This is a genomic window from Streptomyces natalensis ATCC 27448 (genome assembly GCF_000935125.1).
GTDB classification, from domain to species: domain Bacteria; phylum Actinomycetota; class Actinomycetes; order Streptomycetales; family Streptomycetaceae; genus Streptomyces; species Streptomyces natalensis.
Window position 1 is genome coordinate 1 of sequence record NZ_JRKI01000062.1, and the last position, 57,671, is coordinate 57,671.

The 57,671-nt window shown below is 72.5% G+C and carries 48 protein-coding genes and 1 pseudogene (2 of these 49 only partly in view); 22 read left to right on the forward strand and 27 right to left on the reverse strand.

The genetic code is table 11. From position 1 onward, the window contains the following. A partial coding sequence (locus tag SNA_RS43540; protein ID WP_044368498.1) for a hypothetical protein occupies window positions 1-326 on the reverse strand: 326 nt, incomplete at its 3' end. Between SNA_RS43540 and SNA_RS35165 the strand changes: the two genes are divergently transcribed. Next, complete coding sequence (locus SNA_RS35165) at window positions 325-1,083, forward strand: bestrophin-like domain (protein WP_030069324.1); 759 nt, start codon at window positions 325-327, stop codon at window positions 1,081-1,083. The two genes, SNA_RS43540 and SNA_RS35165, sit on opposite strands and share 2 nt — an antisense overlap. A 150-nt stretch (window positions 1,084-1,233) precedes the next feature. On the opposite strand, the gene SNA_RS35170 is transcribed toward SNA_RS35165, so the two are convergent. The 4 genes from SNA_RS35170 to guaA all read right to left on the reverse strand — a co-directional run bounded on the left by SNA_RS35170 (window position 1,234) and on the right by guaA (window position 5,445). Then, window positions 1,234-2,019 (reverse strand): class II aldolase/adducin family protein, encoded by a 786-nt coding sequence (locus SNA_RS35170; RefSeq protein WP_030069322.1) that lies wholly within the window; start codon window positions 2,017-2,019, stop codon window positions 1,234-1,236. 143 nt (window positions 2,020-2,162) lie between these two features. Continuing rightward, complete coding sequence (locus SNA_RS35175) at window positions 2,163-3,047, reverse strand: 2-hydroxy-3-oxopropionate reductase (RefSeq protein ID WP_030069320.1); 885 nt, start codon at window positions 3,045-3,047, stop codon at window positions 2,163-2,165. A gap of 89 nt (window positions 3,048-3,136) precedes the next feature. After that, window positions 3,137-3,736, reverse strand: a complete 600-nt coding sequence (locus tag SNA_RS35180; protein ID WP_030069318.1) for a Uma2 family endonuclease — start codon at window positions 3,734-3,736, stop codon at window positions 3,137-3,139. A 125-nt stretch (window positions 3,737-3,861) separates the two neighbouring features. Further along, on the reverse strand, window positions 3,862-5,445 hold the full coding sequence (guaA, locus tag SNA_RS35185; RefSeq protein ID WP_044368502.1) for a glutamine-hydrolyzing GMP synthase: 1,584 nt from the start codon (window positions 5,443-5,445) through the stop codon (window positions 3,862-3,864). A 246-nt stretch (window positions 5,446-5,691) separates the two neighbouring features. Between guaA and SNA_RS35190 the strand changes: the two genes are divergently transcribed. After that, window positions 5,692-6,000 carry a chorismate mutase gene (locus SNA_RS35190; RefSeq protein WP_030069316.1) on the forward strand — a complete coding sequence of 103 codons (309 nt, stop codon included), beginning with the start codon at window positions 5,692-5,694 and terminating at the stop codon, window positions 5,998-6,000. A gap of 1,141 nt (window positions 6,001-7,141) precedes the next feature. Next, a complete protein-coding gene (locus SNA_RS35195; protein WP_030069314.1) occupies window positions 7,142-8,260 on the forward strand; it encodes an LAETG motif-containing sortase-dependent surface protein in 1,119 nt (372 codons plus the stop codon). Between the two features lie 53 nt (window positions 8,261-8,313). Here the strand turns inward: SNA_RS35195 and SNA_RS35200 are convergent, their stop codons facing one another. The 3 genes from SNA_RS35200 to SNA_RS35210 form a co-directional block, all read right to left on the reverse strand. After that, the gene (locus SNA_RS35200; protein WP_044368505.1) at window positions 8,314-10,218 is read right to left on the reverse strand and encodes a GMC oxidoreductase; all 1,905 of its coding nucleotides are present in this window, start codon (window positions 10,216-10,218) and stop codon (window positions 8,314-8,316) included. A gap of 79 nt (window positions 10,219-10,297) precedes the next feature. Next, on the reverse strand, window positions 10,298-11,935 hold the full coding sequence (locus tag SNA_RS35205; protein WP_030069310.1) for a succinic semialdehyde dehydrogenase: 1,638 nt from the start codon (window positions 11,933-11,935) through the stop codon (window positions 10,298-10,300). A 174-nt stretch (window positions 11,936-12,109) separates the two neighbouring features. Next, window positions 12,110-14,245: a protein kinase domain-containing protein gene (locus tag SNA_RS35210; RefSeq protein WP_044368507.1), complete on the reverse strand. Its 2,136-nt coding sequence runs from the start codon at window positions 14,243-14,245 to the stop codon at window positions 12,110-12,112. Between the two features lie 333 nt (window positions 14,246-14,578). Here SNA_RS35210 and SNA_RS35215 point away from each other — a divergent pair, with 333 nt between their 5' ends. From SNA_RS35215 to SNA_RS35235, 5 genes are all read left to right on the forward strand, one after another. Continuing rightward, window positions 14,579-15,715 (forward strand): hypothetical protein, encoded by a 1,137-nt coding sequence (locus tag SNA_RS35215; RefSeq protein ID WP_037791150.1) that lies wholly within the window; start codon window positions 14,579-14,581, stop codon window positions 15,713-15,715. Window positions 15,716-15,774: 59 nt separating this feature from the next. Further along, window positions 15,775-16,992: a helix-turn-helix domain-containing protein gene (locus SNA_RS35220; protein ID WP_030067426.1), complete on the forward strand. Its 1,218-nt coding sequence runs from the start codon at window positions 15,775-15,777 to the stop codon at window positions 16,990-16,992. 130 nt (window positions 16,993-17,122) lie between these two features. Further along, the gene (locus SNA_RS35225) at window positions 17,123-17,431 is read left to right on the forward strand and encodes a hypothetical protein (protein WP_030067427.1); all 309 of its coding nucleotides are present in this window, start codon (window positions 17,123-17,125) and stop codon (window positions 17,429-17,431) included. 407 nt (window positions 17,432-17,838) lie between these two features. Then, window positions 17,839-18,501, forward strand: coding sequence for a response regulator (locus tag SNA_RS35230; protein ID WP_030067428.1), 663 nt, complete (start codon window positions 17,839-17,841; stop codon window positions 18,499-18,501). Next, the gene (locus tag SNA_RS35235; RefSeq protein ID WP_044368509.1) at window positions 18,498-19,727 is read left to right on the forward strand and encodes a sensor histidine kinase; all 1,230 of its coding nucleotides are present in this window, start codon (window positions 18,498-18,500) and stop codon (window positions 19,725-19,727) included. The genes SNA_RS35230 and SNA_RS35235 overlap by 4 nt, the downstream gene beginning before the upstream one ends. A 104-nt stretch (window positions 19,728-19,831) precedes the next feature. Here the strand turns inward: SNA_RS35235 and SNA_RS35240 are convergent, their stop codons facing one another. Next, complete coding sequence (locus SNA_RS35240) at window positions 19,832-20,206, reverse strand: STAS domain-containing protein (protein WP_030067429.1); 375 nt, start codon at window positions 20,204-20,206, stop codon at window positions 19,832-19,834. A gap of 449 nt (window positions 20,207-20,655) precedes the next feature. On the opposite strand from SNA_RS35240, the pseudogene SNA_RS35245 reads away from it, so the two are divergent. Together SNA_RS35245 and SNA_RS35250 are read left to right on the forward strand one after the other, a co-directional pair. Further along, window positions 20,656-21,219, forward strand: a pseudogene (locus tag SNA_RS35245) (sigma-70 family RNA polymerase sigma factor); the annotation flags it as partial. 170 nt (window positions 21,220-21,389) lie between these two features. Beyond that, window positions 21,390-22,988: a zf-HC2 domain-containing protein gene (locus SNA_RS35250; protein ID WP_078970427.1), complete on the forward strand. Its 1,599-nt coding sequence runs from the start codon at window positions 21,390-21,392 to the stop codon at window positions 22,986-22,988. Between the two features lie 33 nt (window positions 22,989-23,021). On the opposite strand, the gene purU is transcribed toward SNA_RS35250, so the two are convergent. The 3 genes from purU to SNA_RS44550 all read right to left on the reverse strand — a co-directional run bounded on the left by purU (window position 23,022) and on the right by SNA_RS44550 (window position 24,863). Beyond that, complete coding sequence (gene purU, locus SNA_RS35255) at window positions 23,022-23,918, reverse strand: formyltetrahydrofolate deformylase (protein ID WP_030067432.1); 897 nt, start codon at window positions 23,916-23,918, stop codon at window positions 23,022-23,024. 109 nt (window positions 23,919-24,027) lie between these two features. After that, complete coding sequence (locus tag SNA_RS35260; RefSeq protein WP_030067433.1) at window positions 24,028-24,486, reverse strand: SCO4402 family protein; 459 nt, start codon at window positions 24,484-24,486, stop codon at window positions 24,028-24,030. Between the two features lie 209 nt (window positions 24,487-24,695). Continuing rightward, the gene (locus SNA_RS44550; protein ID WP_241779990.1) at window positions 24,696-24,863 is read right to left on the reverse strand and encodes a hypothetical protein; all 168 of its coding nucleotides are present in this window, start codon (window positions 24,861-24,863) and stop codon (window positions 24,696-24,698) included. On the opposite strand from SNA_RS44550, the gene SNA_RS35265 reads away from it, so the two are divergent. Beyond that, window positions 24,817-26,007 (forward strand): ABC transporter substrate-binding protein, encoded by a 1,191-nt coding sequence (locus SNA_RS35265; protein WP_241779971.1) that lies wholly within the window; start codon window positions 24,817-24,819, stop codon window positions 26,005-26,007. The genes SNA_RS44550 and SNA_RS35265 overlap by 47 nt on opposite strands. A gap of 54 nt (window positions 26,008-26,061) precedes the next feature. On the opposite strand, the gene SNA_RS35270 is transcribed toward SNA_RS35265, so the two are convergent. Both SNA_RS35270 and SNA_RS35275 read right to left on the reverse strand, forming a co-directional pair. Further along, window positions 26,062-27,846: a hypothetical protein gene (locus tag SNA_RS35270; RefSeq protein ID WP_044368511.1), complete on the reverse strand. Its 1,785-nt coding sequence runs from the start codon at window positions 27,844-27,846 to the stop codon at window positions 26,062-26,064. 149 nt (window positions 27,847-27,995) lie between these two features. After that, entirely contained in the window at window positions 27,996-29,390 is a 1,395-nt protein-coding gene (locus SNA_RS35275) for an NsdA family TPR-like regulatory protein (RefSeq protein WP_044368513.1), read from the reverse strand. Between the two features lie 494 nt (window positions 29,391-29,884). On the opposite strand from SNA_RS35275, the gene SNA_RS35280 reads away from it, so the two are divergent. From SNA_RS35280 to SNA_RS35290, 3 genes are all read left to right on the forward strand, one after another. Beyond that, on the forward strand, window positions 29,885-30,556 hold the full coding sequence (locus SNA_RS35280) for a bifunctional DNA primase/polymerase (protein WP_030067441.1): 672 nt from the start codon (window positions 29,885-29,887) through the stop codon (window positions 30,554-30,556). A gap of 158 nt (window positions 30,557-30,714) precedes the next feature. Then, window positions 30,715-31,569 (forward strand): ABC transporter ATP-binding protein, encoded by an 855-nt coding sequence (locus tag SNA_RS35285; RefSeq protein ID WP_044368514.1) that lies wholly within the window; start codon window positions 30,715-30,717, stop codon window positions 31,567-31,569. Then, window positions 31,566-33,212, forward strand: a complete 1,647-nt coding sequence (locus SNA_RS35290; protein WP_044368516.1) for a hypothetical protein — start codon at window positions 31,566-31,568, stop codon at window positions 33,210-33,212. Before SNA_RS35285 ends, SNA_RS35290 begins: the two co-directional genes overlap by 4 nt. Window positions 33,213-33,294: 82 nt before the next feature. Here the strand turns inward: SNA_RS35290 and SNA_RS35295 are convergent, their stop codons facing one another. Continuing rightward, window positions 33,295-33,810, reverse strand: coding sequence for an LppU/SCO3897 family protein (locus SNA_RS35295; RefSeq protein WP_030067444.1), 516 nt, complete (start codon window positions 33,808-33,810; stop codon window positions 33,295-33,297). Between the two features lie 221 nt (window positions 33,811-34,031). Here SNA_RS35295 and SNA_RS35300 point away from each other — a divergent pair, with 221 nt between their 5' ends. From SNA_RS35300 to SNA_RS35310, 3 genes are all read left to right on the forward strand, one after another. Next, entirely contained in the window at window positions 34,032-35,951 is a 1,920-nt protein-coding gene (locus tag SNA_RS35300; RefSeq protein ID WP_051877361.1) for a hypothetical protein, read from the forward strand. Continuing rightward, window positions 35,941-37,215, forward strand: a complete 1,275-nt coding sequence (locus SNA_RS35305) for a hypothetical protein (RefSeq protein ID WP_078970429.1) — start codon at window positions 35,941-35,943, stop codon at window positions 37,213-37,215. The genes SNA_RS35300 and SNA_RS35305 overlap by 11 nt, the downstream gene beginning before the upstream one ends. A gap of 335 nt (window positions 37,216-37,550) precedes the next feature. Then, on the forward strand, window positions 37,551-38,195 hold the full coding sequence (locus SNA_RS35310) for a hypothetical protein (RefSeq protein WP_044368520.1): 645 nt from the start codon (window positions 37,551-37,553) through the stop codon (window positions 38,193-38,195). A 234-nt stretch (window positions 38,196-38,429) separates the two neighbouring features. On the opposite strand, the gene SNA_RS35315 is transcribed toward SNA_RS35310, so the two are convergent. Both SNA_RS35315 and SNA_RS35320 read right to left on the reverse strand, forming a co-directional pair. After that, window positions 38,430-39,305, reverse strand: a complete 876-nt coding sequence (locus tag SNA_RS35315; RefSeq protein WP_030067447.1) for an alpha/beta fold hydrolase — start codon at window positions 39,303-39,305, stop codon at window positions 38,430-38,432. A 579-nt stretch (window positions 39,306-39,884) separates the two neighbouring features. Beyond that, window positions 39,885-40,577 carry an iron-dependent transcriptional repressor DtxR gene (locus tag SNA_RS35320; RefSeq protein WP_030067448.1) on the reverse strand — a complete coding sequence of 231 codons (693 nt, stop codon included), beginning with the start codon at window positions 40,575-40,577 and terminating at the stop codon, window positions 39,885-39,887. A 293-nt stretch (window positions 40,578-40,870) separates the two neighbouring features. Here SNA_RS35320 and SNA_RS35325 point away from each other — a divergent pair, with 293 nt between their 5' ends. Further along, window positions 40,871-41,635, forward strand: a complete 765-nt coding sequence (locus SNA_RS35325; RefSeq protein ID WP_030067449.1) for an SIS domain-containing protein — start codon at window positions 40,871-40,873, stop codon at window positions 41,633-41,635. 83 nt (window positions 41,636-41,718) lie between these two features. Here the strand turns inward: SNA_RS35325 and SNA_RS35330 are convergent, their stop codons facing one another. Together SNA_RS35330 and pdxH are read right to left on the reverse strand one after the other, a co-directional pair. Then, window positions 41,719-43,059, reverse strand: coding sequence for a PAS domain-containing protein (locus SNA_RS35330; RefSeq protein ID WP_044368522.1), 1,341 nt, complete (start codon window positions 43,057-43,059; stop codon window positions 41,719-41,721). A gap of 538 nt (window positions 43,060-43,597) precedes the next feature. Further along, complete coding sequence (pdxH, locus tag SNA_RS35340) at window positions 43,598-44,293, reverse strand: pyridoxamine 5'-phosphate oxidase (RefSeq protein ID WP_198535183.1); 696 nt, start codon at window positions 44,291-44,293, stop codon at window positions 43,598-43,600. 470 nt (window positions 44,294-44,763) lie between these two features. Between pdxH and SNA_RS35345 the strand changes: the two genes are divergently transcribed. Next, the gene (locus SNA_RS35345; protein ID WP_030067453.1) at window positions 44,764-45,858 is read left to right on the forward strand and encodes a citrate synthase 2; all 1,095 of its coding nucleotides are present in this window, start codon (window positions 44,764-44,766) and stop codon (window positions 45,856-45,858) included. 354 nt (window positions 45,859-46,212) lie between these two features. Here SNA_RS35345 and SNA_RS35350 read toward each other — a convergent pair whose 3' ends face one another. The 8 genes from SNA_RS35350 to SNA_RS35385 form a co-directional block, all read right to left on the reverse strand. Further along, window positions 46,213-46,836, reverse strand: a complete 624-nt coding sequence (locus SNA_RS35350; RefSeq protein WP_030067454.1) for a TetR/AcrR family transcriptional regulator — start codon at window positions 46,834-46,836, stop codon at window positions 46,213-46,215. Continuing rightward, window positions 46,824-47,612 carry an enoyl-CoA hydratase family protein gene (locus SNA_RS35355; protein ID WP_044368525.1) on the reverse strand — a complete coding sequence of 263 codons (789 nt, stop codon included), beginning with the start codon at window positions 47,610-47,612 and terminating at the stop codon, window positions 46,824-46,826. Before SNA_RS35355 ends, SNA_RS35350 begins: the two co-directional genes overlap by 13 nt. Window positions 47,613-47,781: 169 nt before the next feature. After that, window positions 47,782-48,945, reverse strand: coding sequence for an acyl-CoA dehydrogenase family protein (locus tag SNA_RS35360; protein ID WP_044368527.1), 1,164 nt, complete (start codon window positions 48,943-48,945; stop codon window positions 47,782-47,784). Window positions 48,946-48,988: 43 nt separating this feature from the next. Further along, window positions 48,989-50,887, reverse strand: coding sequence for an acetyl/propionyl/methylcrotonyl-CoA carboxylase subunit alpha (locus tag SNA_RS35365; protein WP_044368529.1), 1,899 nt, complete (start codon window positions 50,885-50,887; stop codon window positions 48,989-48,991). 8 nt (window positions 50,888-50,895) lie between these two features. Beyond that, entirely contained in the window at window positions 50,896-52,491 is a 1,596-nt protein-coding gene (locus SNA_RS35370; RefSeq protein WP_044368531.1) for an acyl-CoA carboxylase subunit beta, read from the reverse strand. Then, the gene (locus SNA_RS35375) at window positions 52,488-54,284 is read right to left on the reverse strand and encodes an acyclic terpene utilization AtuA family protein (protein WP_044368533.1); all 1,797 of its coding nucleotides are present in this window, start codon (window positions 54,282-54,284) and stop codon (window positions 52,488-52,490) included. Before SNA_RS35375 ends, SNA_RS35370 begins: the two co-directional genes overlap by 4 nt. Then, complete coding sequence (locus tag SNA_RS35380; RefSeq protein ID WP_030067463.1) at window positions 54,281-55,090, reverse strand: TIGR03084 family metal-binding protein; 810 nt, start codon at window positions 55,088-55,090, stop codon at window positions 54,281-54,283. Before SNA_RS35380 ends, SNA_RS35375 begins: the two co-directional genes overlap by 4 nt. Before the next feature lie 196 nt (window positions 55,091-55,286). Next, window positions 55,287-56,231 carry an EamA family transporter gene (locus tag SNA_RS35385; protein ID WP_420823546.1) on the reverse strand — a complete coding sequence of 315 codons (945 nt, stop codon included), beginning with the start codon at window positions 56,229-56,231 and terminating at the stop codon, window positions 55,287-55,289. Window positions 56,232-56,402: 171 nt separating this feature from the next. On the opposite strand from SNA_RS35385, the gene SNA_RS35390 reads away from it, so the two are divergent. After that, a complete protein-coding gene (locus SNA_RS35390; protein ID WP_030067465.1) occupies window positions 56,403-57,257 on the forward strand; it encodes a LysR family transcriptional regulator in 855 nt (284 codons plus the stop codon). Window positions 57,258-57,471: 214 nt separating this feature from the next. After that, window positions 57,472-57,671, forward strand: the 5' portion of a protein-coding gene (locus SNA_RS40850) for a hypothetical protein (protein WP_078970431.1). 10 nt of this gene lie beyond the right edge of the window; only the first 200 of its 210 coding nucleotides appear in the window; its start codon is at window positions 57,472-57,474; the stop codon falls past the right edge of the window. Next, window positions 57,665-57,671: the beginning of a DUF6879 family protein gene (locus SNA_RS35395; protein ID WP_030067466.1), read on the forward strand. Its footprint extends 518 nt past the window's final position; the window shows 7 of its 525 coding nt (coding positions 1-7); it begins with the start codon at window positions 57,665-57,667; its stop codon lies off the right edge, out of view. Before SNA_RS40850 ends, SNA_RS35395 begins: the two co-directional genes overlap by 17 nt.

Genomic DNA, 57,671 nt, shown 5'->3' on the forward strand with positions numbered 1-57,671 from the left:
CCCCGGCCACGCCCCGCCCCACCCCCGGCGCCCAGGCCGACCCCCAAGCCGAAGCCGCCCCCACCCCCGCGGCCGACGCCCCCGCCCCCGCGGCACAGCCCCCCGCCGCCCCCCAGGCCGAAGCCCGAGCGGGCCCCGGCGCCGCCCAAGCCCGTACTGCCGCACACCCGCCCCGCGGTGGCCCACAAACCCCACCCCAGGCACTCGATGGTGACCCGGACCCTGCTGGTCACCACCCCGGCCGTGCTGGCCGGCGCCGCGCTCCGTCCCCGTTCGAGCACCTCGTCCGGTTCCTCCGGACGCCGCTCCTCGTAGGAGGTTTCCATGTCGCAATGGCTGGTACTGACCATCGCCATGGCCGCCGTCTGCGGCGTCGTCCTGGCCATCACGGTCCTCAAACAGCGCCGGATCGGCGCGGACGACGACCCGTCCGAAACGCCCGACGTCATCGAGTACATGACGATGATGGTGGGCGTGGTCTACGCCATCGTCCTGGGCCTGGCCATCGCCGGGGTCTGGGAGGCCCGTAGCGCCGCCGAGGACACCGTACGGACCGAGGCGCAGGCGTTGCACGAGGTCAGCACGCGGGCGGCGGCGTATCCGCCGCCGGTGCGGGACCGTCTCCGGTCGGACGTCGACGCCTATGTCGGCTACGTCGTCCACAAGGAATGGCCGGTGATGACCGAGCAGCAGCGGCTCACCCAGCACGGTACGAATCTGCTGGCCAAGGTCCGCTCCGACGTCATCGGCTACCACCCCCGCAACGACTACGAAGGGCAGTCCTACCAGCCCCTCGTGGACCAGGTCGCGGTGGCCGACGATGCCCGCAACAGCCGTGCGGATGCGGCCGGTTCGACGCTGCCGGGGGTGGTGTGGTTCGGGCTGATCGCCGGGGCCGCCGTCACCATCGGCCTCATCTTCACCCTGCAGATCCGGCGTTCGGCGCGCGAGCTACTGATGGCGGCAGTCTTCAGCGCACTGATCGCCTTCCTGCTGTTCCTGGTGTGGGACTTCGACGCGCCGTTCAGCAGGGCGATCTCGACCGGATCGGGGGCGTTCACCGACCTCTTCCCGCACGTGTAGGACGTTCCGGCACCCGTACGTAGAACGACGCGCGGGCCATGCACCGGCGCCCTGCGGTCCGCACCCGGCCGCAGGGCGCCGCCGTACCGGCTGCCTGCCCCCTTTGGCCGCCTGCCCCAATCGACCGAACACCCGCCCCCAACCAGCCGGTCAGTTGAACAGATCCGGCTCGCTCCGCGCGATCTGCTGGTACAGCGGCTGGTAGTTGATCCACGCGACGAGGTCGTTGCCCAGCTGCTCCCGCGTGTGCACCGCATTGTGGTGGTCGATCAGCACCGGTTTGCCGGCCGCCCGCGCGGTCAGCTGCACCTGGCAGGACCGCTCCATGGTGATGAACCACCAGGCCGCCGCGTCCACCGAGTCGCCGACCGTCAACAGCCCGTGGTTGCGCAGGATCACGGCCTTGTGCGGCCCGAGGGCGACGGCGATCCGGCGGCCCTCCTCCTCGTCCACGACCACGCCCGTGTAGTCGTCGAACAGGGCGTGGTCCTCGTAGAAGGCACAGACGTCCTGGGTGATCGGGTCCAGCAGCTCGCCCAGCGAGGACAGCGCCCGGCCGTAGGTGGAGTGGCTGTGGGCCGCGGCGATCACGTCCGGGCGGGCCTGGTGGACCTGGGAATGGATGGCGAACGCGGCCTGGTTGACGTGGTAGCGGCCCTCGACCACCTGGCCCTGCGCATTGACCAGGATCAGATCGCCGACCGTGATGTGTTTGAAGGACATCCCGAAGGGGTTGACCCAGAAGCAGTCGGTGAACTCCGGGTCCCGGGCGGTGATATGGCCCGCCACGCCTTCCTCGAACCCGAAGCGCCCGAACAGCCGCAGCGCCGCGACCAGGCGTTCCTTGCGGTACCGCCGCTCGTCCTCGGCGGTCTCATGCGTGGGCGGCATCGCGAACTGCAGCAGCTCGGTGGGTATCGGCGTCGGCTCGGGCATCGGGCTCTCCTTCGGCACGTACGGCTCACAGCGCTCCCCCCAGGGCGGAAGCTACTCTCCGGTACTTGCAAGAGCCAGGGCTGCGACGGGCATCGATGCCCAACGCCCGTCCCGCACCGCCGGCACCACGAGCGGCCGGCGGCTCACTCCACCCCGTATCCGCTCAGCAGCTCCACCCCGCGCAGCAGCGCCGAGTGGTCGAGGGCTCCGTCACCGCGGGCCACGGCGGAGGCGATGAGCTGGGCCGCGACGGCGCCGACGGGGAGCGGGACGCCGACGGTGCGGGCGGCGTCGAGGGCGTTGCCCATGTCCTTGTGGTGCAGCTCCAGTTTGAAGCCCGGGGTGTAGTCGCGGGCCAGGAGGCCGTCCTTCTTACGGGCCAGCACGGTGGAGCCGGCCAGTCCGCCGCCCAGGACCTCCAGCGCGGCGGCGAGGTCGACACCGGATTTCTCCAGGAAGACCACGGCCTCCGCGACGGCCTCCAGATTGACGGCGACGATCAGCTGGTTGGCGGCCTTGACGGTCTGCCCGGCACCGTGCGGGCCGCAGTGCACCACCGTCCGGCCGACCGCTTCGAGGACGGGCCGGGCCGCGTCGAAGTCCGCCTTGTCGCCGCCGACCATGATCGACAGCAAACCCTCGACGGCGCCCGCCTCACCGCCCGAGACGGGGGCGTCCAGCACCCGGATGCCCTTGTCGGCGGCGGCCCTGGCCAGGTCGATGGAGGTCTGCGGGGTGATGGAGGAGTTGTCGATCAGCAGCGCGCCGCGGCGGGCGTTCGCCAGGATGCCGTCGGGGCCGTACGCCACGGCCTCGACCTGTGGGGACGCCGGGACCATGGTGATCACGACGTCGGCGTCGCGGACCGCCTCAGCGATCGAGCCCGCTTCCGTGCCGCCCGCCGCGACCAGCGCTTCCGCCCGCCCGGGGCTGCGGTTCCAGCCGCGGACGGTGTGTCCGGCCTTGGCGAGGTTCACGGCCATGGGGCTGCCCATGATGCCGAGGCCGATGAAGCCGATGGTGCTCATTGCCCCACACCCACTAACTTCCGCATAACGGAATCAAACTATCGCTATTCGAAATCCATGATGTGTGGCGCGGGGCGGAGCGTCAACCGTCAGAGCTCGTCGATGGCGGTCAGGTCGATGTCGATGTCGAAGGGGGCGGAGAGCTTGAGGTGGTTGTGGTGGATGCCTGTGGGGGCATAGGAGCGCGCCTCTGTGTCGAGCTCGAACGTGTAGATGACTGGGCGTTCGTCTACGCCGGTCATCTCAACCAGCCAGAAGTGCGGGATACCTGCATTGGCATACTTGTGCGGCTTGGTGTCACGGTCACGGGACTCGGAATCGGGCGAGACGACCTCCACGGCGAGGACCACGTCCTTGACCTCGAAATAGGTCTGAAGGCGGCTGCCCACCGCAGTGGCACGCACCACCGAGATATCCGGTTCCGGGCCATTGCGCTTGTCGATCATCACCGTCATCTCCCGCCGCACGCGGAATTCATCCGGGACCGTGGCACGCAGACCACGCTCCAAGAGATACATCACCAGCGTGTGGAAATCCCGCTGCAGACTCACGAAGACCAGACTCCCGTCGATCAGCTCGGTGTGCGGCGGGAGGTCAGGCAGTGCGAACAGGTCGTTCACGGTGTAGCCGTTCCTCGGCGGCACCGGCCACGAGGTCGTGGGCGTGGTCTGCAGGGGCTCGGCAGTCATGGTTCCTCCCATAGACGGGATTCTGGGCCGTACCACCGAGCGTACCCACCGGGTACGACAACGCCGCCACTCAAACGAATGAGCGACGGCGCCGGCGTTGACAGGAGAGGGGGCCTACCGAAGGATCACTCCCACTCGATCGTCCCCGGCGGCTTGCTGGTCACATCCAGCACCACCCGGTTCACGTCCGCGACCTCGTTCGTGATGCGGGTCGAGATACGGGCGAGGACGTCGTAGGGCATCCGCGTCCAGTCCGCCGTCATGGCGTCCTCGGAGGAGACCGGGCGCAGCACGATCGGGTGGCCGTAGGTGCGGCCGTCGCCCTGGACGCCGACCGAGCGGACGTCGGCGAGCAGGACCACCGGGCACTGCCAGATCTCGCGGTCCAGGCCGGCCGCGGTCAGCTCCTCGCGGGCGATGGCGTCGGCCTCGCGCAGCAGGTCCAGGCGGTCCTTGGTGACCTCGCCGACGATGCGGATGCCCAGGCCGGGGCCGGGGAACGGCTGGCGGTGGACGATCTCGTCCGGCAGGCCCAGCTCGCTGCCGACCATCCGGACCTCGTCCTTGAACAGCTGCCGCAGCGGCTCGACCAGCTCGAACTCGATGTCGTCGGGCAGCCCGCCGACGTTGTGGTGCGACTTGATGTTGGCGGTGCCGGTGCCGCCGCCGGACTCGACGATGTCCGGGTAGAGCGTGCCCTGCACCAGGAACGCCACCGGGTGGTCGTTCGGCGCCTCGGCCACGATCTCGGCCTGGGCCTGCTCGAAGACGCGGATGAACTCGCGGCCGATGATCTTCCGCTTGGCCTCGGGCTCGGACACCCCGGCCAGCGCGGCAAGGAAGCGCTCCTGGGCGTCGACGACCTTCAGCTGGACGCCGGTGGCGGCCACGAAGTCCTTCTCGACCTGCTCCGACTCGCCCTTGCGCATCAGGCCGTGGTCGACGTACACACAGGTCAGCTGGTCGCCGATGGCCTTCTGAACGAGGGCGGCGGCGACCGCGGAGTCCACACCGCCCGACAGCCCGCAGATCGCGCGCTTGTTGCCGACCTGCTCGCGGATCGCGGCGATCTGCTCCTCGATGATGCTCCCCATCGTCCAGCTGGGCTCGATGCCCGCGCCGCGGTAGAGGAAGTGCTCCAGGACCTGCTGACCGTGGGTGGAGTGCAGCACCTCGGGGTGGTACTGGACGCCGTACAGCCGCTTCTCGTCGTTCTCGAAAGCGGCGACCGGCACCACGTCCGTGGACGCGCTGACCGTGAAGCCCTCGGGCGCGGCCGAGCAGGCGTCGCCGTGCGACATCCAGACGGACTGCTCGGCCGGGGTGCCCTCGAAGAGGGTCGAGCCGGGCCTGGAGACGGCCAGCGGCGTACGGCCGTACTCGCGGGCGCCGGTGTTGTCGACCGTGCCGCCGAGGGTGGTGGCCATCAGCTGGAAGCCGTAGCACATGCCGAAGACCGGGACGCCGGCCTCGAACAGGGAGCGGTCCAGGCGCGGGGCGCCCTCCGCGTAGACCGACGAAGGACCGCCGGAGAGGATGATCGCCTTCGGGTTCTTGGCGAGCATTTCGGCCACCGGCATGGTGGACGGCACGATCTCGCTGTAGACCCTGGCCTCGCGGACGCGGCGGGCGATGAGCTGGGCGTACTGGGCGCCGAAGTCGACCACGAGGACGACGTCCGGGGCGGCGGCAGGGGGTCCTGATGACACTTCGCGGCCTTCCGGCGGTGGAACGAGGGGGTTGGACTTTCGATTCTAACGGGCTCATACTTGGCGCCATGTCCACGCAGCAGACCTTCGTCTTTACCTATGGCACCGGCCCGTCCGGCTGCCATGGTCGTGCTGCTTGATCGACTGACAAGCGACTTCCCCAGGCGCCCCGGGCCGACAAGGTCCGGGGCGTTCTGCATTCGGGACCACGTCGGCTCCGGGGCCCGTACCCCAGGAGATACGGATATGAGCACCGACACCGCGACCGCCGCCCCCGCCACCGCGCCCGACACCGGCGCCCGCACCCCGGAGGCGGCCGGGCTGATCAGCGATGCGCGCAGCCGCATCGACGATCTCGACGGCCGCATCATCGGCCTCGTACAGGAACGGATGGCCGTCTCCGCCGTCATCCAGCGCGAACGGCTCGCCTCCGGTGGGCGCCGGGTGAACCTCGCCCGCGAGATGGAGATCCTGGCCCACTACCGCAACCAGCTCGGCAGGCCGGGCACGGCGCTGGCGATGACCCTGCTGGAGCTGTCGCGCGGGCAGGTCTGAGAGGGGCCGGGAGGGGCCCGCTCGGGAGGCAGGAGGCGGGCCCGGAGGACGGGGACGGACCAAGGCCCCGCATGGCCGGAAATCGTCGGCTTCAAGGCCCCGGCGAGGGCGCGAGACGAGGCGGCGCGCGCGGCTCAGCGGCCGGATCTGAGTTCGGTTGCCGACTCACCCGTACGGCGCGTGACCGGCCGCCGAGGGGGTTCGTTGTTCCCGGTGCCACGTCAGCCAGGCGCGGCCTGCAGGACTACGCGTAGACGCCGCCCCACGGGCGGAAAGCCGGAGCGATGAGACGCCGACCGCTTGCCGCGGTCCACGTCGTGGGACCTCGCTTCGGTGCCGTGGCCGGTCAGCAGGGGACAGCAGCCCGGTCACATCCGATGGGGTGGTCGGTCCTGGGGACGCCCGGGACCGACCGCATCCGGTCGAAACGGTTGCGCCGAGTGAGGCGCATCCAGGACGATGCTCGACGTACCGCTTTCCGCGCCCGGTACGGCCTTCGGCATTGTCATTGGTCCAACCACCGCGCGGCCCGCACCACCTGAACCACACCGCACCACCCCATAGCCAGCGGCGCTACCCCCCCCCCAGCGCCGCCCGTCGGTGCCGGCGCTGCCCTGACGCCGGCACCGAAAGCAAAGGGCCCCGTGGCCGTCCGCATCCCCCCCTCGCGGACGGCCTCCGGGGCCCTTCGCTATGCCTTTGCTGTGCCTCCGCCTTGCTTTTTCGGTGCCTCCGCCTTGCCTTCGTGGTGCGTCCGCCGTGCCGTTGCCGGGCCCGGACCGTGTGGCGCCCGTGCCTCACCAGGTCACGGTCGAGCCAGGGCCCTCGACCATGCATCGGCCGGTCGTCCACGCGCCGGCGTGCGCCACCCGCCCGTCCGCGGCTCATCACACGGCCCATGCGGGACCTCTGCATGGGCCGTGCATGACCTGTGCGTGATCTGTGCGATCCCTGTGAGCCATGTGAGCTATGTGAGCCGTGTGACGAGCATCACCGTCAATCGCCCCTCCGCCGAACAACCATTTTCAGCCATGACTGGTCATGTACCTGCAATCGCACGGCCACCCCGCGCCCCACCGCGACGGCCCGCACCCTCATGTGCCGGACCCCATGGCACTTTGGACCCCGAGAGGTCTTCTCGATGAAGCTTCGCCGTGCCCTGACGACCGCTGCCGCTGCGGCCGTTATCGCCCCCGCCGCCCTGATGGCGGCCCCCGCCGCGTATGCGACCGGTGCCGACACCGAGTCCAGCGTGAGCGCGGACCCGGCGCCGGCCACCCCCGGTCCGGAGCAGAGCGACGACACCTCCACACCGACCGAGACCCCCACCGCCGGCGACGCCACTCAGCCCGCCGGCAACAACGACGGGACCGGGACGGCAACCGGTGACCAGACCGGCACCGGCACCGGCACCGGCACCGGCGACGAGGCCGGGGCGACCGCCTCCGCCTCCCCGAGCGGCGACACCAAGCCCAACGGCTCCCCCACGTCCTCCGCCTCGGCCAAGCCCACCGCATCGGCCGCCCCGTCCGACGGCCCCACGGACGAGCCCGACTGCAAGGTCGACGACAAGGCCGTCAAGGTCACCGTCGTCGACCTGCCCTCCAAGCTCGTCGCGGGCGCCGGCTGGTCCCGTTTCTCGGTGAAGCTGGCCAACACCACCGGCAAGACGCTGAACGAGGTCCTCCCGGTCGTCGCCGCGGCGCCGGCCGAGAACATCGACCACCCCAAGTCCCTCCTGGACCTGGAGTACCAGGACCCGGACACCGGTAAGTGGACCTCGTTCGACGAGTGGACCGACGGCGAGTACTTCCTCGCGTACGAGATGGACCCGCACACCACCACCTCGCTCAAGCTGCGCATCCACGCCGACAAGAGCGCCCAGGCAGGCGCCGGTTTCGCGCTGGTGACCAGCGACTACTACAACGAGGACGGCTCCTGCGGCTGGGCCCCGGAGCAGTGGTACGACTTCACCGTCCTGGCCGCCGACAGCACGCCGGGCACGGTCCCGCCGGCCAAGCCCGGCGCGCCCGGCAACCACCCCGGCGCGCAGGGCACCGAGAAGCCGATCAAGCACACCCAGCCCGAGGGCGACATGAAGAAGGTCCCGGTGACCGGCAACCTCGCCGAGACCGGCTCGTCCTCCATGCTGCCGACCATCGCCCTGGTGGGCGGCGTCGCCCTGGCCGTCGGCGCGGGCGCCGTCTTCGTCGTCCGGCGCCGTAGGACGGCCGGCATGGACGGCGGCGCGCCCGCGTAGCAGCGCATGGCGAAGGGCCGCACCCGGCTGGAGGGTGCGGCCTCGCCCCGGGGCTACTTCTTCGGCGGGACCGTAGGTACCGGTACGAACGGCAGGTTCAGGGCGCCGAAGGCATGTGGGGGGACCGTGGGGTGGGTGGGGGTGACCGGGGGGATGCGTTCGTAGGGGTGGCCGGGGGTGGGGCGGGGGTCGGGGTCGCCGTTGTTGGGCCAGAGGGACATGGCGCGTTCGGCCTGGGCGGTGATGGTGAGGGACGGGTTGACGCCCAGGTTGGCGGAGACCGCGGCGCCGTCGACGACCGAGATGCCCGGGTGGCCGTAGAGGCGGTGGTACGGGTCGATGACGCCGGAGTCGGGTGAATCGCCTATCGGGCAGCCGCCCAGGAAGTGCGCGGTGAGCGGAGTGCCCATCAGTTCGCCGACGTTGGAACCGGCGAAGCCGTTGATCTCCTCGGCGAGCAGGGTCGCCGCCTGCGTGGCCTCGGGGATCTGGTTCGGGTTCGGCGCGCCGTGGCCCTGGCGGGCGGTGAGCAGGCCCTTGCCCAGCCCGTTCGGCTTGCGGTACGTCGTCAGGGAGTTGTCGAGCGACTGCATGACCAGGCCGATGATGGTCCGCTCCGACCAGCGGCGGTTGGAGAGCGAGCGGACGGCCAGCCAGGGGTGGCGGGCCACGTTGGCGAGCCAGCCCACGACGCGGCCCGTCGGCCGGTACGGGACCTGAAGGATCGTCAGGCCGCCCATGGAGTTGGATCCCTTGCCGTAGCGGACCGGCTCGATGTGGGTGTTCTCGTTGGGGTGGATCGACGAGGTGATCGCCACGCCCTTGGTGAAGTCGACCTTCGGCGCGCCGTGCCGTGCGCGGTAGCGGCGGTTGTCGCTCTGCGCGCCCACCAGGGCCTCGGAGTTGGTGCGGGTGAGCGAGCCCAGCCGGCTGGAGACGTAAGGGAGCAGACCGCTGTCCTTCATGCGGTGGAGCAGGGTCTGGGTGCCGTAGGTCCCGGCCGCGATGACGACGCGGCGGGCGGTGAACGTGCGCCCGGTGCCCTTCTTCTTGTTGTCGGTCGGCAGGGTGCCGACGGCGAAACCGCCGCGGGAGTCCTCGGTGAGGGTGACGACGGAGGTCATGGGGTGGATGACCGCGCCCGCCTGCTCGGCGAGGTAGAGGTAGTTCTCGTTGAGGGTGTTCTTGGCGCCGTGGCGGCAGCCCGTCATGCACTCGCCGCATTCGGTGCACGCCGCGCGGGAGGGGCCCGCGCCGCCGAAGTACGGGTCGGCCACCGTCGCTCCGGGCGCGGCCTTCGCCGCCCCGTCCGCGTCCTGTCCGTCCCCGAAGAACACCCCGACCGGCGCCATGTGGAAGGTGTCGCCGACGCCCATGGCCTGCGCGGTCGCCTTCAGATGGACGTCGGAGGGCGTCATGGTCGGGTTGAGCCGCACCCCCAGCATCCGCCGGGCCTGGTCGTAGTACGGCTTCAGCTCCTCCTGCCAGTCGGTGATGTCCTTCCACTGGGGATCGTCGAAGAACGGCTTCGGCGGGACGTAGAGGGTGTTGGCGTAGTTGAGGGAGCCGCCGCCGACGCCCGCACCGGCCAGGACCATCACATTGCCGAGGAGGTGGATGCGCTGGATGCCGTAGAGGCCGAGTGCGGGGGCCCAGAGGTAGTTCTTGAGGTCCCAGGAGTTCTTGGGCAGCGTTTCGCGGGTGAAGCGGCGGCCCGCTTCGAGGACGCCCACGCGGTAGCCCTTTTCGGTCAGGCGGAGCGCGGAGACCGATCCGCCGAAGCCGGATCCGATGACGAGGACGTCGTAGTCGTAGCCGCCGGAGTCGCAGGGGTCGCTGCCGTGCTCGTCGGCTCCGTAGGCGTGGCTGCCGTGCTCGTCGGCGCCGCGCTCCTCGGCACCGGCGCCGTCCGCTGTGGCCTCCGGGGCCTGGTTCTGGGCAGAGTTCTCCTGGGGCACTGGCCCTCCCTGGTGATATTTCTGATATATCCGGGTTGCCGGAGGCGGATGGTCGGGGGGCTGCTTGTCGGGGGCGGATCTACCGGAGCCGGAACGCCTTCATCGCGCGCAGGCTGCGGGTCATGAACTGCGCGTACTTCTCGTCCGTCATCCCGAAGGACGGCGCGAGCGGCATGATCCGCTGGTGGGCGACGGTCTGGGCCTCCGTGTACTTGAGGATGCCCTCGGAGCCGTGGCGGCGGCCGAGTCCGGAGTCGCCCATGCCGCCCATCGGGGACTGCACGCTGCCGTAGCCCGCGGCGTAGGACTCGTTGACGTTGACCGTGCCGGTGCGCAGTCGCGCGGCGACCGCCCGGCCGCGGCGTCCGTCCTTGGTCCAGACGCTGGAATTGAGGCCGTAGGGCGTGGCGTTGGCGAGCGCGATCACCTCGTCCTCGTCGCGGAAGCGGTAGATCGAGACGACCGGGCCAAAGGTCTCCTCGCTGCACACGGCCATGGGGGCGGCGACGCCGTCCAGGATGGTGGGCTCGTAGAAGAGAGGGCCGATATCGGGGCGGGGGCGGCCGCCCGCGACGAGCGTGGCGCCCTTGGCGACGGCCTCCTCGACATGGCGGGTGACGGTCTCCAGCTGCCGCTCGCCCACCAGGGAGCCCATGTCCGCCCCGTAGGCGAGGGCGTTGCCCAGGCGCATGGCCTTCGTACGGGCGGCGAAGCGCTGGACGAAGTCGTCGGCGACGGACTCGTGGACGTACAGCCGCTCGATCGAGATGCACAGCTGGCCCGCGGAGGAGAAGCAGCCGCGGACGGCGCCGGAGGCGGCCTTCTCCACATCGGCGTCGTGCAGCACCAACATGGCGTTCTTGCCGCCCAGTTCGAGGGAGCAGCCCACCAGACGGGCCGCGGCGCCCTGGGCGACCTCGCGGCCGGTGCGGGTCGAGCCGGTGAACGAGACGTAGTCGGCGTGCTGCACGACCTCGGGGCCGACGACCGGGCCGTCGCCGAGGACGACCTGCCACACCTCCGGCGGCAGTCCGGCCTCGATGAGCTGCTCGCGCGCCCACAGCGCGGTCAGCGCGGTCTCCGTGTCGGGCTTCATGACGACGGCGTTGCCCGCGACAAAGGCCGGGAGGGCGTCGCCGACGGAGAGCTCGAAGGGGTAGTTCCAGGGCGCGATCTGGCCCACCACGCCCCGGGGCTGGCGCAGTTCGGTGACCTTGGTGAGGGTCGGTACGACGCCGGTGTGGCCCTTGGGACGGAGGTAGGCGGGGGCCTTGCGGCCGTAGTGGCGGGCGGCGACGGCGACCGCCTGGACCTCTTCATGGGCGTGCAGCCGGGCCTTGCCGGTCTCCAGCTGGATCAGGTCGAGGACCTCGGCCTGACGCTGGAGGACCAGGTCGTGAAAGCGGAGAAGGACGGCGGCGCGCTTGCGCACGGGGACGCGCGCCCAGCTCTCCTGGGCGGCGCGGGCCCGCTCGAAGGCGGTGGCGACGTCCTCGGGGGTGGACTCGGGCAGGTCCGCGAGCTTCTCGCCGGTGAAGGGCGTGTGGTTGGCGGTCTTGCCGGTGCCGACCACGCCGCGGGTCAGCCGGGCGACCACCTCGGGGGTGACCACGTCGGCGGCGGTACGGGTACCGGGGGCGGCGGGCGCCACGGGGTTCCCGGCGGGGCTTGCGGGGCTTTCCTGGGCGCTGTCCTTGGTGCCTTGCGAGTCCGTCATGCGGGGGAGCGTATTCCTCCCCGGGCGCTTTGTGTACCCGGGAGTAATAGGTTTTCACGCCGCGCCCACAAACGTGCCAGTGATTGCTGGCCGTAAAGGTTCTGGTCAGCGGGTATGCGCGGGGGCCGGGTGCGGGAGCTGGATACGGATCTCCATTCGGCGGCCAGGGCTGCCCTAGGAGCCGGTGAGCCGGAACGCGTTCACGGCGGTGTCGAAGTGGCGTTTGGCCTCCGCGCGGGAGCCTACGGGCGCGGAGATCCATACGTCGATCATCTTGCCGCTCTCCGTCCAGCTCAGGTCGTAGGTGTAGCGCGAACCGCCGTCCTGGGTGCTACCGCTCCAGACGAACGTCCAGAGCCCGGCCTGGAGCCCGTTGTGCGTGGTCTCGGTGACCTGGCCCTGGCGGTAACCGGCGTAGTTGCGGGGGCCGTGCGCGTCCGCCGTGTGCATCGCGCCGATCGGGCCCTCGGGCACCGGCTTCTGTAGCTGGACGCCGATCCGGAAGCGCTTGCCCTGGGAGTAGTAGTAGACGCGGTCTTTCTCGTAGGAGCGGGTGAAGCCGTCCGGTACGGCCATGGAGAAACCGGCCGGATCGTGGACGAGGACGTAACCGGTGGGAATTTTGGGGGTGTTGGAGCCGGAGGGCCTGGAGGTGATGGCGACGGTCGCACCCGGTTTCGGCGTACCGCTCGCGGGCGTGCCGGACTCCGCACCCGCCTCCGCACGGGACGGGGAGTGCCCGCCGTGCCGGGACGCGACGGGGGCGCCCTTGCCCTGGGCGCCCTGGGCGCCGGGATCGCCGTTCCCGCTCATGAACAGGGCCGTGAGGCCCGCGCCCGACCCGCCGAGGACGACCACCGCGAGCGCGATGAGCAGGGCGATGGGGGTGCGGGGGTGGCTGCGGGGGTGACCGGGGGCGGCTCCTGCGGGCGTATGGGGGGCGTGGGCGGGGCCGTATCCGGTGCCGTAGGCGGGGTCGTAGCCGGTGGGGGCGACGGGGGTGCGGCCGGGGGTACGGGCCTGGGGCGGGCGGCCTGCGGCGGGCGGGGGTGCGGGGAGCGGGGCCCCGGGCAGCGGGGTGCCGGTGGGCGGGGGCGGTTCGTTGCCCGGCGGGGGCGGCGTGTTGGCTGCCGACAGCGGTGTGCCGGCTGGCGAGGGCGGCCCCTCACTCGACGGGTGCTCGCCTGGGAGGCCGGTACCGGGGAGGACGCCCCCGGGGAGGACGCCACCGTGCGGCTCCCCGCCGTGGATCTCCCCGCCGTGAACATCATCGTGCCCGTCGGCGAACGGATCGCCCGCACCGGAGAACGGATCGGGGCCGTCCGAGGGGCCGTCCGAGAACGGATCGGGCGCGCCGATGCCGGGCCGCCGGGGGGCCACGCCCGCCGCGGCCGGCTCGTCGAAGCCCGCGGACCGGCCGTCGAAGCCCGCGGACCGGCCGCGCCCCCAGTGGCCCCGAGCGCCGCGCTGCGGGATGCGCCCGGTCCGTAGATAGCCGCGCAGCAGCCGTTCGGCCTCCGCGATGTCCATCCGGCGCTCCGGGTCCCGCTCCAGCAGCCCCTCGACGACGGCGAGCAGCGGCCGGGCCGCCTCCGGGATCTCGATCTCGTCGTACACGACGGCGTGCAGCACCCCGCCGATCGAATCGCGGCGGAACGGCGATTCCCCGCTGAGCGTGGCGCACAGCAGCACCCCGAGCGACCACAGGTCGGCCTCGGGGCCGGTGCCGCGCCCGGCCATCCGCTCCGGCGCGGTGTATTCGGGCGAGCCGACGAACCCGCCGGCCTCGGTGAGCGTCGTCGCGCCCGGAACCTGGGCGATGCCGAAGTCGGTCAGCACCACCCGGTTCGTCGCGGACTCGATCAGCACATTGGCCGGTTTGATGTCGCGGTGCAGCACCCCGCGGGCGTGCGCCGCCCGCAGCGCGCCCAGCAGCGCGAGCCCGATCCGGGCCGCCTCGCGCGGGGCGAGCGGGCCGCCGGTGTAGAGCCGGTCGGCCAGCGACGGGCCGTCCACCAGCTCCATCACGATCCACGGCCGGCCGTCCTGCTCGACCACGTCATGCACCACGATCACCTGCGGATGCTTGACCTGGGCGACGGTCCGGGCCTCGCGCATCGCCCGATCCCGCTGCACGCGCGCCTCGGACTCGACCGTCGTTTCGTCCAAGTGCAGTTCTTTTACCGCGATATGACGGCCCAACAGTTCGTCCGTGGCCCGCCAGACCGTTCCCATTCCGCCACGGCCCAGACGTAGTTCCAAGCGGTAGCGCCCGCCCACCAGCCGGCCCTCGCCCCCGAAGATCCCCATGGGGCCATCTTGCCGCACCACGCCCGGCCCGTAGGGGGCAGTCCCCCTTCCCCCGCGGCCAGTTGAGCGCACGCCCCCTCTGACCTGGGTGCCCCTTGATCCACAGGAATCCTGTGGTGCACCGCCCCCTGGGGGCAGTTGTGGCAAGCCTCGTGTCCGTCATATGCACACTGCCGGATTCCGGCTCCCGGTCCTCCGCCCGTCTCACGACACACGGGAGGGAACCTCCCCCGCCCCTCGTGCCGTCCTTGACACAGTGAGGCCAATGAGGCCGTCGTACGGGAGCGGCGGCCGGGGCATACGGCGGCCGGTACGGCGGAACGGGGGTCGGCCATGGTGATGCAGGACGGCGGAACGGTGGATGTCCGTCCGGGTTCCGACCCGGGCCGGGCCGCCCCGGAGCACAGCGGTGCCTATCTGGCGAGCGGGCTGTGCCTGGTCCTGTACGGCGCCGCGCTGCTGGCCTGGACGGTCTACGGACTCGGCCAGGCCGACACCACCGCCTGGGACTTCGTCGAGGGCCTGTTCAATCCGGGCGCTACCCCTGCCCCCCAGGTGCTCGGCCCGTACGAATGGGCCTTCACCGTCGCGTTCCTGGCCGTCGGCGGCCTCACCCTGGCGCAGCGCCGCACGGCCCGCAGCGCGGCCCTCCTGTGCGCCTTCCTGCTCCTGGCCGTCTCCCTGCGCGAGGGCGTCGGCCTGTTCAACACCGCCTACCGCGACCAGTACAGCAACGACCCGCTGGGCGGCTGGGCCCTCGCCACCCGCGGCCTGGGCCTGGTGACCGCGCTGGTCGTCCTGGCCGTGCTGCGTTCCGCCACCGAGCGCCCCGCGGACGCTCCCCCGAGCTCTCAACCACTCCCCCACTCCCGGCTTTTCCCCCAGGCTCTCGACTCCGCTCAAGCAGGGGGGACCCCCATGCGCGGGGGGACCCCCATCCGCAAGGAAGACCCCGACGCCGTATCCCCCATGTCCGCGCGCCGGCGCCGCCACTCCCGTATCTGCGGCGTCCTGTTCCTGATCACCGCCGCCGTCCGCGTCATCTGGACCGTCCGCGATCTGAGCTCCCTCAGGATGCCCACCACCCGCTATCTGCGCGGCGCGGTCGACGGCTCCGTCCTCGGCACCCTCGACCTCTCCGCCTCCGCGGAGTTCACCACCGTCAGCTCGGTCCTCGTCCTGGTGATCCTCGGCGTGATCGCCCTCCGCGGCCGCCGGGACGTCCGCGGCGCGCTCCTCGTCTTCGCCGCCGTCGAGCTCTATCTGACCGTACGGACCGTGGTCTTGCTGACCATCACGGACTTCTTCAGCCTCTCCTCCGAGACTACGGAGGGCACGCTGTCGATGGCCACGACGGCGTATGCGCTGGCGGCGATGACGTCGGTGGTGGTCCTGGCCACCGGGCGTGGCTACGGGCCGTACGGCGGGGTACGGGGGGCGCTCGGGCCGGGGGTGCCTTCGTCGGAGTGAGGCGGGGGTGGGGCGAGCGGGCGTAGCGTGGTCGGTACGTCCTTCTCTCTGGAGTGGCCATGGAGTTGTTCCACGAGGAATCCGGCATCGGCGACCGCATCGCCCGGCTGCGCAGACGCCGGGACCTGACGCAGGAGCGACTCGCCGAGCGGGCGGGGCTGTCCGTCGACATCGTCCGCAAACTGGAGCAGGGCGTCCGCCGAACGGCCCGGCTGGCCACGCTCAACGCGTTGGCCAGAGCCCTCGATGTGGAGCCGTCCGTACTCGTCGGGCAGCCCGCCACCTTCGAGGTGCGCGGCGAGGGCGAGCAGCCGTCCGTTCTGGCGCTGCGCCAGGCGGTCGCGCCGGTGTCCGACTTCCTGGGCGAGGAACGGGACCCCGAGGACCCGCCCGGCATCGCGGCGCTTCAGGCCGCCCTCCGCTCGACGGAACGCATCCGCCGCGACGGCCGGATGTCCGAGATCGGCGCGCTGCTGCCGCAGTTGATCCGCGACGCCCGGGCCGCGGCGCGCGCCACCACCGGGAGCCGGGCGGCCGCGGCCCACGCCGTCCTCGCCGAGGCGTATCAGGTCGCCGCGACCACGCTCACCGCACTCGGCAAGGAGGACGCCGCCTTCACCGCCCTGGAACGCTCGATGGCGGCCGCCGCCAAGGGGGACGACCCCCATCTGGAGACGGTGGGTTACTCCAGCCTCGCCTGGGTCCTCACCAAGCAGGGCCGGCTGGCCGATGCCGAGCGGGTGGCACTGACCGCCGCCGAACGCATCGAACCCGGCTTCCGTTCCCAGCCCCTCGAACTGGCCCTGTGGGGCATCCTCCTGCTGCGCGCGGCGACGGCAGCGGTCCGCCTGGAACGCCGGGATGCCGTACGCGAACACCTCGCCCTGGCAAGTGCCGCCGCGGCACGCATCGGCACCGACCGTCTCGACTACGCCACACCCTTCGGCCCCACGAACGTCGGTGTCGCGAAGGTCAACTTCCAGGTGGAAATGGCCGACAGCGCCACGGCCCTGCGCACCGCCCGCACGATCCCGGAGCTGCACACACTGCCCCCGACCTGGCGCGCCCGCTTCCATGTCGACCGCGCCCTGGCCTTCGCCGACCTGAAGAAGGACGACGGCGCGCTCGGGGCCCTGCTCACGGCGGAGCGCACCGCGCCGGAGTGGATGCGCTACCACTCCACGAGCCGCCGCCTGGTGGCGGACCTCCGAAGCCGGGAGCGACGCCGTACGTCGCCCCTCGCCGAACTCGCGGACCGGCTGGACGTCGACGGGTAGGACAGGTCGTCCCAGTGGGCCCGGAAAGTGGCCCAGAGCGTCCCTGTCCGGCGCGCGGGCCGCTGCCTAGCGTTGCCCGTCCGTCCACCATGACGGACCTCGCAACCGAGCGCCGACAGGGAGCCGCCCCATGACCACCCCCTCCTCCACGCCCTCCACTCCCCCCGTCCCTCGTCTCCTCCCCTGGACCACCCCCGACGGGGACAAACCCTGCTATCTGCTCACCGATGCCGAGGGCGGCTATCTCTCCGACCGGGCCGACCGGATGGAGGCGGTGCAGCTAAGGATGGGGAAGGGTCTGCTGGAGCACGCTCAGGAGATGGTCGAGGATCCGGCGACCGATGCGCGGCAGTTGCGGTTTTTGTCGGTGCAGCTCGGGGCGGCGCTGCGGGACGCCGTACGGATCGCGGAGAGCCGGGGAGGGGGCGGAACCGCCTGAGTAGGGGTCCAGGCAGGGAACCCCGGCTGGAGGGCGGTGGCGGGGCGCTGAGTGGCCTCTGGCGGGCCCTGAGGGGCGCCCAGAGGCCCCGTGGCGGTGCGGGGGAGATCCCCCTCCGAACCGCCCCCGCACGCCAGCGACGGCCGCCGCGTGTGGGGGTCGCGGCGGCCGCCGATGTGAACTGCAACGCGTCGTGGGCTTGTGGCCTCTTCAGTGGTGCAGCATGTGGACAACTCTGCCCGCGGGGACCCTCCCGCGGCATCCTTCGCAGGTCGCGGGATCACCCCCGCCGGTCGGCGGGGGTGCGGGACCGCCTGGTGGCGGGGCTCCGGGACAGGGGTACGGAGTCGCGCAGCGCCGGGTGGTTCCGTGAGCTCGGATGGGTGCGAAGGAGAAAGGGGCGGCCGGTGATCCGTGTCGCTGTGGTGGACGACGAACGGCTGGTCAGGTCCGGGTTGCGGATGATTCTGGGGACCGCCCCGGACATCGAGATGGTCGCGGACTGCGGCGGCGCCGAGGCCGTGGACACCGTGCTGGGCAGCGGCGCGGACGTCGTGCTGCTGGACATCCGGATGCCGGACGTGGACGGGCTGACCGTACTGCGGCGGCTGCGGGCCGCGCCGGAGCCGCCCGCGGTGGCGATGCTGACGACCTTCGACGCGCAGGAGTATCTGACCGCGGCTCTCCGGGAAGGGGCGGCGGGCTTTCTGCTGAAGGACTCGGATCCGGAGCAGCTCGTACGGGCCGTACGGACGTTGGCGGCGGGCGGCAGCGTGCTGGACCCCGGGGTGACGCGGGCGGTGATCGGCGGCTATCTGACGGCCGAGGACCAGGCGGCCGCGGCGCGGGCGGTCAGCGGGCTCACGCCGCGCGAGTCACAGGTGCTGGCGCTGCTCGGCGAGGGGCTGGGCAATGCCCAGATAGCGGAGCGGATGGGGCTGGCGCCCAGCACGGTCAAGGACCATGTGCGGGCGCTGCTGGGGAAATTGGGCGGGATCAACCGGGTACAGGCCGCGATCGTGGCGGACCGGGCCGGACTGGTGACCGGCGTCCCCCGGGGCGCGATATGAGCGCCCCGGGGAGAGCGGGGCGCATACGGGAGCGGGCGGCGGCCCGGTGGCGGGTGCTCGCGCGGGGGGCGTGGGGGCAGCGGGTGCGGCGGATCGCCCCGGTGGTCGTGCCGGTGCTGCTCGCCGTCGCCGACGCGGTGCTGGTCAACGGGCTGAAACTGGCCCTGGAGCTGGGGGTCTCGGTGGTCGCGGCGACGGCGTTGCTGCTGCGCCGGCGGTTTCCGCTGCTTGTCTTCCTGGTCACGCTGCCGGGTCTGTACATCGGCTACATCTGGTTCGCGCCGATGATCGGGCTCTATACGCTGGCCGTCCGCCGGCCGGGCCGGGTACGGCTGGGGATCTGCGCCGTCCTGCTGATCGCCGCGCACTTCCTCCCGTATCCCATCTCGGACTTCGAGCCGACCCACTACCGGGAGAACACCCTGGTGCTGATCGACGCCTGCGTCACCTCGGCAGCGCCGATCGCCATGGGGCTGCTGGTGCGCACCCGCGGGGAGCTGGCCCAACGGGTGGAGGATCTGACCCGCAGCCTGGTCCGTGAGGACCGGCTGCTGGCGGACCGGGTCAAGACCACCGAACGGGCCCGGCTCGCCCGGGAGATGCATGACGTCGTGGCCCATCAGGTGAGCCTGATCAGCCTTCAGGCGGGGGCGGTGCAGGTCAGCACGGAGGACGAGGCGGCACGGGCGGGTGCGCGGACCATCCGGGAGCTGTCCGTACGGACGCTGGAGGAGCTGCGGCACATGGTGGGCGTGCTGCGGGCGGACGGCGGCGGGGGCGGCGCCCAGGGCCTGGCGCCGCAGCCGGACCTGGAGGAGCTGCCGCGGCTGATCGAGATGAGCGCGCTGGATGTGACGTACGAGGGGGGTGCGGTGGCGGGGGCGACGGGCGCCAAGACGGTGGAGCGGGCGGCGTTCCGTACCGTCCAGGAGGCGCTCACCAATGTGCGCAAGCACGCACCGGGGGCGCAGGTGCGGGTCCGGGTCGGGGCCGGCGGTTCCGGGGAGGGCGAGAGCCTGCGGGTCGAGATACGCAACGGGCCGCCGGACGAGACGGCCATGGCGCCCGCGCTGCCCGGCGGCGGGCACGGGCTGGTGGGGCTGCGCGAGCGGGCCCAGAGCCTGGGCGGGACGCTGGAGGCCCGGCCCACGTCCGACGGGGGGTTCGTGGTGCGGGCGGTGTTTCCGTACGGGGGGACGGGGGCGGCGGCCGCGGGGGCGGGGTGAGGCCGGGAGGGGCGGCGTGAAGGCCGGGGGGATGGGTCCCCTCGCGTCCGGTGGGGGCCTCATGTCCGGTCGGGCCCTCGTGTCCGGTGGCGCGTGCCCCGGTGTCAGGCCGAGAGCGGCGCCGCCGCCTCGTCCACGGCCGTGTGCAGATCCGGGTAGACCTCGAAGAGCCGGCGCACGCCCAGCGCCGCGAGGACGCGGTTGACGTGGGAGCCGTCGACGGCGCCCTGGGCGGGCAGGATCAGCCGCAGCCGCCCCTGACAGGAACGCATCAGACGGCGGGCGGCGATCAGCACGCCGACGCCGCTGGAGTCACAGAACCGGACCTCGGAGAGATCGAGGACCAGACTCCGCCGGCCGTCGGCCACCGCGTCGTGCACATGCTGGCGCACCGCGGGCGACGTGACCAGGTCCATTTCGCCGGAAACCTGAAGTACCGCCCACCGGCCCTGTTCGCCCTCTGCCACCTTCAACGACACGCGCTCGAAGCCTTTCGCTCGCTTTCGGACCGGATGCACCGCGGATCTGTCCGGAGTGCACCCTTCCCCGGCTCGACTGCCCGGCCTCTCTCCCCTGAAACTCTTCCGAATCCTTGGCGCAACAGGCCGTTCCCCCCAAGGCTATGCCCAGCGCGGAGCACCACTTCTTCGGTGTCCGGTCACACACGGATAACACATCGGCCGATACGGGCACGAACGAAGCACATTGAATCGCTCATCGCGCGTCTACCGGTCGCTTTTCCTCGCCTTCGATCGGGGATACCACCCCATGGTGACAACGCCCTTACTATCCGCTCCCCTACCATCCGCAACCTCTGAAGAAGGTGGTTTGGGGCAAAGGAGCATGCAGTGTCAGACCCTCGCATTACATTCGATGTGGGCACGACCGAGGTGTGAGCACGGCGACGACGGACAGGGATAGGGGTCCGATGGGAAACGACACACCCCCGCGCTGGGACAGGCGGATGCAGCAGCGGCTCGCCCGAGGTGAGGCCGCCGCCCTCGGCGAGCTCTACGACCGCTTCGCTTCGCTCGTGCACAGCCTCGCGCACCGCGTCCTGGACGACGAGGACGCCGCCGACCGCATCACCCGCGAGGTCTTCGCCTACATCTGGGAGCACCCGCACTCCTACGACCCCAAACAGGGCTCGCTGCGCTCATGGGTCGCCGCGGTCACCCGCCACCAGGCCGTCCAGCGACTGCGCCAGACCGAGGCCGCCTCGGCGGGGGGCGGGTCGGATGCTCCCGCGCCGGCCGAGATGGAGCAGAAAATCCGCGAGGCCTCCGCGGCCGCCCGCGCCGACTACATCGTCACCTCCATGCCCGCGCCATTGCGCGCCGCCCTGGAGCTGGCCTACTTCCAGCGCCGGGACTACCGCCAGACCGCCGCCGACCTGGGCGTCACGGAGGACGAGGCCCGCCGCCGGCTCCGCCTGGGGCTCCAGCTGCTGTCCACCGCCCACAACCACCCGACCCTGCCCCCGTCCCCGCCCCGCTCCCCTCTGTCGCGCAGCACGCCCGGTACCCGTACGCCCTCACACACACCCCCGGCACCGCATACGCCCCAGGCGCCGCACGCCCCCCATGCCCCGCGCGCACCGCTTCCGCCACGGCACCCCGGTCCGGGCAGCGCCCCGCCCGGCACCGGCCACGGACGGTCGCTGTGAACGGCCCGGACAAATGGGAGGGCCCCGAGCGGCCCGACGGCCCCGGTGAGCGTCCCCGCATACCGGCCCCCCGCACCGCCGCCGAGGACCGCGGCCCCCTGCCGGACATCCGCCCCGCACCGGACCCGGAAGCCGGACGGGAAACCGGACGGGAAACCGGACGGGAAACGGAACCGGAGGCCGGACGGGAAACGCGGCCAGGAGCCGCACCGGAAGCCGTGCCGGAAACAGCCTCGGAACCCGGAGGGGAAGCCCGTCCGGGAGACCAGCGGGACGCCCCACCGGCAGCCCCGCGGGCGGCCCGACCAGGAGCCCGATCGGGAGCCCGGGCCGGAACCCCGCCGGAAGCCCACCCTCCAGCCCAACCCCCCACCGACCGCACCGCAGCGCCGGAAACGAAACCGGAAGCCATGACCGACACCACCGGAGCGGGCCCCGGGTTCCCGGCCGACGCCGTTCCCGGGGGCGCGCCGCCCTCGCAGCCCGCCCCGCCGCATACGGTCCTCAAATCGCTGCTCGGCGCCTGGGCGCTCGCCGCGTGCAGCGCCGAGGAGACCGCCGCCGTGGAGAGCCATCTGACCGACTGCGCCTCCTGCGCGGACGAGGCGCTGCGGCTGCGCGACGCCGTCGGTCTGCTGCATCCCGCCGACAGCCTCGACCTCGATCCGCTGCTGCGCTCCCGCGTCCTGGAGGGCTGTCTGGGCCGGCGTCCGCCCCGTATCCCGGTGCCGGAGTGGGCGACGCCGTACGACGCGGAGACCGCGAAGCTCGATGCGCTGCTGCACGACATGGGCGAGGCGGAGTGGCGCGCCCCGGTACGGCTGCGGTGGTTCGAGAGCGAGCGGCCGGTCGAGCGGGCGACCACCGTCGCCGGTGTCATCGGCCATCTGCTGACCGTCGACGGCCTGGTGGCGACGTCGCTCGGGCTGCCCGATCCGCTCGGCGACCGGGCCCCGCAGGGCGCCCCGGGCCCCACGACCCGTACGGAGGCGTACTGGCGGATGGCCGGCGAGGAGCCCGGCCGGCTCGCCACCCACGGCCCGTGGCGCGAGCAGAGCTATGCGCTGATCAGAACGGTCTCCTTCGCGGGCGGCGGCGTCGGCGAACTGGCCGTGCCCTACGGCCGGTTGCAGCTGCCGATGTGCGATGCGCTCCTGGACCGCGCCTTCGGGTGCTGGGTGCACGCCGGGGACATCGCGGATGCGGTGGACTATCCCTACGAGCCGCCGGCCGCCGGCCATGTCCACCAGCTGATCGATCTGGCCACCCGGCTGCTGCCCACCGCACTGGCCCACCGCCGCCGGGCCGGGCTCGCCGCGCAGCCGCAGAAGCTGGTCGAGGCGGGCGCCCCGGGCCGTACCCTCCACCTGGAGGTCGAGGGCAGCGGCGGCGGGCACTGGTACATACCGCTGGACTCCCCGGCGGCCCTGGGCGCCAAGGAGCTCACCGTCGCCCATATCGCCCTGGACAGCGCGGAGTTCTGCCAGCTGGCCGCGGGACATGTCTCCCCGGAGGAGGCCGCCGCGGGCCAGGACGGCGAGCGCGAGGCGATCCGCGATGTGCTGTTCGCGACCGCGTCGCTGTCGCGGCTGTGAGGCCGTAGCGAAACGGTCCTGGGCGAAGACGCCCTAGGCGAAGACGACCGTCCGGCTGCCGTTCAGCAGCACCCGGTGCTCGCTGTGCCACTTCACGGCGCGGGCCAGCGCCTGGCACTCCACGTCCCGCCCGATCGCCACGAGCTGGTCGGGCGTGACGTCGTGCCCGACGCGCTCGACCTCCTGCTCGATGATCGGGCCCTCGTCGAGGTCGGCGGTCACGTAGTGGGCGGTGGCCCCGATGAGCTTCACACCGCGGACATGCGCCTGGTGGTAGGGCTTGGCGCCCTTGAAGCTCGGCAGGAAGGAGTGGTGGATGTTGATGATCCGCCCGGAGAGCGCCTTGCACAGGTCGTCGGAGAGGACCTGCATATAGCGCGCCAGCACCACCAGCTCCACCCGCTCCGCGCGCACCAGCTCCAGCAGCTGCGCCTCGGCTTCCGCCTTGTTCTCGCGGCTGACCGGGATGTGGTGGAAGGGGATGTCGTACGAGCCGACCAGCTCGGCGAAATCGGTGTGGTTGGAGACCACGGCCGCGATCTCGACCGGCAGCGCCCCGATCCGGGAACGGAAGAGCAGGTCGTTGAGGCAGTGCCCGAACTTGGACACCATCAGGACGATCCGCATCTTCTCTTCGGCCCGGTGGATCTGCCAGTCCATGTCGAAGGAGTCGCCCACCGCGGAGAAGCTGGCCCGCAGCTTCTCCAGGTCCACCGGGGCGTCCGCGCCGAAGTGCACCCGCATGAAGAACAGTCCGGTGTCGCGGTCGCCGAACTGCTGACTGTCCTCGATGTTGCAGCCGGTGATGAAGAGGTAGCTGGACACGGCGTGCACGATCCCCTGCTTGTCCGGGCAGGACAGCGTGAGGACGTACTGATCACTCCGGTCGCGACGGCCGGTCTGCTTGGTGGAGGGCTGGGACTCGCTCATGCCGAAACCTCGCTGCGCTCGGTCTCGCATTCGCTCGACGCGCACCCTTCAATGATTCGCTCGCTACGCTCTCTCATGACCTCATAGGGTCGCACACCTGCGGGGATGCTCAGGCCGGGGCGCCCGGCGCACCCGTCATCAGGGCCAGCACCTCCAGCGAACACGGCGGCGTGTCCGGGTCCTCGCCGTCCGCCGTCGCCAGCCGGACATGCGCCTCGCGGGCCGCCCGTACGGCATCCGGCCAGGCCGGATGCTCCATGTAGGCGGCGACCGGGGCGTCCGCGCCGACCTCGTGCATGATCCGCAGGACGTTCAGCACGGCGGCGTCCACCAGCTGCGCCTCCTGGGCGTCGCGGAAGATCGTGCCCAGGTATTTGTCGGCGGACCAGTTGTCCAGCCAGGTGTCCTCGACGAGGCGGTAGACGGCGTCGGTGACATCCCCGTAGCCGGGATGCCCCGCCAGCCAGGTCTCCTGCTGGAAGGCGGGGTCGGAGAGCATGTGCAGCGCGGAGCGCACATTGCTGCGCCAGCGCCACCACGGCATGTCGGTCAGTGGCATACCGCCCATGGTGGTAGAGCGGCGGCCGCGACGGGAAGACTTCTCCGAACCTTGCACAGTATTCGATCGTACGTTCCTTGGAGATGATCTCCCGGGGACCCCCGGAGTTCACCTCCACGTCACTGTCCGTTACCCTCGCGTCACTCGCCCGTTGACGGCAGGACGCCAGGGTGGTGCGCCATGACCGGTCGGCGACGCTCCTCCCCCCGCCCCTTTTCCTATGCTCCCGCGCTCGCTTCCGCGGTGGCATGCACGGCGGTCATCGCGTCGCTGCTCTCGGGCTGTGGCTCCCTCCCCGGGGCCTCGGGAGACTCCGGGGAGAAGGAGCCGGTCACGGTGATGACCTGGGCGCCGGAGGGTACCAGGGCGACCAATATGCCGGGCATGCCGGCCATGGCGGAGGCGTACGCCCGGTGGGTCAACTCCCGGGGCGGTATCCGCGGCCATCACCTCAGGGTCCTGACCTGCAACGAGCGCAACGACACGGTCGCGGCCGCGCGGTGCGCCCAGCGCGCGGTGGACGAGGGCGCGGTCGCGGTGGTCGGCTCCTACAGCCAGTTCGGCCGCTCGTTCATGTCGCCACTGGAGATCAAGGGCATTCCGTTCATCGGCGGATACGGCGCTTCGGACGAGGAGTTCCAGAGCCCGCTGTCGTATCCGGTCAACGGGGGCCCGGCGTCCCTGCTCGCCGGAAACGGACGGCAGTTGGCGGGCAAGTGCCGGCGCGTCGCCCTGGTGCGGCCGGACACCATCCAGGGCGACCAGATGCCCTCGCTGCTCAACTCCGGTCTGCACAACGGCCATCGGCCGCCCGCCGAGGACATCAAGGCACCCGAGGACGGCACCGACTACTCGCCCCAGGTCGCCCGCGCGCTGGACCGCGTCGGCGCGGACCCGTCGGTCTACGGCACCGCGGCCAACGGCGGCAAGGCGACCGGCTCCTGTGTGACCGCCTCGCTCGGCGACCACACCGACACCTTCTTCGACGCCTTCCGGCGGCTCCAGGAGGACGGTCCCCGGGTCCACGTCGCCTCCGTCCTCGGCAGCGTCGGCCAGGCGCTGGTCAACCGCACGGGCGGCTCGTCGGGCCCGCTGGAAGGGGCGTATCTCACCGGCTGGTACCCGGTTTCGAGCGATGCCCGCTGGGGGCCGATGCGCAAGGTCGTCGACGACTTCGCCTTCAACGACAACCGCATCGACCCGGCCGATCAGGGCGTCCAGACGACCTGGATCGCCTACACGGTGCTGCGCGCGCTGATCGAGCAGCTCGACGACGCGGGCGTCGAGGACATCACCCGGCACGCCCTGCAAACCACCCTCGCCGACGGCGACCACGCCATCGACACCGGGGGCCTGACCCCCAAACTGCGCTGGCGCGAGACCGACATGCTCGCCGTCCAGAACTTCCCGCGCATAGTGAACGGCATGGTCACCTACCAGGTCGTCCGGGACGGGGAACTGGTCGCCGCGCAGGACGGGTTCGTGAACGTGACCCAGACGATGGAGCGGGGAGTCACGGACGACGAGTGAGCGGGTGCCGGACGGCGCACCGCCGTTCCGGCACTCACCACGCCGGCCGCGGGCTCACAGATTGATCGGCGGGCGCTGCGTCAGGCCGTACTTCTTCGCGATCGGGTTCCAGATCGCCGCAGCCTGCTGCTTGGCCTTGGTCGCCTCGCCGCTGGCCGCGACACCCTGCGCATACTGCCTGGTGTTGCGGGCCTTGCCCTTGTGGCAGCCCTTCTTCGAGTGCACCTGACCGGCCCAGGCCGCGAAATGGTTGTCGGCGGCGGCCGAGGACTGCCATGCCTTGGTCAGCGCGGCGGTCAGCTGGTCATGCTCCGGGATCTTGTCGACGGACAGCTGCTTGAGCCGCGTCACCAGCTGGGCGCGCTGGTTGGCCGCGGCCCGCAGATCCTTGGCCGCGCCGCCCAGGTTGTCGCAGGACCCGATGCTGCGGACGGCGTTGACCACGGACGTACGGCTGTCACCGCTGTCGCCGAGCAGCGCGTCCAGGCCCTTGGCCTGCGGCTCGGCCGGGTCGGCGGACGGCGTCGGCTGCGTCTTGTCCTTCGCCGGCTTGGAGCTGCTGGTGCCGGCGCCCTTCGTCTTCGCGGAGTCGTCGCTGCCGCCGCTCAGCAGCCAGCCGAGGCCGAGGCCGGCGCCCGCCAGGACGACCACGACGACGCCGACGATCGCGGCGGTGGGCACCCGGCGGCGGCCGCCCTCGTCGTCGTACGGCTGCTGGTCATAACCCTGCTGGTCATAGCCCTGCTGACCGAAACCCTGCTGGCCGAATCCCGGCTGGGCGAATCCCGGCTGCTGCCCGTACGGGGGCTGGCCCTGGTCCTGGAAGCGGGGGAGCTGCGCGGTGGCGTCCGGCGCGCCCGCGGCGCCCGGCGTGCCCGGCCCGTCGCGGAACAGGCCCTCGAACTCGGCGGGCGTCGGACGGTCCCCGGGCCCACCGGGACGGACCCCGTAGGGCGCGCCGGGCGGCGGGGCGGGCGTCCCCGCGCCGACCGGGGAGATCAGCTGGGTGGCCTCGGAGTCGGCCGCCGGGGCGGCCCCGGGCATCGGCTGGTACTGCGGCTGCGGCATGGGCTGGGCGGGGCCGCCCTGGCCCTGGGACGGCTTGATCACCCGCAGCATGGTGGTGGACTCGCCGGGGGTCTCGGGCCGCCCGCCCTCCTCGGGCGGGAGCGCGGCGCCGGACCCGTCGGGTATCGCGCGTATCAGCGCGGTCGCCGCATCGCCCGTGGTGGGCGGCAGCGGGGCACCGGTCTGCGGGGTCGCGCGCACCAGCTCGCCGGCCCGCTCCGGCTGGGGCTGCGGGGGCTGCTGGCGGTACGGCTCCGGGTGCGGCGCCTGCTGCTGCGGGTCGTAGGGCTGCGGCTCGGGCTGGGGCTGGGAGACCGGCTGCTGGGGGTCCTGGGGCAGCTGGCCGTACGGCTGGGGCTGCGCCTGCGGGGCCTGCTGGCCGTACGGCTGCTGCGGCTGCTGGGGCTGCTGCGGCTGCCCGGTCGCGTACGACGGGCCCTCGGGTGACAGCGGCGCGGGGGCCTGCTGCGGCGGGACCGGCGGCTGCCCCTGGGGCGGCGGCGGGAAGCCCTCGCCCTGCGGCGGGAGCTGGCCGGGGGCCTGGGGCGGCTGGGCTCCGTAGCCCTGTCCCTGGCCGTATCCCGGCTGCCCCGGGGGCGGCGGACCGGCCTGCTGGCCGGGGCCCCAGGGCTGGCCCCACGGCTGGCCGGCCGGCGGCGCGGCCTGCTGGTCAGGGACATACGGCTCACCGTTGGCGGGCAGCACAATGCCCTCTCGCGCGGGGCCGGCCGCAGCATTCTGCGGGTCGGGGCCCTGTCCGCTCTGCGTCACCGGAACTCCTGCCATCGTGCTGCCTACGGGACCGTCGGCTCACGCTACCGGGTCGCAGCTGCGTTCGACCACGAGCCCTGGTCACCACCCCTTCCGCCCCTGGTGGCACCGGGCGGGGCCGTCCTGTCCGGCCCCGCACCGATGCCCCGTCAGGCCGCCGCGGCCCGCAGTTCCATCCGTGCGCTGAATTCCCGTACGACCGGTTCCTCCCGATACGGCTCCAAACGCAGCTGAAGGTCCTCCAGGTACTCCGCGCCCCGGTCGGACCGCAGCCCGCCGAGCAACTCCACGGCCTGGGTGCCCGTATGGCAGGCCGCTTCGATCTCGCGCTGCTGCACCTGCGCACCGGCCAGCAGCACCATCCCGATGGCGCGGCGCCGCGCCCGGCCCTCGGGATGGCCGTCCAGCGCCTCCTGGGCCCGCTGGGCGGCCGGGCCGGGCTGGCCCAGATCCCGGTGGCAGTGGGCGAGTTCATCGGCGAGATATGCCTGGTCGAAATGGCTGATCCAGGCCGGGTCGTCGCCCGCGTCGGCGGCCGCCTCGGCCCGTTCCATGGCCGAAAGCGCCCGGCCCGCCACCGTCTGGAAGGCGCGGCCGTCGCCCATCAGGGCGTGCCCACGCGCCTCCGCGGCGAAGAACATCGCCTCCGCCCGTGGGGTGACATGCCCGCGCGCGCCCTCCTGCGCGGCCCGCGCGAGCTGGGAGATCTCCCGCGGATTGCCCAGCGAGGCGGCGAGATGGCTCATGCTCGCGGCCAGTACGTAGCCGCCGTAGCCGCGGTCGCCGGCCGCCTGGGCCAGCCGCAGCGCCTGGATGTAGTAGCGCTGCGCCAGCCCCGGCTGCCCGGTGTCGACGGCCATATAGCCGCCGAGTTCCGTCAACCGGGCGACGGCGGCGAACAGTTCGCGCCCGACGGACTCGCGGTACGAACCGGCGAGCAGCCCGGAGACGACGCTGTTGAGGTAGTGCACCACGACCGGCCGCACATGCCCGGCCCCGAAGCGGTGGTCGAGTTCGCTGAGCGCCGCGGTCATGGCCCGTACGGCCTCGACGTCCGCCGCGCCGACCCGGGCGCCGGCGTTGCGCGCGACCTGGGTGTCCGCCCCGGTGATCAGCCAGTCGCGGCTCGGCTCCACCAGGGCGGAGGCCGCCACCGTGGAGCCGCTGAGGAAGTCGCGCCGCCCGACGTCGCTGCGCCACAGCTCGCAGACCTGCTCGATCGCCCCCAGGACGGTCGGGGAGAACTGGAGCCCCACCCCGGATGCGAGGTTCTTGCCGTCGGCCATCCCGATCTCGTCGATGGTGACCGTGCGCCCCAGCTTCCGGCCCAGGGCCTCCGCGATGATGGCCGGGGCGCGGCCGCGCGGCTGCTGGCCGCGCAGCCACCGGGCCACCGAGGTCTTGTCGTACCGCAGGTCGAGTCCGTGCTCGGCGCCGCACATGTTGACGCGGCGGGCGAGCCCCGCGTTGGAGCACGCGGCTTCCTGGATCAGCGCCTGCAACCGTTCGTTGGGCTGCCGTGCGACGAGTGGCCTGGCGGCCATGCTGTACCCCCTGTACTGCTGCGCGTTCACCGTCGAACGCCGTTCCCCGTGATCAATGCCCCGCACATATGCCGGATATCCGAGACATCCCGGATACCGGTGATGTCGTCCCGGATACGGGCGATGCCTTCCCGAATGCGCGCAGTACGGGCGCGAATACGGGCGATACCGGTGGCATCCGGATGTGCGATGCCGGTGCGCGGAGCGGTCCACGGGCGGCGCGGGGCCGGACCATGGGGTGATCCCGAGAAGGAGCGTGGCGCGCGGTGCCCGTGAGCGCGGCGCCGCCATGGCCCGGACCCTCCGGTGCGCACCGCGGACCGCCGCGTGGGCGGCCTCTCCGCCCGTCACGCTGGTGGCTACCCGCTCATTGGTGGATGGCCGCATATGCGCCCCCGCCCGTGCACCCATGCGCCCCGGGCGGAGGAACGATGCGCCGGGGGGTGTCCCCCATTCGGCCGTAACCGTTGGTGAGGGGCGAAGTTGTTTTCTGCGTGGAAGAGACCATCGGAGTCACAGGAGCCCCGCCGATCCCCCAGCAGCGCGGCGAGCAGCTGATCGAGACCGCGGTGCGTTACGCCGAGGAGCGGCATTGGGATGTGTTCCCCGGCGCATCGCTGGAGCACGACGGTGATACACCGCGCTGCTCGTGCAACGCCGACGCCTGCCCCGCGCCGGGCGCGCACCCCACCGGGCCCGGCTGGACCGGGCTGGCCAGCGGCAGCGCGTCGGCCGTGCGCCGGATGTGGAGCAAGCAGCCGCGTGCCTCGATCCTGCTGCCGACCGGCCGCGCCTTCGAGGCGCTTGAGGTGCCGGAGATGGCGGGCTGTCTGGCGCTGGCCCGTATGGAGCGGATGGAGGTGCCGCTCGGCCCGGTCACCCGTACCCCGCACGGCCGGATGCTCTTCCTCGTCCTGCCCGGCGCCTCGGCCAAGGTGCCCGAGCTGGTACGGAACCTGGGCTGGGTGCCGGCGGCCCTGGACCTGATCTGCCGCGGCGAGGGCGAATACATCGCCGCGCCGCCGACCCGTATGGCGCCGCACGGTTCGGTGCAGTGGGTGCGCCGGCCCACCGCCACCAACCGCTGGCTGCCGGACGCGGAGGACCTGATCAGTCCGCTGGCGTACGCGTGCGGGCGGGACGCGGCGGCGCTCCGGGGGCGCTGAGGGCCCGCCTCCCGCGGTGCGGGGCGCCGGCCCTGAGCCGCGGTCCTGAGCCGCACGCGCGGTGCGGGCCGGTGGTGTCAGTGGCCGCCCGTATCGTGGACGGCGTCGGACGGGGGCCATGACCGGGCCCCTGCGGGGACGTCGGAGGGGCGGGACCGGTGGACAGTGAACCGGAGCAGAGCGGGCCTGTAGGGCGGGGCGACGGCGCGGAGGGGGCGGCCGACGCCTCCCCCGACGGCGGTCGGCCGCCCGCCGTCCGCATCCAGGGCCTGTGGAAGAAGTTCGGCGAGCAGACCGCCGTCTCCGGTATCGATCTGACGCTGCCCGCGGGCCGCTTCATCGGGCTGGTCGGGCCCAACGGCGCGGGCAAGACCACCACCTTGTCGATGGTGACGGGGCTGCTGCGGCCGGATGCCGGGCAGGTCGAGATCGGCGGCCATGACGTCTGGCGGGACCCGGTGGCCGTCAAGTCCCGTATCGGCGTCCTGCCCGAGGGCCTGCGCCTCTTCGAGCGCCTCTCCGGGCGCGAGCTTCTCGGCTATACAGGGCGGCTGCGCGGTCTGCCGGGCGACGAGGTCGACAAGCGGGCCGGTCAGCTGCTGGAGGTGCTGGACCTCTCCGGCGCCCAGCACAAACTGGTCGTCGACTACTCCACCGGTATGCGCAAGAAGATCGGCCTGGCCGCGGCGCTGCTGCACAACCCCGAAATACTCTTCCTGGACGAGCCGTTCGAGGGCGTCGACCCGGTGTCGGCCCAGACCATCCGGGGCGTCCTGGAGCGCTACACCGCCTCCGGGGCGACGGTCATCTTCTCCAGCCATGTGATGGAGCTGGTGGAATCGCTGTGCGACTGGGTCGCGGTGATCGCCGCCGGCAAGATCCGCGCGGACGGTCCGCTGGAGCGCGTACGGGGCGAGGCGCCCTCCCTCCATGAGGCGTTCCTCGGCCTCGTCGGCGCGAGCGGCCGCGGCGCGGGCCAGAACCTGGACTGGCTGGGCGGCGGCGCCCGATGACCGACGAAGCCCTCGCCGCGCCGTCCCCGACCGCCCCCTCCACGAGAGCCCCCTCCCTGACCGGCGTCTTCGTCCGGCTCAAACTGTCGCTGCTGCGCAACGGCCTGCGTCAGTCGCCGGGGCGCGCCGTCGCCTATGTCGCCTCCCTCGTCGTCGGCCTGCTGGCCGCGGCCGGTGTCGTCCTGGGCCTGACCGCGCTGCGCGGCAACGCCCATGCCGGTGCCCTGGCCGTGCTGCTCACGGGCCTGCTCACCCTGGGCTGGGCGGTGATGCCGCTGTTTTTTCCCTCCGGTGACGAGACCCTGGATCCGACGCGGCTGGTGATGCTGCCGCTGCGGCCGCGGCCGCTGATCGTCTCGCTCCTGGTGGCCTCGCTGGTCGGCGTCGGCCCGGTGTTCACCCTGGCCCTGGTGACGGGCACGGTGATCATGCTGGCCCAGGGGGCGGCCGCCGCGGCCGTCGGCGTCGTGGCGCTCGTCCTGGTGGTGCTGGTCTGCGTCACGCTGGCGCGTGCCGTCGCCACCGCCTCCGTACGCCTGCTGACCAGCCGTCGCGGCCGCGATCTGGCCGTGCTGAGCGGGCTGTTCATCGCGCTCGGCTCCCAGGGCGTCAACATCGCCGCCCAGAAGCTCGGCCGCCCCGACGGCCTGACCGTCCTGGAACCGCTGGGTGCGGTGCTGCGCTGGGTGCCCCCGGCGTCCGCGATGGCAGCGGTGGACGACGCGGGCCGGGGGTCCTACGGGAGCGCGGCGGTGGGCCTGGCCCTGACCGCGCTCGCCCTGGCCCTGCTCCTGTGGTGGTGGCAGCGCACCCTCACCGCCCTGATGACCTCGCCGGACTCCTCCACCCTCCAGGCGGTCGAGAAGGACAGCGCACGCCGGTCCGGCGGCGGGGAGCGGGGGCTTGCGCGTCTCCTCCCGGATGGGCGCACGGGCACGGTCATGCTCCGTACGCTGCGCTACGCCTGGCGCGACCCGAAGTCCAAGATGGGCTGGGCCACCGCCCTGGGCGTCGGCCTCCTGGTCCCGGTCGTCTCGTCCCTCCAGGGCCGGGGCAGCATCTACACCGCCTTCTCGGCGTCCGCCCTGCTCGGCATGCAGATGTACAACCAGTTCGGCCAGGACACTTCGGCCTTCTGGATGGTCGCCTCGACCATCGCCACACCGCGCGATGCGTACGAGGAGCTCCGGGCCCGCGCAATGACGCTGGCCCTGGTGGCCGTCCCGTACGTCACCCTGGTCGTCATCGGCACCGCGGCGCTCATCGGCCCGTGGTCGGACTTCCTCGAGGTGTACGGCCTGTCGCTGGCCCTGCTGGGCGCGCTGCTGGCCACCGGAGCGCTGTCCTCGGCGCTCTTCCCGTATTCCATCCCCTCCGAGGGCAACAAGAACATCGCCCCGGGGCAGGGCGCGATCGCCTGGTTCAGCCTCTTCGGCGGGCTCCTGGTGGGCGCGGTGCTGAGCGCGCCGATGCTGGGGCTGACGATCTGGCTGCATGTCGCCGGGCTGCACGGCCTGTTGTGGGTGCTGCTGCCGGTGGGCGCCGCCTACGGGACCGGCGTCGCGGAACTGGGGCTGCGCGTGGCGGCGCCCCGGGTGGCGGCGCGGCTGCCGGAGATTCTGGTGGCGGTCAGCAAGGGGTGAGGGGCGTGGGGCCTGGCCGGTGGGCCGGCCCCACGGCATCGGCCGCCGCCCTGAGGTGGGCGGCGGCCGGAAGTTCCGAGGGTCAGACCTTGGTGAAGCACCAGGTGGTGCCGAGGCCGAGGCGACTGCGCTGGTGGATGACCGTCGTGTACTCCGAACCGCACGCCTTGCCGTCCACGTGCGTCTCGCCCGTCTTGTACTGGGCGTCCGAGGAGTCACAGGCGACGACGGTCATCTGGGAGTCGTCCTTGGGGCCGGTGATCTTGACGCAGTCGCCGACCTGCGGGTTGTGCTTCCTGTCGTACGCCTTCCGGTCCGCCTCCTTCTTGGCCTTACCGCCGTTCGGATTGGTGTTGTAGTCGTAGACGTAATAGCCGACGCCGCCGAAGAGGGCCAGCATGATGACGGCGGTGATCAGCCCGCGCAGGGGGCTGCGCTGCGGCTGCGGCCGGCGCGGCGGCTGCGGCTGTCCGTACGCCTGTTGCGGCTGTTGCGGCTGTCCATACGGCTGCTGCGGCTGCCCGTACGGAGCCTGCGGCTGCTGCTGGTACCCGTACGGCTGCTGCGGCTGGTTCTGGTAAGGCGGCGGTGCGGACACGACTTTGCTCCCCCATGGATGGCTGTTGGCTGGCTGCGGGTTGACTCCGCGGACGAAGGTCAATGCGATGTTGACCGGTGCAGGGTACCGGTCGCCCCCGTCACCGGTATTCCGGGTCCCGCACGGCCACGCGGCCTCGCCGGAGTTGTCCACAGGCTTCGGCGGGGGAATCGGCGAGGAGATAGCGTCATGGGAACGGATGAACGAGAGGGGGCGGAGCGGTGCGGCGCATCGGATGGGTGCTGGTGGCAGGGTGGCTGGCGGTGCTGTTCACCGCCGGGGTGGCACATGCGGCGCCCGCGGGCGGTGATACGCCGACCCGGACCGCCTATCTCGCCGAGCGGCTGCGGGAGAACCCGGTCTATGTGACCGACCAGCTGCCGCGTGCGGTGCCGCGCTCCACGGCCCCCGCATTCGCCGAAGAGGCCCGGCGCCTGGGCGTTCCCACGTATGTCATCGTCCTGCCGAGCGAGGCCGATATGGGCTCCGATGCGCTGCTCGCCGGGGTGCACGACCGGCTGGGCCGCAAGGGCCTCTATGTCTCGCTGGACGAATCGGGCCTGACGGATGTGCAGACCTACGGCGTGAGCGTGCCGGGCGCCCACGATGCCCGCTGGACGACGATGTACGAGTCGCCGTACGACGCGACCGCCCACGAGGAATTCCGGTATTTCGTCGATGTCCTCACATCCGGGCATGCAGCGCAGCGGGCCAAGGAAGCCGAGAAGGAATACGGCGGCGCCTACCCCGCGCACGAACCGGCGAACTGGCACACCACCCGGACGGACCGCGAGGACCAGAGCTTCGGGACGGGCGTGGTCGTCGCCGGGGTTCCGCTCCTCGCGCTCCTGGTCACGGTCTTTCTGCGGCGCCACCGCCACACCCGGCGGCTCACGGTCGCCGCGGCCGCCCTCGCCCTGTCCGGGGTTCTCGCCTTCACCGCCTCGCAGATTTTCGACGACACCAGCAGCGGCGACGGCTCGTATCCGACGGCCGCCGATATGCGGGCCCGTACCGACCGGGTGGCCGCCGGTCTGCGCCGCGACCCCCTCTACGTCGATCCGGAGAGCCCGCCGGTGCTGGACGCCGCCGCCCGGGCCCGGCTGCGCAAACGGCTCGCCGCGCTGCACCTTCCGGTGGTGATCGCCGCACTGCCCACCCCGATGGACGACGAATCCGGCGGCAGCGCCGACCTGCTGGCCAAGTCGCTGCACGACAAGCTGCACCGCAATGCCCTGATCGTGCTGGCCGATCCGGCGAACGACAGGATCGACACCTTCAATTACGGCGCCCGGATCGACAGCGAGTATCTCTTCGAGCGTCCGCACGACCTCTCCTATGCCGAGTCGTCCGCCCACCCCGCCACCGACCTCGGCTCCCGTCTGGACAAGCTGCTCGGCTATATCGCCAAGACCCCGCCGGCCAAACCGGGCAGCGAGGTCGCCCCCACCCCGGCGCCCGACCCGAAGCAGGAACAGACGCTGCCCGGTCTCTTCACCGGGGACTTCGAGCCCGGCCTGTTCATCGGCACCCTGCTCGCCGTGCTGCTGTTCGGGCTGGTGGCGGCGGTCGCCGCGCTCATCCGCCGCATACGGCGACGGGGCGGGCACCAGGTGGACGCCCCCGACCTGCCCTCGCGGTCGTGGCTGCGGCAGACGGCCACCAGGGAACTCGACGCCCTGGGAAAGGCCGTGGACCCGGCCGCCGCACCGTCCGCGAAACAGGAGCGCCGGGCGTGGGAGTGCCTGGACGCCGCCGTGATGCTGCTCGACGGCGACAGCGACGCCCGGATCGACGCCGACGCCTCCCCGGCCGACCTGGTCTGCGCGATTGTGCTGGCCCGCGCCGGACTCGCCGCCGTCCGGGACGCGTTGCCGACGCAGCACGTCTGCCATCGCAATCCCCTGCACGGCCCCGCCGGCAAGGTGCGGCCCTCGGGCCGCAAGGGGCGCGGGTCTCCGGTGTGCGAGGCGTGCCGGGCGGCCCCGGGGGCCGTGCTCCGGCTGCGGCCCACGGCCTCCTCCGGGTCCGGCTCCGCCGTCCCCTACCCGACCCTCCCCGGGCCGCTGGCTGCGCTGGGCGACGGCGCCGGAATCGATCAACTCACCCGCGAGATACGGGAGCACTACGGTGTCCACTGATCCCCGCCGCCCGGTGCGGAGCGCCCTGGGGCGCGCCCTTGCGATCGCCGTAGCGTCCCTGGCGCTGCTCGTCTGCGCCGCGGCTCCGGGCGCGGCCGCCGAGAGCCCCGGGCAGAAGATCGCCAACGCGCTGCGTACGTCATCCGTTTACGTCGATCCGTCCCTCGCCACGGCCGTCGACGTGGCCCAGCAGCGCAAGCTCGTCGCCCAGATCCGGCAGACCCGTCTGCCGATCCGGGTGGCCCTGGTGCCGCTGGTCGAGGGGGACAGCTGGAACGGCGAGCCGCAGCAGCTCGCCGAGGTGGTGCACGACCGGATTGGCGGCGGCCCGGCCATCCTGATCACGCTCGGGACGAACGGCGAAGGCATCGCCGCCGCCGAATGGCCGGACGGCGCCCACCAGGCGTGGAAGGCCGCGGCCGCGGTCTCTCTCCAGGACGATATGAAGGACGCCGGTCCGGCCCGGCGGATCGCCCGCGCCATCAAGATCATCAAGGCCGGGACGGGCGACGCGGAGTTCAAGAAGGTCACCGCCGATGTCAACGGCCCCGCCACACACACCGGCAGGCCCAAGCCGTCGGGTACGGGGTCGGGTTCGCCGTTGCCGCGGATGCTGGCCCTCGCCGTCGGGCCGCTGCTGCTGCTCGCCGCCGCGGGCCTGCTGTTGCGCCGCCGCGCCCGGCTGCGCGGCGGGCTCGCCACTCCCTTCGCGCTGCCGCGCGCGGTCTTCGCCGCCGCCCACAGCGCCGATGAGACCGGGCTCCGCGAGCGCGCGGGCGAGGAGGTCGTACGGCTCGGCGAGGAGGCCCGCGCCGCGCAGGGCGACCCGACGGCCATCGAGCGCGCCCTGGACGCCTATGCCGCGGCCGGCACGGTCCTGGACCGCGCCCGCGGAATCCCCGACCTGGCGGGCGTGTTCGCCCTGGTCGCCGAGGGTCACGCGGCCCTGTCCGGCACCCGTCCCGCACTCCCCCTGTGCTTCTTCCACCCCCTGCACGGCCCCGCCGCCCGCCGTGTCGCCTGGCGCCCTCTCGGCCGCCGCGAGCAGCTGCGGGTGGCCGCCTGCGAGACCTGCATACGGGCCATCCGCACCCACAGCGCACCGGAGGTCCTCCTCGACCGCCACGACGGCCGCCCCGTCCCGTACTTCGAGGTGCCCGCAGCGAACAGCCTCTGGGCGGCCACCGGTTACGGCTCCCTCCTGGGCGACGACTCGCTGGCGGCCCGGGTCCAGCGGGGGGATTTCACGCGGACGGTGACGTAGGGCGGGGGCCGCGGTGTGGCCGGGGTGCGCCTCGCAACGTCGTGGCCGTGGCGGCCGCTTGCCGCCCGGTTCCCCTTTCTCGAATTTTATTGCCCGAGCATTGCCCGGGGACCAATGCCGTTGAATTCATCCGCAATGGGGCGGGTGTATTGACGGTGCCCGGCAAGCGTTCAGGGCGAATTACCGCGAATCCGCTCCGAATGGCGTGGCGAGGTCCGCGACGCCGTTTCGACAAAGGCGAAAGGGTGCTCCTATGCTCCGCTCACAGCCGTTCGCCTGCGCACATGGCATCGCCAACTGTGGTGCGAGACGGGGGATCTGCGAGGAGAACAGTTTTGCTGCACACCAAGTCCGCCTGGCTGCGCGCGGACGCCCCCGTCGCCGTGCTGGCCCTGCCCCTGGCCCTGACGTTGACCGCCTGCGGCGGCAAGAAGGACGCCTCCGGCGCCAAGGCCGACGCGGCGAGGTCGGGCTCCGGGAAGACGGCGCAGAAGACTTCGGCGGACCGGGCGGTGAGCAGCGGGCTGAAGCCGGGGCAGAGCGGGACCCGGAAGTTCCGGGAAGGTTCCGGGAAACTGACCGTCACCTATGAGATTGCCGCCCAGAAGGTATATGTGGGCACCGAGGCCGACGCCCAGAAATTGGTCTCCGATCCCAAGGATGCCAAGGGCCTGGTCGCCGCGACCGCATTTGTGAAGTACACGAACAAGGGCGGCGGAGAGGTCACGGGTCTGCCGCATGTGGACAATCAGGCGGAGATCTACGCGGACGGCCGCCGGGGCGGTCTGCTCATCGGTGCCGCCGAGAGCCTTCCCGGCTGTGAGGACCCGGTCGACATCGACAGCTGGAAGACCGGCCAGAGCCATGTCATCTGCCAGACCTTCATGATCCCCAAGGGCGCGAAGTCCATGGAGGTCCACTGGGCGGCGGACGACGCCGACGAGGACCCGCTCATCTGGAAGTTCGCCCAGCAGGGCTGACAGACGCCGGAACCCGGCCCGCCCGGATGCCCACGGAACGTGGGCATCCGGGAAGCCGGTGCACTCCGGAAACCGGAGGGGCACGGAGCTGACGGGGGTTCAGCTCCGCGCCCCACCGCGCGCCGCAGCGTCCCGCCGAGCCGCGTCGCCGCCGGGCCGTACCGCCGGGCCGCACGCCTCAACCGGGCGTCGTGGCCGCACACCTCAGCCCGGGGCGGGCCGCGCCCGCGCGCCTCAGCCCGGCGTCGTGGCCGTACGCAGGAACGGATCGATGGCGTGGTACCAGGCGTCGGGCGCCTCCCAGGGCAGCAGATGGCCCGCGTCGGGAATTTCGGCGTACTCGCCGCGGGGCAGCACGCGGACCATCTCCTGGGCCTCGGCGCGGCCCAGTTCGGCGTCCAGGCCGCGTACGACCAGCGCCGGGCACTGCACCTGGGCCAGCTCTTCCCAGTGCGCGTCATAGACCCAGGTCTCGCGCGCCCGCAGCATCTGACGGCGCGAGAAGACCGGCCGCCAGCCGTCGGCCCGCTCGGCCATCACCTCGGCGAAGAACTCGCCCCGGACCGGCCGGGGGCGCTCCAGCGTCGGATCGTCCTCGCCGAACCATTTGCGGACGTCGGCGAGCGTCGCGAACGGCACCGGCCAGGAACGGAACCATTCGGTCCATTCGCGCTGCGAGGCCGCGCCCAGCGCCGAGGCCCGCATATCGCAGATGACCAGCGCGCTCACCAGATCCGGCCGCCGGGCCGCGACCTGCCATGCCGTCAGGGCGCCCATGGCGTGCCCGATCAGGGCGGCCGGGGCGAGACCGAGCTGCTCGATGGCCGCGATGGCGTCATCGACGTATGCCTCGCGGTCGTACGGCCCGTCCGCGGGCTTCTCGCTGCGGCCGTGGCCGCGCTGGTCGAGCCCGACCGGGCGGTGCCGCGCGCTGAGCCGCCGTGCGGTGTCCGCCCAGTGCGAAGCGCGCCCCATCAGACCGTGGAGCATCAGCACGCCCGGACCGCGACCGGCCGCGCCCGTCCCGCCGCCGCTCTTGGGCGGATCGGTGAATTCCCAGGCCGCGAGCCGCGCCCCGCCGGCCCCTGTCACATCGATGCGCCGCACCATGTGCCCCGCCACCCCCAATCGTCCATGGCCAGCCCCACGCCCCTCACCACACTATCGAACCTCTATTCGAACGCACCGTCCTCGGCCACAACACCCCTCGTTCGAGTGACCTCGCGCAAGGATTGACCGGGTCCGGCAGGGGGAGACATGTGCCGGGAGGCGGGCCCTACCGGGAAGGGGGCCCGTGGGGAAAGACCCTGGGAGCTCGGGGCTCCGGGTCTTGGCGGGGGGACATGGGGAGGCAGGGCCCCGGCTGCTCGCAGCACCGGGGCCCTGACCGTGTCGGTGCACGGCCGGCCACGGCACAGCCAGCGGACGGATCACAGCCCCCTCCCCACCCCGGAGAGCCGACACCCCACAAGTGAGGCCCGCGTACCTGAGCACCGCGCCTCGTGCCGACATATGCCACCGCGTCAGCGCCAGGGTGGCACGACACCGCCGGAATCGCACGGGTTCCCACAAGTTCGTTCAATGAGAAATCACTGAGCGAGCCCGCCGGCAGCGCATCGGCGCAGCTCAGCGGGCTCGCGGGAAATCAGCGGAAAAGCAGCGGAAAAGAAAGGGATGCCGGCGACGACCTCAGCGCTTCGCGACGAACACATGCGAGGCGATCTCGGAATGCAGTTCGGCGGCCTCGCCGCTGCTGCCGACCAGCACCCCGCCCGCCGACTCCGTCACGCTCACCACGGCGCCCGGCTGCACACCGGCCCGCCGCAGGGTGTACATCAGCTGGGCGTCGGCCTGGATCGGCTCGCCGATGCGGCGCACCACGACCGTCTTGCCGTCGGCCCCCGGATCCAGATCCATCAGGCTCACCATGCCGGCGTCCAGGAACGGGTCGGCCTCGGACTTCTCGCCCAGCTCCTCCAGGCCCGGGATGGGGTTGCCGTACGGCGATTCCGTCGGGTGCCGCAGCAGCTCCACGACGCGGCGCTCGACCGCCTCGCTCATCACGTGCTCCCAGCGGCAGGCCTCGGCGTGCACCTGCTCCCACTCCAGCCCGATGACGTCGACGAGCAGACATTCGGCGAGGCGGTGCTTGCGCATCACCCGGGTCGCCAGCCGCCGGCCCTCTTCCGTCAGCTCCAGATGACGGTCGCCCGCGACCGTCAGCAGGCCGTCTCGCTCCATGCGCGCCACGGTCTGGCTGACCGTGGGGCCGCTCTGTTCGAGCCGCTCCGCGATGCGGGCGCGCATGGGGACCACACCTTCCTCTTCCAGTTCGAGGATGGTGCGGAGATACATCTCCGTGGTGTCGATCAGTCCGGACATGCGTGCCCCTCATGTGTCGTGCGGTGGCCCTGGACTCAATTCTGACGCATCCCACCGACAACGGGGCCCCGTCGTCCGTACACCGGACTCCCTACACCGGACTCGACGCACCGGACTCGATGCGCCGGACGCGACGCACCGGGTGCGCTCCGTGTTGACAGCGTGCCGGTCCGGACCCCACCGTGATCCGCGCCACGACTGTCGCGCCCGGCGTACCAGCCGAACGAGCCGCCGCGGAGCGTGCCGTGTGCGGCTGCGCAAGGATCCGGGGCGATCGAGAGGGGACCGCGGCAATGGCCGACACCGACCGGAGTGACCACCTGGCCGGGGAGTACTTCGATGCGGCGATTGCGCTGCTGCGGCGGGTGCAGGAGGACAGCGGCGGCGCGATCACCGCGGCGGGGCGGCTGATCGCCGACACCGTCGAGGCGGGCGGGCGGGTGTTCTCCTTCGGCGCCGGCCACTCCTCGCTGCCCGCCCAGGACACCGTCTACCGGGCGGGCGGCCTGGCGGTGATGAATCTGCTGTGCGTCCCCGGGGTCATCGGTGTGGACGTACGGCCCGCCACGCTCGGCAGCGCCCTGGAGCGGGTGGACGGGCTCGCCGCGGCCGTCCTGGACACCAGCCCGCTGGAGGCCGGCGACGTCCTGGTGATCGTCTCGCTGTCCGGGCGCAATGCGCTGCCGGTGGAGATGGCGTTGAGCGCACGGGAGCGCGGCATCAGGGTCATCGGCGTGACCTCGGTGGCGTACGCGGCGGAGACGACGTCCCGGCATGTCTCGGGCGGCTTCCTCAAAGACCACTGCGACCTCGTCCTGGACAGCGCGATCACGGTCGGCGACGCGGAGTTGACCACGCCGGGCATCGGCGCGCCGTTCGCCCCGGCCTCCACGGTCGTCACCAGCGCGATCATGCAGGCCGTGGTGGCCACCGCCGCGGGGGCGCTGGCCGAACGGGGCCTCGAACCGCCGCTACTACGATCAGGAAACGTCGACGGCGGGCACGAGTGGAACGCCCGGGTGATCGCCGCGTACGCGGACCGCATCTTCTGGGCGTGACGCCGTCTTCCGGGCGTGACGCTGTCTTCCGGGAATGACGCCCGCCGGTACGGCCCGGTGCGCCCCCGGTGGGCCGCGGCCCCTCAGCCGCCCGTCGCCCCCGCCAGGTCCAGTGCCGCGGCGATCCGGGCCGCGACCTCCTCGGCGTAGTCCGCGTCCGCGCGGTCGAACGGGCGGCGCGAGGGCGCCCGCAGGAAGGTGGCGACGCCCAGCGTGCGGCCGCGGCTGCGCAGCACCACGCACAGCCCGTGCACCGTGCCGTCCGGCCATTTACGGGCGGCCGCCCAGCCGTCGGCCGCGTCCGGGCCCGCGCTGGCGCGCACCGAACCGCGCCGCTCGTACGCCTGGGCCGCCGGATGGCCCGCCGGATACGCCATCGGGATACCGGTCGCCGCGAACGCCTCGGCCGGCCCCGGCGCCCCGGCCGGAGAGGCCAGCGCCCGCACCAGCCGCGGCGCCCGCGCGGCCCCGGGCGCGGCCGTCAGATCACCGCGGTCGCCGTCGTCCGCGGCCTCGTCCAGCGCTCCGCACGGGGCCGGCGCGGGGGCCGGGGCGAGGTCGACCAGGCCGTGATCGGCGAAGCCGGCCAGCGCGAAGTCCAGGTGGACGGCGGCGGCCTCGCAGGGGTCCGGGCACTCGGCGGCCGCCCGGCCGGCACGGTGCAGCTGATGGGCGCGGAAGCGCAGCAGGGAACCGTCCTGTTCGGCCCGCTTGGCGTCCGTCACGTCCTGGAAGAGCCAGGCGACGCCGAGCGGTACCGGCTCCTCGGCCAGCGGCGAGGCCAGCCGGACGAAGCCGCTGCGCCAGCACCGGCGCGGCGCTTCGGCCTCCTCGGAGCGCAGCGTCACCCACAGCTCGGCGGCCGCCGGCGGCGCGCCCTCGGCGAGGACGTGCTGGAGCGCGCCCTCCACCTCCTCCACGCCCTGCGTCAGCAGATCGCCCAGCGGGCACCCCAGCAGCGCCGTACGGCCCACCCCCAGGGCGCGGGCGGCGGGCGCGTTCAGCAGGGCGAGCCGCAGATCGGCGTCCACCAGGACCACGCCCCACGATCCGTCGTCGAAGAGCGCCTCGCTGAGCGCGATGGACCGCTCCAGGTCGAGCTGGGCGTGCACCTCGCTGAAGGCGCAGTAGACCCCGTGCACCCGGCCTCCGGGGCCGCGGACGGCCGAGACCTGGGTGCGGACGAGGACCCGGTGGCCGTCCTTGGTCAGCAGCGCGAATTCCTGTACCTGGCGGCCCGGGGAGCGCCGCGCGGCGGCGAGCACCGTACGGATCTCCTCGGCGTCCTCGCTGCGGGCGGCCCAGCCCGCGAGGCCACTGCGGCCGACGGCCTCGGCCGCGGTCCAGCCCAGGATGCGCTCGGCCTCGCGGTTCCAGTGGGTGACCGTGCCGTCGGCCCCGAAGGCGGCGAGGGCGGCGTCCATGCCGTCCAGGAGGGCGGCGAGCAGCGCGGAGTCGTCGGCGAGGCCGGTGGCAGCGGGTGCCCGGCCGTCCGTATCGGGGGCGGGGCGGCCGGACGGGGACGAGGACGCGGACGAGGCGGAAGAAGCCGACGAAGCCGACGAAGCAGTCACTGGCACCCCTTAAGAACGCCGCCAAGATCACCGTCGCACGTGCTGCACCTGGCTTTATTCAACTGGAACGTGACTCAGCACACACCCGATTCGCGGAAATCGTTGCGCTGGGAAATTCGGTTGTCCGGGACCGGGCGGCTGCCTAACGTGTGGAGCACACGAGAAGGGAGGTGGTTCCGGAAATGATCAAGAACCGGACGCGTGAGGTGACTGCGGGCTAGCGGCCCGTCGTTTCACCGAAGTGCAGCGCCGGACCCGCGCATGCTGCAGATGCGCAGCCGGCCCAAATCCCAGCAGTCACCCGGCCCGCGGGCTGCCGGTTCGTCCGACCGGCCCTTTGCGCCACCGAGCGCGAAGGAACCAGCCCGTGGGCCGTCTGCGTGCCGCCTCAGGGCGCCAGCCGCTCCACCCGCCAGCCCTCGCCGGGCTCGGCGGACGCGTAGCGCAGCCGGTCGTGCAGCCGGTTGAGCCGCCCCTGCCAGAACTCCACTTCCTCGGCCACGACGCGGTAGCCGCCCCAGTGCGGCGGCGCCGGGACCTGCTCGCCCTCCGGGTAGCGGTCGGCCAACTCCTCGTAGGCGCGCTCCAGTTCGTCGCGCGAGCCGATGACCGCGGACTGGTCGCTGGCCCAGGCGCCCAGTTGGGAGCCGTGCGGGCGGGTACGGAAGTAGGCGGCGGTCTCGTCCCGGCCGATGCGTTCGGCGGTGCCGTTGACGATGACCTGGCGGGCGAGCGGATGCCAGGGGAAGAGCAGCGAGACGCGGGGGTTTTCGGCCAGTTCGCGGCCCTTGCGGCTGGTGTAGTTGGTGTAGAAGACGAAACCGCGGCCGGTGAACGCCTTCAGGAGCACGGTCCTTGAGCTCGGGCGCCCGTCGGGGCCCACCGTCGAGACGACCATCGCATTCGGCTCGTGCAGGCCGGCCGCCACCGCTTCCTTGAACCAGCGCGCGAACTGCTCGTAGGGATCGGCCGCGAGATCGGCCTCGGCGAGTCCCTCGGCGCGGTAGTGCGCGCGCATGGGTGACGGATCGGGGGTCTCGTAATAGGGCGCGTCGGCAGGGTGCACGGGCTCATCTTGCAGCATCGGGTCCGCCCGGGGCAGCCGGGAGGGGCGGAAGTCTGCCCGCCGTCGACCGGACGTAACCCTCTCGTCAGCGAATCGACCGGTGTGCCGGATGTCACCCGCCGCGCAGGTGACGAACCCCCCAAAATCGCGGGCCCGCCCACTGTGGCCTGTGAACATCGCGAGCTATCGTGTCCGGCCTGAAGGGACGCACGCCCATGCACCGTGCGCCCTGACGAGGCCCAGCACCACGCACCACACCGAAGCATCACACCGACGCACCACAACGCACCGTGTCAGAGCGCGGCTCGACCCTCCGCGCACGGCACCGTCGCGTGACCCATGCCCTGGCGGGGCATCACCAGGGCGACCGGTGCGGACCGCGAGCTGCCCGCGCAGCCGTGGAACCGCAACGGCGCCCGCACCAGAGTCGACTGCACGGCATCCGGTCCCCGGCCGAATGCCGTCCCCATTCATCGAGGAGCCGCCTGATGTCCGACTTCGTACCCGGACTTGAGGGAGTCGTAGCGTTCGAGACGGAGATCGCAGAACCGGACAAGGAAGGCGGTGCGCTGCGCTATCGCGGCGTCGACATCGAGGACCTGGTGGGTCATGTGTCCTTCGGGAACGTGTGGGGCCTGCTGGTCGACGGGGCGTTCAATCCCGGTCTGCCGCCGGCCGAGCCGTTCCCGATTCCCGTGCACTCGGGTGACATCCGCGTCGATGTGCAGTCCGCGCTGGCCATGCTCGCGCCCGTATGGGGCCTGAAACCGCTGCTGGACATCGACGAGGCGGAGGCCCGCGACAACCTCGCCCGCGCCGCCGTGATGGCGCTTTCGTACGTCGCCCAGTCGGCGCGCGGACAGGGCCTGCCGATGGTGCCGCAGAAGGAGATCGACAAGGCCGAGACCGTCGTGGAGCGCTTCATGAAGCGCTGGCGCGGCGAGCCCGACCCCAAGCACGTCAAGGCCGTCGACGCCTACTGGACCTCGGCCGCCGAGCACGGCATGAACGCCTCCACCTTCACCGCCCGCGTCATCGCGTCCACCGGTGCAGATGTGGCGGCCGCGCTCTCCGGGGCGGTCGGGGCGATGTCCGGACCGCTGCACGGCGGTGCGCCGTCCCGCGTCCTGGGCATGATCGAGGAGATCGAGCGCACCGGTGACGCCACCGCCTACGTCAAGCGGGCCCTGGACCGCGGCGAGCGGCTGATGGGCTTCGGCCACCGCGTCTACCGCGCCGAGGACCCGCGCGCCCGCGTGCTGCGGCGCACCGCCAAGGAGCTGGGCGCCCCGCGCTACGAGGTCGCCGAGGCGCTGGAGAAGGCCGCCCTGGAGGAGCTGCACAACCGCCGCCCCGACCGTGTGCTGGCCACCAACGTCGAGTTCTGGGCCGCCATCACGCTGGACTTCGCCGAGGTGCCGGCGCACATGTTCACGTCGATGTTCACGTGCGCCCGTACGGCCGGGTGGAGCGCGCACATCCTGGAACAGAAGCGGACGGGCCGACTGGTCCGGCCGTCGGCCCGGTACGTGGGCCCTGCGGGCCGCAGCCCCCGCGAGATCGAGGGCTTCGAGGGGCTCTGAGGGTTTGAGGGTTTCTCCCCACGTTGTCCTCTGCGGCGCCGTAGGGGTTGCGGTGCCCGCCTTCGGCGGGCGGGGGTTGGGTCGGCCGCCGCGGTCGACTGTCCGTTGCCATGGGTGCGGCGTCAGGCTTCCAGGACTTCGTCCCTACAGCCTGCCGCCTCCCCGCCGTCGTCGACCTCCGGCCAGGGGGAGGAAGGTACAGACGACGGCCGCCGGGTCAGCGTCCACCGCAACCCGCCAGGTACCCCCACCCCGGGGTGGCCGCCAAACCGGGGTGGGAGGGGCCGGGCTGGAGCGACGAAGTCGTGGAAGACCGGCCCCGCACCCACCAGACACAGCGGGCGACGGAAGCCTCTACGGGTTCAAGACGGAGTCGATGATCCGCGCCCACTGCTCAACGACCCGGTCCCGCCGCGCCGAGTCATCCGTGAGCAGGTTGGCCAGGCCCAGCCCGCGGGCCATGTCGAGCAGCCCCTGCACGGTCTCCCGGATGCCCGGTACCGACTCGTCGGCCTCCAGGAGGGCCACCGCCGTACGGTGGGCCTCCCGGCCGACCCGGGCCTCCAGGGCCGTGACCCGCCGGCGTAGCTGCTCCTCGTCGGAGGCCGCGACCCACAGGTGCAGCGCGGCCCGGAACAGCGGCCCCGTGTAGAGGCCCACCAGTTCCTCGACGATGATCCAGGTGCGGGCGATCGACCCGGCCGGCGGCAGATTGTGCGCCACCGCCTTCAGCGCGCCCTGGCGCTTTTCCGCGACGTGCTCGACGGCCGCGGTGAACAGGTCCTCGCGGGTACGGAAATGGTGCTGGGCCGCGCCGCGCGAAACGCCCGCGCGTTCGGCCACCACCGAGACCGTACTGCCGCTCCAGCCGCGCTCCGCCAGGCAGGAGACGGCCGCCTCCAGGAGCCTGAGCCGGGTGGCCCGGCTGCGCTCCTGCTGGGGCGTCCTGCCGCCGCGGGCCGGGGTCAGCGCGTCCATGCCGGGGCCCGTCGCTCCAGGAAGGCGGTCATGCCCTCGCGCGCCTCGGCGGAGCCGAACAGCCGCGCCGACTGCTCGGCGAGCGCCTGCGTATCGCGGTCGAAGGCGCGCAGCACCTCCGCCGTCACCAGCTTCTTCGATGCGGCCAGGCCCTGCGGAGAGCCTTTGCGCAGTCCCTCCAGTACGGGCCCGAGCCCGGCGTCCACGTCCTTCGACGCCAGCGTCACCAGCCCGATCCGGGCCGCCTCCGCCGGGCCGAACGTCTCCCCGGTGAGGTAGTAGCGGGCGGCCGCCCGCGCATCGAGCCGGGGCAGCAGCGGCATCGAGATGACGGCGGGCGCGAGGCCGAGCCGCGCCTCGGTGAAGGCGAACGTGGCCTTGGGCCCGGCCACCGCGATATCGCAGGCGCCGAGCAGCCCCAGGCCCCCGGCCCGGACGTGCCCGGTGACCCGCGCGACCACCGGCAGCGGCAGCTCCACCAGGGCGCGCAGCAGCCGTGCGAGCCCCAGCGGCCCGTCCGTCGCCGCTCCCGAGGTCGCCTCGGACAGGTCCGCCCCGGCGCAGAAGGTGGTGCCCGTATGTGCCAGCACCACGGCTCGCACGGCGTCGTCGGCCGCGGCCTCGGCGAGCGCCTGGTGGAGTTCGGCGACCAGCCGGGCGGAGAGCGCGTTGCGGTGGTGCGGCGAGTCGAGGGTGAGGGTGGCGATGCCACGCTCGTGGGTGCGTACGACGAGCGGTGCGGCGGGCGGGACGTCGGTGGACGGGACGTCGGTCATCGGGGCTCCAACTCCTTTCCCTGGCGCGCGGTTCGCGCCGCAGATTCTTGCCGGTGGTGGTCGGCAACGTACGCGATGGCCGCCGCTTCGCTCGGCGCGGCCCCTCGCGAGGCGGCCGCCGGTGTGGCGGGCGGCCGCGCGGACGGTGTGCAGGGCTCGGGCCGACGCCTCAGTACGACTTCGGCAGGCCCAGCGACTGGTGCGAGACGAAGTTGAGGATCATCTCGCGGCTGACGGGGGCGATACGGGCCACGCGGGCGGCCGTGATCATGGAGGCGAGGCCGTATTCGTGGGTGAGGCCGTTGCCGCCGAGGGTGTGGACGGCCTGGTCGACGGCGTGCACGGCGGCCTCGGCGGCGGCGTATTTGGCCATGTTGGCGGCCTCGCCCGCGCCCATGTCGTCGCCGGCGTCGTAGAGGTGGGCGGCCTTCTGCATCATCAGCCGGGCCAGTTCGAGCTCGATATGGGCCTGGGCGAGGGGGTGGGCGAGGGCCTGGTGGGCGCCGATGGGGTCCTTCCAGACCTGGCGGGTGCGGGCGTAGTCGACGGCCCGGTCCAGCGCGTAACGGCCCATGCCGAGGGCGAACGCGGCGGTCATGATGCGCTCGGGGTTGAGGCCGGCGAAGAGCTGGAGGAGGCCGGCGTCCTCGTCGCCGACCAGGGCGTCGGCCGGCAGCCGTACCTCGTCCAGGGTCAGCTCGAACTGCTTCTCCGGGGCGGCCAGTTCCATACGGATCGGGCTGCGCGAGAAGCCCGGTGTGTCCCGGGGCACCATGAAGAGGCAGGGCTTGAGGCGTCCGGTCCGGGCGTCCTCCGTACGGCCGACGATCAGCGTGGCCTCGGCGATGTCGACGCCGGAGACGAACACCTTGCGGCCGTTGAGGACCCAGACCGTGCCCTCGCGCCGGGCGGTGGTGGTGATGCGGTGGGAGTTGGATCCGGCGTCGGGTTCGGTGATGCCGAAGGCCATCTTGCGGGAGCCGTCGGCCAGGCCCGGCAGCCAGGTGCGTTTTTGGCCCTCGGTGCCGAAGCGGGCGATGACCGTGCCGCAGATGGCGGGCGAGACGACCAGCATCAGCAGCGGGCAGCCGGCCGCGCCCAACTCCTCCAGTACGAGGGAGAGTTCGGCGATGCCGCCGCCCCCGCCGCCGTATTCCTCGGGGAGGTTGACGCCGAGGTAGCCGAGTTTGGCGGCCTCGGTCCACAGGTCGTCGGTGTGCCGGCCCTCGTCGACGACGGTGGCGAAGTAGTCGCGGCCGTAGCGGCGGCCCAGGGCTGCCACTGCCTCGCGCAGCGCGCGGTGTTCCTCGGTCTCGATCACAGGGTTGCGCACAGTGGCTCCTTCTGTGGGAGGGGTCCGGGCAGACACCCGGAATTCAGGCCGTGACGACGGCCAGCAGCGCGCCCACCTCGACCTGTCGGCCGGGGTGGACGGGCAGGGAGGTGAGGGTTCCGGCGGCGGGCGCGGTGATCTGGTGTTCCATCTTCATCGCCTCCAGCCAGAGGAGGGGCTGCCCCGGCTCGACCCGGGCGCCCTCGGCAAGCCCGTCGGCGATCCGGACCACCGTGCCGGGCATGGGCGCCAGCAGGGAGCCCGGTTCGGTGCGGGCCGCCGGGTCGGGGAAGCGGGGCAGGGCGGTCAGGGCGCAGGAGCCCTGCGGGGTGTCGACGTGGACCTGGTCGCCGTAGCGGGCGAGGGTGAACGCGCGCCGCAGCCCGTCCACTTCGAGGACGACGCGGTCGGGGCCCGCGGCGAGCAGGCGGACGCCGGGGAAGTCCTCGGCGTGCAGGCCGTCGCGCGTCAGGCGGTAGCGGATCTCGTACGGGGTGCCGGCGTGCTCGTACGTCTTGCGCTGGGGGCCCGAGGGGACGTTGCGGAAGCCGCCGAAGCGGGAGCGGCCCTGCGCCTCGGCGAGGGCCGCGGCCAGGGCGGCCGTCCGGACCGCCGAGGGGGCGGCGGGCGGGGTCAGTGCGGCGAGGTTGCGGTCGTAGAAGCCGGTGTCCAGTCCGGTGGCCGCCGCGAACTCCGGGTGGCGCAGGGAGCGGACGAGCAGTTCGCGGTTGGTGACGGGGCCGTGCAGGCGGGTGTGCTCCAGGGCGCCCGCCAGTTTGCGGATCGCCTCGTCGCGGGTCGGCGCCCAGGCGATGACCTTGGCCAGCATGGGGTCGTAGTGGACGGTGACGGGGTCGCCGTCGGTGACGCCGGAGTCGAGGCGTACGCCGTCGGGCACCGACAGCCGGTGGATCACACCGGTCTGCGGGCGCCAGCCGGCGGCCGGGTCCTCGGCGTAGAGGCGGGCTTCCACGGCATGGCCCAAGGGGGCGGGCGGTGCGGGGTCCAGGGCCCGGCCCTCGGCGATGCGTATCTGGAGGGCGACCAGGTCGAGGCGGTGAACGGCCTCGGTGACCGGGTGTTCGACCTGGAGGCGGGTGTTCATCTCCAGGAAGTACGCCCGGCCGTCGCGGGTCACCAGGAACTCTACGGTGCCCGCGCCCCGGTAGTCGATGGCGCGGGCCGCCCGCGCGGCGGCCGTGTGCAGGCTCTCGCGCAGCGCATCGGTCAGCCCGGGGGCGGGGGCCTCCTCGATGACCTTCTGGTGGCGTCGCTGGAGGGAGCAGTCGCGGGTGCCGAGCGTCCAGACCGTGCCGTGGGCGTCGGCGAGGATCTGCACCTCGACATGGCGTCCGCCGACGACATAGGGCTCGACGAAGACCTCGCCGTCGCCGAACGCCGCGGCCGCCTCCGCCTCGGCGGCCTTCAACTCGCCGGGCAGGTCGGTCAGTTCGGTGACGAGGCGCATACCGCGCCCGCCGCCGCCCGCCGCCGCCTTCACCAGCAGCGGCAGATCGGCCTCGGTGGCGGTGACCGGATCGACGGGTGCCGGCAGCGGCACCCCGGCCGCCCCCATCAGCTCCTTGGCCCGCGTCTTGGACGCCATGGCCTCGATGGCGGCGGGCGGCGGCCCGATCCAGACCAGGCCCGCCCCGGCGACGGCGGCGGCGAAGGAGGCGTTCTCGGACAGGAAGCCATAGCCGGGGTGGACGGCGTCCGCGCCCGCCGCCCGCGCGGCCGCCACCAGCGCCTCGCCGCGCAGATAGGTCTCGGCCGGGGTGTTCCCGGGAAGGCGTACGGCGGTGTCGGCCTCGCGGACGTGGGGCGCGCCGGCGTCCGCGTCCGAGTACACCGCGACGGTGGAGATGCCCAGCTCACGGCAGGTGCGGATGATCCGGCGGGCGATTTCGCCGCGGTTGGCGACGAGCAGGGTCGAAAGCACGTGATCCCTCACATCCGAAAGACGCCGAAGCCGCCCCGCGCGCCCTCGACCGGCGCGGTGTGCACGGCGGACAGACACAGGCCGAGGACGGTGCGGGTGTCGCGCGGGTCGATGACGCCGTCGTCGTAGAGCCGCCCGGACAGGAACATCGGCAGCGATTCGGACTCGATCTGCTGCTCCACCATGGCGCGCAGGGCGGCGTCCGCGTCCTCGTCGTACGGCTGTCCCTTGGCGGCGGACTGCCGGGCGACGATCGAGAGGACGCCGGCGAGCTGCTGGGGGCCCATCACGGCGGACTTGGCGCTCGGCCAGGCGAACAGGAACCGGGGATCGTAGGCCCGGCCGCACATGCCGTAGTGCCCGGCGCCGTACGAGGCCCCCATCAGGACGGACAGATGCGGGACGGTGGAATTCGACACCGCATTGATCATCATCGCGCCGTGTTTGATGATGCCGCCCTGCTCGTACTCCTTGCCGACCATGTAGCCGGTGGTGTTGTGGAGGAAGAGCAGCGGAATATCGCGCTGGTTCGCCAACTGGATGAATTGCGCGGCCTTTTGGGATTCGGCGCTGAAGAGTACGCCCTGCGCATTGGCGAGGATGCCGACCGGATAGCCGTGCAGCTCGGCCCAGCCGGTGACCAGGCTCGGCCCGTAGAGCGGTTTGAATTCGTCGAAGTCGGAGCCGTCCACGATCCGGGCGATGACCTCGCGGGGGTCGAACGGCGCCCTGAGGTCGCCGGGGACGATGCCCAGCAGTTCCTCGTCGTCGTGTGCGGGCGGCGCGGCGGGGCCCGGATCGGCGTGCGCCTTACGCCAGTTGAGGCGGGCGACGACCCGCCGGGCCTGCCGCAGCGCATCCGGTTCGTCGAGGGCGAAGTAGTCCGCGAGCCCGGAGGTACGGGCGTGCATATCGGCGCCGCCCAGCGATTCGTCGTCGCTTTCCTCGCCGGTCGCCATCTTCACCAGCGGCGGCCCGCCGAGAAACACCTTGGCCCGCTCCTTGACCATGATGACGTGGTCGGACATTCCGGGGACGTAGGCGCCGCCCGCCGTCGAATTGCCGAAGACCACGGCCACCGTCGGAATGCCCGCCGCCGACAGCCGGGTGAGGTCCTTGAACAGCGCCCCGCCCGGAATGAAGATCTCTTTCTGGCTGGGCAGATCGGCGCCGCCGGATTCCACGAGCGAGACCACCGGCAGCCGGTTGGCATACGCGATCTCGTTCGCCCGGAGGGCCTTCTTCAGCGTCCAGGGGTTGCTGGCCCCGCCCCGTACCGTCGGGTCATTGGCCGTGATCAGGCACTCCACGCCCTCGATCACCCCGATGCCGGTGACGAGGGAGGCCCCGACCGCGTAATCGCTGCCCCAGGCGGCGAGCGGCGAGAGTTCGAGGAAGGGGCTGTCAGGGTCCAGGAGGAGTTCGATGCGCTCGCGGGCGAGGAGTTTGCCGCGTTCACGGTGCCGGGCGACGTACTTCTCACCGCCGCCCGCGACCGCCTCGGCGTGTGCCGCCTCGACCTCCGCGAGCTTGCCGAGCATCGCTTCACGGCGCTCCGCGTACGCGGCGTCCGTCGGATCGAGGGCAGTGGTCAGCACGGTCAAAGCAAAACCTCCGGTATCTCCAGGTGCCGCGAACGCAGCCACTCCCCCAGCGCCTTCGCCTGCGGATCGAACCGCGCCTGCGCCGCGACGCCCTCGCCGAGCAGACCCTCGATGACGAAGTTCAGGGCGCGCAGGCCGGGCAGGACATGGCGGTCGATGGGCAGGTCGGCGCATTCGGGGAGGAGTTCGCGCAGTCTGCCGACGGTCAGCGTGTGGGCCAGCCAGCGCCAGGCCGTCTCCGTACGGACCCACACGCCGAGGTTCGCCGAACCGCCCTTGTCGCCGCTGCGGGCACCGGCGATCCGGCCGAGGGGTGCGCGGCGGGTCGCGCCCGCCGGGAGCGGCGCGGGCAGCTCCGGGTCCGGGATCCGCTCCAACTCCCTTGTCCGGATGGCGTGCCGGACGGTGATCCGAGTCGTCCCGTCCGGCAGTACGGCCGTGTGCGGCACCTCGTCCGCGTCCACCGCCACCGCCTCGAAGACGCCGTACGGGGCGCCCTTCCCGGGTGGGGCGGTGACATGGAAGCCGGGGTAACTGCCCAGCGCCAGCTCGACCGCCGCGCCGCTGACGGCCCGCCCCACCGCGTCCTGGTCGGCGTCGCGCACCACCAGCCGCAGCAGCGCGCTCGCCTCCTCCTGGACGTCGGCGTCCTCCCGGTCCGTACGGGCCAGCGTCCAGCGCACCTCGGCGGGGCGGCGGCCGGTGGCGTCCAGGGCCGCCTCCATCTGCGCCCGGACCAGCGCGGCCTTGGCCGGCACAGCCAGCCCGGTCAGCACGAAGGTGACCTCGTTGCGCCAGCCGCCGAGCCGGGTCAGCCCCACCTTGAGCGTCGGCGGCGGGGCCTCTCCGCGGACGCCGTCGATCCTGACCCGGTCCGGCCCGTCCTGGCTGAGCCGTACGGTATCGAGGCGGGCCGTCACGTCCGGGCCGGGGTAGCGCGCACCGGCCGTCTCGTACAGCAGCTGCGCGGTGACCGTGCCGGTGGTGACCGCGCCGCCGGTGCCGGGGTGTTTGGTGATGACGGCGGTGCCGTCCTCGGCGATCTCGGCGAGGGGGAAACCGGGGTGGAGCGGGGCGGGGGTGTGGTCGCCCCCGGGGGTGCCGTCGAAGGTCCCGTCGCGGCCGGCGCTGCGGGCGCCGTCGTCGGCCCAGGCCTCGTCCCCGGCCTCGTTCTCCGTGAAGAAGGCGTAGTTGCCGCCGGTGGCCTGGGTGCCGCACTCCAGGACGTGCCCGGCGACCACCGCGCCCGCCAGCCGGTCCCAGTCGTCGCCGCGCCAGCCGAAATGCGCCGCCGCGGCCCCGCTGACCAGCGCCGCGTCCGTGACCCGTCCGGTCACCACGACATCGGCCCCGCCGCGCAGACACTCCGCGATCCCTCCGCCGCCCAGATAGGCATGGGCGGTCAGCACGCCCTCGCCCCACTGCCGCCGCCGGATGAGATCGTCCCCCTCGACATGCGCCACCCGCACGCGCACCCCGACCTTCGCCGCCAACTCCCTTACGGCCTCGGCCAGTCCTGCCGGATTCAGCCCACCGGCATTGGCGACGATCCGCACCCCGCGCTCGGCGGCCAGCCCCAGCCCTTCCTCCAGCTGCCGCAGAAAGGTCCGGGCATAGCCGCGGGTGGGGTCCTTCAGGCGCTCCCGGCCGAGGATCAGCATGGTCAGTTCGGCGAGATAGTCGCCGGTCAGGACGTCGAGGGGGCCGCCGGTGAGCATCTCGCGCAGGGCGTCGAAGCGGTCCCCGTAGAACCCGGAGGCGTTGCCGATGCGCAGCGGTGCGGCGCCGGTCATGCCGCGCCGCCCCGGGACCGGGGCGCGCGCCCCTTGCCCGGCGGCCCGGCGAAAGCCTGCGCGATGCCCAGCCACCGCTCCGCGTCCGGCCCTTCGGCGCGCAGCCCCGGCAGATCGGCGCGAGCGGCCCGCTGGGTCACCAGCAGACAGAACTCCAGCGCGTCACCGGTCACCCGCTGCGCCGCGTCCGCAGGTCCGTACGCCCAGACACCCCGCCCTCCCGGGGCCCGCAGCTCCACCCGGAACTCCTCGTCGGGCGGGGCGAGTTGATGGACGGAGTAGGCGAAGTTCCTGGTGCGGACGCCGATCCGGGCGATATGCCGCAGCCGGCCGGTGGGGATCCGCGCCACCCCGAGCGCATCGGCGACGTCCTGGCCGTGCGCCCAGGTCTCCATCAGGCGCGCGGACGCCATCGACGCCACGCTCATCGGCGGCCCGTACCAGGGCAGTTTCTCGCCCGCCGGCCACCGCTCCAGCGCCCGCCACAGCGCCTCGCGCCCGGTGCGCCAGTCGGCGAGCAGCTCGGCGGGCGGCGCCTTCGCCCCGGCCTCGGCCCCCTCGTCGACGAAGGTCAGCGGTGCGGCGAGGGCCTCCGGCACGGCCTCCCGGGTGAAGCGTTCCGGGTCGGAGGCGGCGAGCAGCGCCTTGCGGTCGGTCCAGGCCAGATGCGCGATCTGATGGGCCAGGGTCCAGCCTTCGGCCGGTGTCGGGACCGCCCACCGCTCGGCCGGGAGCTTGGCGACCAGGGCGTCCAGCTCCTCGCTCTCGTCCCTGAGGTCCGCCAGTACGGCGCCGGGATCGGACACGCGACACTCCCCTCGGGCGCCGACTGCCATGGGGGACGGCAGGGCGCGTTGGCCTCCGCGTACGAGTACGCGGAGGCGATGCGATACGGGTGCTGGTGCTGGTGCGCTCCGAGAGTGGCAGCGGGGGCAGAAACAATCAAGCATGCCTGCATGATTTTCTGCCCGGGGCGGAGGCCGGGGCCATCGCCCCTACCGCCTACCTCTTCGCCCCCGCGCTGCGCACCGCCCCCACGCTCGCCACCACGACCAGCCCGATGGCCAGCACCTCGGCCCAGCCCAGCGCCTGGTGCAGGACGAGGAATCCGGCGGTGGCCGCCACGGCCGGCTCCAGGCTCATCATGATCGCGAAGCCGGAGGCCGGCAGCTTGCGCAGGGCTAGCAGTTCCAAGGTGTACGGCAGCACGGACGACATCAGCGCGACGGCCGCGCCGAGCCCCACGGTGACCGGGTCGATCAGCGCCGCCCCGGCACTGACGATGCCGAACGGCAGGCTGAGCACCGCCGCGACCGTCATGGCCAGCGCCAGCCCGTCCGCCTGCGGGAAGCGCTGCCCCGTACGGGCCGAGAGCAGGATGTACGCGGCCCACAGCCCGCCGGCCGCCAGCGCGCACCCCGCGCCGACCAGGTTGAGCCCGTCGAGCCCCTCGCGTCCCAGCAGCCCCACGCCGACCAGTGCCAGCGCCGCCCATACGAGACTCAACAGCCGCCGCGAAGTGGCGACGGAAAGGATCAGCGGCCCCAGGAACTCCAAGGTCACCGCCGCGCCCAGCGGAATCCGGTCGATGGCCTGATAGAAGAGCGAATTCATCCCGACCAGGGCCACCCCGAAGGCCAGCACCGTCCCCCAGTCGCCCCGCGTATATCCCCTGCCGCGCAGCTTCGGCCGGCAGACGATCAGCAGCACCAGAGAGGCGACGACCAGCCGCAGCGTGACGACCCCGAGCGCACCGGCCCGCGGGAACAGCATCACCGCGACCGACGAGCCGAACTGCAACGAGACGATGCCGCCGATCACCAGCGCCACCGACGCGAGCCGCCCGCGCGCGCCCGCCGCCCCGGGGGCCCCGGCCGCGGCCTCGGCCGTCAGCACCTCCGGCGACGGCGGCACGGGCTGCGGAATCCCGTCGCCGCCCAGGGGCATGGCGTCGGCGGAAGCGGCTGAGGTGACGGAGGTGGCGGGTGCGGCCGGGCTACCGGATTCGGCCGATATACGGCCGTCGGGGCCGGTGGGCGATGCGTTCACCCCACCACGCTAAGGCCCGCCCTTCCGGTCCGTGAAATGCCGTTTCCCCCGTTGTTATGCTCCGCACGCATGAGCATCGAGCTCCGCCACTTCCGCTGTTTTCTCGCCATCGCCGACACGCTCAACATCACCCGCGCCGCCGCACGCCTCCACCTCACCCAGCCCGCCGTCTCCCGAACGCTCCGCCAGCTGGAACAGGAACTGGGCGTCCGCCTCGTCGACCGCTCCACCCACCACCTCGCGCTCACCCCCGACGGCATCGCCTTCCGCGACCGCGCGGCCCTCGCCGTCACCGCCTTCGACCGCGCGCTCGCCCACCCTCACGACACCAGCCGGCCGCTCCGCCTGGGCCACGCCTGGTCGGCCGCCGGTGCGAAGACCCCCGCGCTGCTGCGCCGCTGGCACGAGGCGTACCCGGAGACGCCCCTGGAACTCCTCCGCATCGACGACCGCACGGCGGGCCTGACCCGCGGCGATGTGGACGCAGCCCTGCTCCGCGGTGAGGTCCGCATTCCCGGTCTGCGCACCGAGCAGCTCACCACCGAACCCCGCGTCGCCGGCCTCCCCGCCGACGACCCCCTGGCCCACCGCCGCACCCTCACGCTCACCGACCTGGCCGACCGCACCCTCGCCCTGAACACGGTCTCCGGCACCACCACCCTCGACCTCTGGCCCCCCGGGGCCCGCCCCGCCGCCACCCTCCCCATCGGCAACACCGACGACTGGATCGCCACCATCACCGCAGGCCGCGCGGTCGGCGTCACCACCTCCGCCACCCCCGGCATGCACCCCCACCCCGCCCTGGCCTACGTCCCCCTCACCGACGCCCCACCCGTCCCCGTGCTCCTCGCCTGGCGCGAGGGCCCGGGGCATCCGCGGATCCCGGAGTTGGTGCGGCTGGCGCGGGAGGTCCTGGGGTCTTGAGGTACAGCAGCACGCACCCTCGGTTAACGCACATGCCGCCCACCTCTTCCTCCGGCGTGCAGGCCAAAGCTCGATCCCGCGACCCCCGCCGGGAGGACGAAGATCATCTACCCGACAACGCGAATATCGGCGATGTCCCATGGACCAGGCAAGTGCCGTCGCCCTACGGTCCTCCCGGCGGCAGGGGTCGGCCCTACGCCGAAGGAGGGGGCACATGGCGCGACAAGAACTCATCCGCCTTACCGGCAACGTCGGCGGACCTAACTGCGACGATGATGACTGCCCGAACGTCTACCGGGCCGAGAGCGGTTCATTCATTATTCAGGGATACGTGTGCGACGCCTTCTCGCCGCCCAGCGGTGAGGGCCTGGTGGAGATTCCTGAGCACGTCCTGAGGGAGGCATTCGGTGCTCT

Excerpts from the sequence above, each read along its gene's own strand:
- SNA_RS35345 (WP_030067453.1), top strand. The coding sequence starts at position 44,764 with ATGTCCGACTTCGTACCCGGACTTGAGGGAGTCGTAGCGTTCGAGACG.
- SNA_RS35175 (WP_030069320.1), bottom strand. The coding sequence starts at position 3,047 with ATGAGCACCATCGGCTTCATCGGCCTCGGCATCATGGGCAGCCCCATG.
- SNA_RS35390 (WP_030067465.1), top strand. The coding sequence starts at position 56,403 with ATGAGCATCGAGCTCCGCCACTTCCGCTGTTTTCTCGCCATCGCCGAC.
- pdxH (WP_198535183.1), bottom strand. The coding sequence starts at position 44,293 with ATGCTGCAAGATGAGCCCGTGCACCCTGCCGACGCGCCCTATTACGAG.
- SNA_RS35320 (WP_030067448.1), bottom strand. The coding sequence starts at position 40,577 with ATGTCCGGACTGATCGACACCACGGAGATGTATCTCCGCACCATCCTC.
- SNA_RS35290 (WP_044368516.1), top strand. The coding sequence starts at position 31,566 with ATGACCGACGAAGCCCTCGCCGCGCCGTCCCCGACCGCCCCCTCCACG.
- SNA_RS35330 (WP_044368522.1), bottom strand. The coding sequence starts at position 43,059 with ATGGACGCCGCCCTCGCCGCCTTCGGGGCCGACGGCACGGTCACCCAC.
- SNA_RS35375 (WP_044368533.1), bottom strand. The coding sequence starts at position 54,284 with ATGACCGGCGCCGCACCGCTGCGCATCGGCAACGCCTCCGGGTTCTAC.
- SNA_RS35275 (WP_044368513.1), bottom strand. The coding sequence starts at position 29,390 with ATGGCCGCCAGGCCACTCGTCGCACGGCAGCCCAACGAACGGTTGCAG.
- SNA_RS35325 (WP_030067449.1), top strand. The coding sequence starts at position 40,871 with ATGGCCGACACCGACCGGAGTGACCACCTGGCCGGGGAGTACTTCGAT.
- SNA_RS35385 (WP_420823546.1), bottom strand. The coding sequence starts at position 56,231 with ATGCCCCTGGGCGGCGACGGGATTCCGCAGCCCGTGCCGCCGTCGCCG.
- SNA_RS35165 (WP_030069324.1), top strand. The coding sequence starts at position 325 with ATGTCGCAATGGCTGGTACTGACCATCGCCATGGCCGCCGTCTGCGGC.
- SNA_RS35210 (WP_044368507.1), bottom strand. The coding sequence starts at position 14,245 with ATGGGGATCTTCGGGGGCGAGGGCCGGCTGGTGGGCGGGCGCTACCGC.
- SNA_RS35215 (WP_037791150.1), top strand. The coding sequence starts at position 14,579 with ATGGTGATGCAGGACGGCGGAACGGTGGATGTCCGTCCGGGTTCCGAC.
- SNA_RS35190 (WP_030069316.1), top strand. The coding sequence starts at position 5,692 with ATGAGCACCGACACCGCGACCGCCGCCCCCGCCACCGCGCCCGACACC.
- purU (WP_030067432.1), bottom strand. The coding sequence starts at position 23,918 with ATGAGCGAGTCCCAGCCCTCCACCAAGCAGACCGGCCGTCGCGACCGG.
- SNA_RS35180 (WP_030069318.1), bottom strand. The coding sequence starts at position 3,736 with ATGACTGCCGAGCCCCTGCAGACCACGCCCACGACCTCGTGGCCGGTG.
- SNA_RS44550 (WP_241779990.1), bottom strand. The coding sequence starts at position 24,863 with ATGCCCGGCATATTGGTCGCCCTGGTACCCTCCGGCGCCCAGGTCATC.
- SNA_RS35260 (WP_030067433.1), bottom strand. The coding sequence starts at position 24,486 with ATGGGCGGTATGCCACTGACCGACATGCCGTGGTGGCGCTGGCGCAGC.
- SNA_RS35170 (WP_030069322.1), bottom strand. The coding sequence starts at position 2,019 with ATGCCCGAGCCGACGCCGATACCCACCGAGCTGCTGCAGTTCGCGATG.
- SNA_RS35205 (WP_030069310.1), bottom strand. The coding sequence starts at position 11,935 with ATGACGGACTCGCAAGGCACCAAGGACAGCGCCCAGGAAAGCCCCGCA.
- SNA_RS35265 (WP_241779971.1), top strand. The coding sequence starts at position 24,817 with ATGACCTGGGCGCCGGAGGGTACCAGGGCGACCAATATGCCGGGCATG.
- SNA_RS35225 (WP_030067427.1), top strand. The coding sequence starts at position 17,123 with ATGACCACCCCCTCCTCCACGCCCTCCACTCCCCCCGTCCCTCGTCTC.
- SNA_RS35315 (WP_030067447.1), bottom strand. The coding sequence starts at position 39,305 with ATGGTGCGGCGCATCGATGTGACAGGGGCCGGCGGGGCGCGGCTCGCG.
- SNA_RS35220 (WP_030067426.1), top strand. The coding sequence starts at position 15,775 with ATGGAGTTGTTCCACGAGGAATCCGGCATCGGCGACCGCATCGCCCGG.
- SNA_RS35355 (WP_044368525.1), bottom strand. The coding sequence starts at position 47,612 with ATGACCGACGTCCCGTCCACCGACGTCCCGCCCGCCGCACCGCTCGTC.
- SNA_RS35195 (WP_030069314.1), top strand. The coding sequence starts at position 7,142 with ATGAAGCTTCGCCGTGCCCTGACGACCGCTGCCGCTGCGGCCGTTATC.
- SNA_RS35235 (WP_044368509.1), top strand. The coding sequence starts at position 18,498 with ATGAGCGCCCCGGGGAGAGCGGGGCGCATACGGGAGCGGGCGGCGGCC.
- SNA_RS35350 (WP_030067454.1), bottom strand. The coding sequence starts at position 46,836 with ATGGACGCGCTGACCCCGGCCCGCGGCGGCAGGACGCCCCAGCAGGAG.